This is a genomic window from Mesorhizobium silamurunense (assembly GCF_014843825.1).
Classification (GTDB): Bacteria; Pseudomonadota; Alphaproteobacteria; order Rhizobiales; family Rhizobiaceae; genus Mesorhizobium; species Mesorhizobium silamurunense.
The window spans coordinates 1-42414 of the sequence record NZ_JHQR01000154.1 but is presented as its reverse complement, the minus strand read 5'-3'; the positions used below and the strand labels follow the sequence as shown (position 1 = coordinate 42414).

At 59.2% G+C, this 42414-nt stretch carries 39 protein-coding genes and 1 pseudogene; 29 read left to right on the top strand and 11 right to left on the bottom strand.

Annotated features, from left to right (window positions below):
* Window positions 1-31: 31 nt before the first annotated feature.
* From DH10_RS37645 to DH10_RS17590, 4 genes and pseudogenes are all read left to right on the top strand, one after another.
* Window positions 32-118 (top strand): annotated as a pseudogene (locus tag DH10_RS37645) (hypothetical protein); the annotation flags it as partial.
* 58 nt (window positions 119-176) lie between these two features.
* Complete coding sequence (locus DH10_RS37035; RefSeq protein WP_192385130.1) at window positions 177-1619, top strand: Kae1-like domain-containing protein; 1443 nt, start codon at window positions 177-179, stop codon at window positions 1617-1619.
* A 1148-nt stretch (window positions 1620-2767) separates the two neighbouring features.
* Window positions 2768-3685, top strand: coding sequence for a GntR family transcriptional regulator (locus DH10_RS17595; protein ID WP_192385129.1), 918 nt, complete (start codon window positions 2768-2770; stop codon window positions 3683-3685).
* The gene (locus DH10_RS17590; protein ID WP_192385128.1) at window positions 3639-3833 is read left to right on the top strand and encodes a hypothetical protein; all 195 of its coding nucleotides are present in this window, start codon (window positions 3639-3641) and stop codon (window positions 3831-3833) included. Before DH10_RS17595 ends, DH10_RS17590 begins: the two co-directional genes overlap by 47 nt.
* Window positions 3834-3868: 35 nt before the next feature.
* On the opposite strand, the gene DH10_RS17585 is transcribed toward DH10_RS17590, so the two are convergent.
* Entirely contained in the window at window positions 3869-4609 is a 741-nt protein-coding gene (locus DH10_RS17585; RefSeq protein ID WP_192385127.1) for a GntR family transcriptional regulator, read from the bottom strand.
* 352 nt (window positions 4610-4961) lie between these two features.
* On the opposite strand from DH10_RS17585, the gene aepX reads away from it, so the two are divergent.
* From aepX to DH10_RS17550, 7 genes are read left to right on the top strand one after another with little or no spacing between them, the layout of a single operon-like run.
* Complete coding sequence (gene aepX / locus DH10_RS17580) at window positions 4962-5897, top strand: phosphoenolpyruvate mutase (RefSeq protein WP_192385126.1); 936 nt, start codon at window positions 4962-4964, stop codon at window positions 5895-5897.
* Window positions 5898-5946: 49 nt separating this feature from the next.
* On the top strand, window positions 5947-7134 hold the full coding sequence (locus DH10_RS17575) for a pyridoxal phosphate-dependent aminotransferase (RefSeq protein WP_192385125.1): 1188 nt from the start codon (window positions 5947-5949) through the stop codon (window positions 7132-7134).
* Window positions 7135-7172: 38 nt separating this feature from the next.
* On the top strand, window positions 7173-7952 hold the full coding sequence (locus DH10_RS17570) for a phosphocholine cytidylyltransferase family protein (protein WP_192385124.1): 780 nt from the start codon (window positions 7173-7175) through the stop codon (window positions 7950-7952).
* Between the two features lie 24 nt (window positions 7953-7976).
* Complete coding sequence (locus DH10_RS17565; RefSeq protein WP_192385123.1) at window positions 7977-8588, top strand: CDP-alcohol phosphatidyltransferase family protein; 612 nt, start codon at window positions 7977-7979, stop codon at window positions 8586-8588.
* A 30-nt stretch (window positions 8589-8618) separates the two neighbouring features.
* Window positions 8619-9398, top strand: a complete 780-nt coding sequence (locus DH10_RS17560) for a class I SAM-dependent methyltransferase (RefSeq protein WP_192385122.1) — start codon at window positions 8619-8621, stop codon at window positions 9396-9398.
* 39 nt (window positions 9399-9437) lie between these two features.
* On the top strand, window positions 9438-10556 hold the full coding sequence (locus DH10_RS17555; RefSeq protein WP_192385121.1) for an aminotransferase class I/II-fold pyridoxal phosphate-dependent enzyme: 1119 nt from the start codon (window positions 9438-9440) through the stop codon (window positions 10554-10556).
* 40 nt (window positions 10557-10596) lie between these two features.
* Window positions 10597-11679, top strand: a complete 1083-nt coding sequence (locus DH10_RS17550) for an AbrB family transcriptional regulator (RefSeq protein WP_192385120.1) — start codon at window positions 10597-10599, stop codon at window positions 11677-11679.
* On the opposite strand, the gene DH10_RS17545 is transcribed toward DH10_RS17550, so the two are convergent.
* From DH10_RS17545 to DH10_RS17515, 7 genes are all read right to left on the bottom strand, one after another.
* Window positions 11627-12988, bottom strand: coding sequence for a metallophosphoesterase (locus DH10_RS17545; RefSeq protein WP_192385119.1), 1362 nt, complete (start codon window positions 12986-12988; stop codon window positions 11627-11629). The two genes, DH10_RS17550 and DH10_RS17545, sit on opposite strands and share 53 nt — an antisense overlap.
* The gene (locus DH10_RS17540; protein WP_246811586.1) at window positions 12985-14022 is read right to left on the bottom strand and encodes an aminotransferase-like domain-containing protein; all 1038 of its coding nucleotides are present in this window, start codon (window positions 14020-14022) and stop codon (window positions 12985-12987) included. The genes DH10_RS17545 and DH10_RS17540 overlap by 4 nt, the downstream gene beginning before the upstream one ends.
* Before the next feature lie 119 nt (window positions 14023-14141).
* Window positions 14142-14909, bottom strand: coding sequence for a glycerophosphodiester phosphodiesterase (locus DH10_RS17535; protein ID WP_192385117.1), 768 nt, complete (start codon window positions 14907-14909; stop codon window positions 14142-14144).
* The gene (locus tag DH10_RS17530) at window positions 14906-16174 is read right to left on the bottom strand and encodes an ABC transporter substrate-binding protein (protein ID WP_192385116.1); all 1269 of its coding nucleotides are present in this window, start codon (window positions 16172-16174) and stop codon (window positions 14906-14908) included. Before DH10_RS17530 ends, DH10_RS17535 begins: the two co-directional genes overlap by 4 nt.
* A gap of 14 nt (window positions 16175-16188) precedes the next feature.
* Window positions 16189-17025 (bottom strand): carbohydrate ABC transporter permease, encoded by an 837-nt coding sequence (locus DH10_RS17525; protein ID WP_192385115.1) that lies wholly within the window; start codon window positions 17023-17025, stop codon window positions 16189-16191.
* Window positions 17022-17984, bottom strand: a complete 963-nt coding sequence (locus tag DH10_RS17520) for a carbohydrate ABC transporter permease (RefSeq protein WP_425515347.1) — start codon at window positions 17982-17984, stop codon at window positions 17022-17024. Before DH10_RS17520 ends, DH10_RS17525 begins: the two co-directional genes overlap by 4 nt.
* 11 nt (window positions 17985-17995) lie before the next feature.
* Window positions 17996-19171 (bottom strand): ABC transporter ATP-binding protein, encoded by a 1176-nt coding sequence (locus DH10_RS17515; RefSeq protein ID WP_192385113.1) that lies wholly within the window; start codon window positions 19169-19171, stop codon window positions 17996-17998.
* A 399-nt stretch (window positions 19172-19570) separates the two neighbouring features.
* Between DH10_RS17515 and DH10_RS17510 the strand changes: the two genes are divergently transcribed.
* The 3 genes from DH10_RS17510 to DH10_RS17500 all read left to right on the top strand — a co-directional run bounded on the left by DH10_RS17510 (window position 19571) and on the right by DH10_RS17500 (window position 23005).
* Window positions 19571-20479 carry a LysR family transcriptional regulator gene (locus tag DH10_RS17510; protein ID WP_192385112.1) on the top strand — a complete coding sequence of 303 codons (909 nt, stop codon included), beginning with the start codon at window positions 19571-19573 and terminating at the stop codon, window positions 20477-20479.
* Window positions 20480-20601: 122 nt separating this feature from the next.
* Complete coding sequence (locus DH10_RS17505; protein WP_343221563.1) at window positions 20602-21522, top strand: phosphonopyruvate hydrolase; 921 nt, start codon at window positions 20602-20604, stop codon at window positions 21520-21522.
* A 184-nt stretch (window positions 21523-21706) separates the two neighbouring features.
* A complete protein-coding gene (locus DH10_RS17500; RefSeq protein ID WP_246811582.1) occupies window positions 21707-23005 on the top strand; it encodes a hypothetical protein in 1299 nt (432 codons plus the stop codon).
* Here DH10_RS17500 and DH10_RS17495 read toward each other — a convergent pair.
* From DH10_RS17495 to DH10_RS17485, 3 genes are read right to left on the bottom strand one after another with little or no spacing between them, the layout of a single operon-like run.
* A complete protein-coding gene (locus tag DH10_RS17495) occupies window positions 23002-23613 on the bottom strand; it encodes a hypothetical protein (protein ID WP_192385111.1) in 612 nt (203 codons plus the stop codon). The genes DH10_RS17500 and DH10_RS17495 overlap by 4 nt on opposite strands.
* On the bottom strand, window positions 23610-23789 hold the full coding sequence (locus DH10_RS17490; protein ID WP_192385110.1) for a hypothetical protein: 180 nt from the start codon (window positions 23787-23789) through the stop codon (window positions 23610-23612). Before DH10_RS17490 ends, DH10_RS17495 begins: the two co-directional genes overlap by 4 nt.
* 17 nt (window positions 23790-23806) lie before the next feature.
* Complete coding sequence (locus tag DH10_RS17485; RefSeq protein ID WP_192385109.1) at window positions 23807-24163, bottom strand: helix-turn-helix domain-containing protein; 357 nt, start codon at window positions 24161-24163, stop codon at window positions 23807-23809.
* Between the two features lie 93 nt (window positions 24164-24256).
* Here DH10_RS17485 and DH10_RS17480 point away from each other — a divergent pair, with 93 nt between their 5' ends.
* The 15 genes from DH10_RS17480 (at window position 24257) to DH10_RS17415 (ending at window position 41144) form a co-directional block, all read left to right on the top strand.
* On the top strand, window positions 24257-25363 hold the full coding sequence (locus tag DH10_RS17480; protein ID WP_192385108.1) for a multiubiquitin domain-containing protein: 1107 nt from the start codon (window positions 24257-24259) through the stop codon (window positions 25361-25363).
* Window positions 25360-26745 (top strand): ThiF family adenylyltransferase, encoded by a 1386-nt coding sequence (locus tag DH10_RS17475; RefSeq protein WP_192385107.1) that lies wholly within the window; start codon window positions 25360-25362, stop codon window positions 26743-26745. Before DH10_RS17480 ends, DH10_RS17475 begins: the two co-directional genes overlap by 4 nt.
* Window positions 26745-27176, top strand: coding sequence for a ubiquitination-like system serine protease family protein (locus DH10_RS37640; protein WP_281423844.1), 432 nt, complete (start codon window positions 26745-26747; stop codon window positions 27174-27176). Before DH10_RS17475 ends, DH10_RS37640 begins: the two co-directional genes overlap by 1 nt.
* A gap of 202 nt (window positions 27177-27378) precedes the next feature.
* Window positions 27379-27708 carry a phage integrase N-terminal SAM-like domain-containing protein gene (locus DH10_RS37025; RefSeq protein WP_246811581.1) on the top strand — a complete coding sequence of 110 codons (330 nt, stop codon included), beginning with the start codon at window positions 27379-27381 and terminating at the stop codon, window positions 27706-27708.
* A 211-nt stretch (window positions 27709-27919) separates the two neighbouring features.
* Window positions 27920-28927: a nucleoid-associated protein gene (locus tag DH10_RS17465; protein ID WP_192385106.1), complete on the top strand. Its 1008-nt coding sequence runs from the start codon at window positions 27920-27922 to the stop codon at window positions 28925-28927.
* Window positions 28920-30128, top strand: a complete 1209-nt coding sequence (locus DH10_RS17460; protein WP_192385105.1) for a hypothetical protein — start codon at window positions 28920-28922, stop codon at window positions 30126-30128. The genes DH10_RS17465 and DH10_RS17460 overlap by 8 nt, the downstream gene beginning before the upstream one ends.
* Window positions 30129-31262: 1134 nt before the next feature.
* Window positions 31263-32156 (top strand): nitrogenase iron protein, encoded by an 894-nt coding sequence (gene nifH / locus DH10_RS17455; RefSeq protein ID WP_192385104.1) that lies wholly within the window; start codon window positions 31263-31265, stop codon window positions 32154-32156.
* Between the two features lie 98 nt (window positions 32157-32254).
* Window positions 32255-33757, top strand: a complete 1503-nt coding sequence (gene nifD / locus DH10_RS17450; protein WP_192385103.1) for a nitrogenase molybdenum-iron protein alpha chain — start codon at window positions 32255-32257, stop codon at window positions 33755-33757.
* 132 nt (window positions 33758-33889) lie between these two features.
* Window positions 33890-35431, top strand: a complete 1542-nt coding sequence (gene nifK / locus DH10_RS17445) for a nitrogenase molybdenum-iron protein subunit beta (RefSeq protein ID WP_192385102.1) — start codon at window positions 33890-33892, stop codon at window positions 35429-35431.
* A 62-nt stretch (window positions 35432-35493) separates the two neighbouring features.
* The gene (nifE, locus tag DH10_RS17440) at window positions 35494-36984 is read left to right on the top strand and encodes a nitrogenase iron-molybdenum cofactor biosynthesis protein NifE (RefSeq protein ID WP_192385101.1); all 1491 of its coding nucleotides are present in this window, start codon (window positions 35494-35496) and stop codon (window positions 36982-36984) included.
* A 9-nt stretch (window positions 36985-36993) separates the two neighbouring features.
* Window positions 36994-38376, top strand: a complete 1383-nt coding sequence (nifN, locus tag DH10_RS17435; protein ID WP_192385100.1) for a nitrogenase iron-molybdenum cofactor biosynthesis protein NifN — start codon at window positions 36994-36996, stop codon at window positions 38374-38376.
* A complete protein-coding gene (gene nifX, locus DH10_RS17430) occupies window positions 38342-38839 on the top strand; it encodes a nitrogen fixation protein NifX (RefSeq protein WP_192385099.1) in 498 nt (165 codons plus the stop codon). The genes nifN and nifX overlap by 35 nt, the downstream gene beginning before the upstream one ends.
* Window positions 38840-38857: 18 nt before the next feature.
* A complete protein-coding gene (locus tag DH10_RS17425; RefSeq protein ID WP_192385098.1) occupies window positions 38858-39337 on the top strand; it encodes a NifX-associated nitrogen fixation protein in 480 nt (159 codons plus the stop codon).
* A gap of 27 nt (window positions 39338-39364) precedes the next feature.
* Window positions 39365-40150 (top strand): response regulator transcription factor, encoded by a 786-nt coding sequence (locus DH10_RS17420; protein ID WP_192385097.1) that lies wholly within the window; start codon window positions 39365-39367, stop codon window positions 40148-40150.
* Between the two features lie 106 nt (window positions 40151-40256).
* Entirely contained in the window at window positions 40257-41144 is an 888-nt protein-coding gene (locus DH10_RS17415) for a universal stress protein (RefSeq protein ID WP_192385096.1), read from the top strand.
* Window positions 41145-42414 lie beyond the last annotated feature (1270 nt).

Below are 42414 nucleotides of genomic sequence, written 5' to 3'. Positions count from 1 at the left end.
CGACGCGACGGACGAAGCGGCGGTGGCGCAGATGCGCGCCCGCAAGAAACGCGACGGCAAGCCGTTCGCACTGATGGCGCGCGACTTGGAGCAGCTTGCCGAATTCGCGGAGCTGTCAGGCGAGGAGCGCGCCGCACTTGCCGCCCGAGCGGCGCCGATCGTGCTGGTGAAGCGCTGTGACAGCTGCAGCGGCGGGCGTGGCGCCGGAGCACGAGCGGCTCGGTTTCATGCTGCCCTTCACGCCGCTGCACCATCTCTTGCTGCGAGCGCTGGACGGTCCGGTGGTGATGACCTCCGGCAATCGCTCGGGCGAGCCGCAATGTACGGACAACGACGAGGCGCGGCAGGAGCTTGCCGGGATCGCCGATTTCTGGCTGATGCACGACCGCGAGATTGTCAACCGGCTCGACGACAGCGTGGTGCGCTGCGACGGTCACGGCATTTCGGTGTTGCGTCGCGCGCGTGGTTTCGCGCCGGAGCCGCTGGCGCTGCCGGCGGGCTTCGATGGCCCGGTCAGGGCGCTGGCTGTGGGCGGCGACCTAAAGGCCGCGTTCTGCCTGGCGGGCGACGGCAAGGCGCTGCTGTCGCAGCATCTCGGCGACCTCGACGAGCTGAAGAACCAGGACGCGTGGGGGCAGGCGTTGGGGCTGTATCGAAGCCTGTTCGACACGAAGCCGGACCTCATTGTCGCCGACCGGCATCCGGGCTACCGTTCGACCCGGCTTGCCATGGAGCTTGCCCGTGAGACCGCGGCGAGGTTTGTGCAGGTCCAGCACCATCACGCGCATCTCGCCTCGTGCCTTGCCCAGCACGGCCGCGCAATCGACGCACCGCCGGTGCTCGGCATTATCCTCGACGGTCTCGGATACGGCGATGACGGCACGATCTGGGGCGGCGAGTTCCTGCTCGGCGGCTATCGAGGGTTCCGGAGGCTGGCATCCTTCGAGCCGGTCGCCATGCCCGGCGGCGACAAGGCCAGCGTCGAGCCGTGGCGCAATGCCTATGCGCATCTGCGGGCGGCTTTCGGTCCGGATTTCCTGACCAAGCTTCCTGCCGATCGGCCCTTCGTCCGCGCCTTGGCCGAAAAGCCGCTTGGCGTGCTGGACCGGATGATCGAGAGGGGCGTCAATGCTCCGCTTGCTTCCTCGGCGGGGCGCCTTTTCGATGCCTGCGCGGCAGTCCTCGGCATCTGTTTCAAGCGCCAGAGCTACGAGGGGCAAGCCGGCATGGAGATGGAGGCGCTCGCCAGCCCGTTCATGGATGCGGCCAAGGCTTGGCCAGCAACCTCGCCGAAGGGGCCGGCTATCTCTTGGAAAGGTCTGTGGGAAGCGCTTCTTCGCGATCAGGCTTCGGACGTCGAAACCGGGCTGATTGCCGCGCGCTTCCACAGGACGTTGATAGAGATCATCTCGCGGAGGGCCATCGGACTCACTAAGGAAAACGGCGTCGGCACGGTCGCACTGTCCGGTGGCGCTTTCCAGAATTGGCTGCTGCTCAAAGGCGTACTCGCCGAGCTCACAGTTGCAGGATTGGAGGGGCTGGCGCACGCAAGCGTTCCCGCAAACGACGGCGGTCTGGCGCTCGGCCAGGCAGCGATCGGCCTAGCCCTTTGGCATTGAGACCAATCGTTGAAGAAAAAATATCAGCATCGTCCATATAAGGCGGTGCGCTTTGTGACGAGCGGCGGCCAGCTTGCCGCATTCGTCCGGGCCGTCGCCTCATTCATCAGGTGGTCGGTCATCGGTCGTTCCTTCGAATCCTTACCGGGGAACATCGATGACCGCCGCTACGCCGCTCGCTCGCTTCAGCGCTGTTGAGGGCGCGCTCGCGAGCGGCTCGTCACCGCCCCGTCGGTCATCGGTCGTTCCTTCGAATCCTTCCCGGGGAACATCGATGACCGCCGCTACGCCGCTCGCTCGCTTCAGCGCTGTTGAGGGCGCGCTCGCGAGCGGCTCGTCACCGCCGAGCTACACCATTCAGCGGGGCACGACACTTGCCCGTGTCTTCGCCAAGACCGGCGCGTGCTATAACCGCTTGGTCACCACACTGAACAAAGGTGCTGTATGGTGCGGATATTCGGCGCTTCCGCACCGGCTCGGGAAAAATGATCCGGACAGATCGAGCCGATGCACTGCCGCACACCCGCGGGCATTGCAGCGACGCATAGCGTCTGCCGCTAGCATGTTCTTGCGTGCGCGTGCGCGGCTATCGCGGAAGACACGCCTGTCGCAACAACCATATGCGCGCGCTCTTCAGCAAGCACCCTGGTCCGGATTCGGTGAGGATCGCGTTCGGCTCGGGTGAGACGTTTACATGCTCGGGTTCCAATGTGTTCTCCCCGGGCGTGTCTATCGGCAAAACCATCCTGTGTCAGAAACGGGACAAGAATGTCGCAAGCCCGACCCAAAGGTCGCCAAGGCCGGGCCACCGATTAGTGGGGAAGCGGTGTAACGCAAACGGAGCGCCATCCGGCACGCACATTGCTTCGATGATTCTGTCACGGCGGGTGGCAATGGCAGATCTCCGCTTGGCCCGCAGAGCGATTGGTGGTGAAGCGCTTCGTGCGGTAGCCATGACAGACGTGTCCGCTCGGGTAGAGGGAGTGGAGGTGAGACAGGATGGTCGGAAGGCATACTGATGCGCGGGAGTACGTGCGATTCCGAGCCGCGAAGCGCCGATCTGCCGAGACGATCGCCGTCATGACGGTTGGCGCAAGCAAAAATCGCAAGGGCCTTACCGCCAATCGCGGCCCACTCAGGAGGAGCCCGTGACGCCACATGCGCAGAGGCGTGCGTATCGCTTTGTGAAGAACTATGTGACGCTGAACATACTGTCGGACAGCGTTCCGATAAGCGCTCGCAAGATCTCGACAATTCTAGGCGTCAGTCCTGTCCCGGTGCGCGAAGCTCTGTTTCGCGTCTCGCATGAAGGCCTGATGGACTTTGTTCCCGAAAAGGGCTTCTACGCGAAGACGTTGTCGCAGTCCGATGTGCTTCAGGCGTGTGCCATCGGCAAGGCCGTGGCCGTCGCCGGACTGGATGAGTCGTTTCTAGCGCGTCACGAGGCATCGATTGGCAAACTGAAGATGGCGGCCGAACGCATTAATCGCGGGATCAGCGAGGGAACCAGGCTCGCCCAAGCGTTTTGGTGGATCGAGTCTCTTCTGCGACGTCTGGTGACGGTGTGCTATCACCGACAGCCGCGCTGGCACCTGCTGAGCATTCTGGATCAGACCCTCGCCTTCCGGCGCGCCGTGTCGCACGACACGCAGGTTACGGCGCGGCTCCCCCGAATGCTAGTTCATCTCACAGAGCAGTTTGCGAGACGACGAATTGTAGACGTGGCGCAGGCTATTAGCGAGATTGTTGAGCACGAAAGCGCCCGGCTTTTGCAAGGCTATCCCGATTATGTTGAAACGGTCGCGAGTGCTCGTCGGCGCTACAATGCCTCTGATGGCGCAATCGAAGGCGTTCTCTTCAGTGCCAAAACGTCGTCCTATCTGGAGAATCCCGAACCGACGCATCGGGCGGATTTGCCATATTCCGTCGAAGCGTCGACGCATCACAACGCGGTTATTGCCGTCAGCCAAAACCAGAGCCTTTGCCGACTTCCGGAGCGGGATCCGCGAGGCGGTCAGCGTGATGCGTCAACTGCGCGTCGAGTTCCTTCATGGCGGCTGTGGTGATGCGCTTGAGCAGCGCGTCGACAAGGCGATGCGCCGATGCGCTTCGAAATATGCGCGATTGCGCTTCGGCCCGTGGTTGGGTGGAATCATTGAAGCGACGCATGATGCGCACCGCGTGCTGCCCGTCCGGATAGCCAACCGTCGTTGAAGCGTTCCATACAGGCCCTATGACTGGCGATGAACTCAATCCTCCTCGCTACGGGCCCGAAAGAGCGGGTCACGCTCCAATGCCTGGCGTTCTATTTCGTTCACAAGGCTGGGTAATCGCTTGAGCTTCTCGTCGAGGAGTTCGCCCATGACCGCGAGCGCTGCCGTGCGATCGCCAGCCGTGAGGCTCGTCATTAGCCTGGTCATCTGCTCGACAACGACACCCAGGTACTCTGAGTCCAACAGGTCGTGAACACGCGCATAATGTGTTTGGTCGAGATAGTAGCGGATTACAGAACGGACGATGTCAGTTCCTGCCATCGCAGCGATCCGCTCGAACAGCATCTCGACGAACGAGCCGTATTGCTTCGCGGCCTCATCGGTCATGACAGGGGCCTCGTCACCGAAAGTCGCAATCTTAGGGACACGCTGTAGGCCCTCAGTGTCGAACGGCACCCTGCTGAACTCTACACCATGGCGCAGCATGACAAAAATCATCTCATAAGCTTCGATCAGACGGGCAACGGTGATGGGCCGGACGAAGTAACCCTTCGAGGGCACGTGCTGGACCAACCCCTCGCCGGTCAAGCGGTTCACCGCGTCGCGCACCGGCGCGGCGCTGACTTTGAAATCATCCGCCAGCCTGCGCGGATCGAGCCGCTGGCCCGGCCGGATATGGTGCCTGACGATGCGATCCCTGAGCTGTCGGTAGAGCGCGCCCGTCAGGCCTTCCGCCCCCGTCACCTCTCCGGCCGTCTGCTCTTCTTTTTCCGACATTCGCTCCGCACAGTTGTAGGTTCCGCTGCCTTCCAGAGGGCGGCGCGGGAAGCATCACACACAGCCATGTCAGCGATATGAACGCGCGGCACTGCCGCTCCGAAGAGCATTATAGTCGACGATGTAGCGGCCATTATAATGGTTGATATTACAATCGATATAAGCACTGATAGAGGCGGCATTATAATGTTTAAGTCAAATGGTTTCGTCTGCCATGTGTAGCTCAAAATAACCTCAAAATAAGCCGCAGAACCCACCGTTAGATCGTAACCAATTGCTTTTAACGCGCGTTTTTCGACTTGACGCACAACTGATCGATACTATGCTGGCTATTTACAGAGGAGAGATGGCGATGCATGGTTCGCTCCTAGCGAAATCGACCGATAACTTTATTCCAGCCAAGAGCCCACGCGAGAGCTTGCGCAGCCTGATCACCTCCAGCGACCTCGCCTTTGCAATGGAGGCCCATGACGGTCTTTCTGCAGCGATCGCGCAACGCGCTGGGTTTAAGGCATTGTGGGCTTCCGGGCTCTCCATCTCGTCGAGCCTCGGTTATCGCGATGCGAGCGAAGCATCCTGGTCTGAGGTCGTCGATGTCGTCGAGCGTATGGCGAACGTGGCGGACATTCCGATTCTCGTGGACGGGGACAGCGGGTTCGGGAATTTCAACAATGCGCGCTTGGTCGCCCGGAAGCTACGCCAGCACTGTGCGAGCGGTGTCTGCCTCGAGGACAAGGCTTTCCCGAAAATGAACTCATTCGTCGGCGACCGGCACCCGCTGGCTGACGTTGGGGAGTTCTGTGGCCGGCTCAAGGCCGTGAAGGACCAGGTGCCGGATCCGGAGTTCGTGCTCGTCGCCCGGATCGAGGCGCTCATCGCCGGCCATGGACAGGACGAGGCGTTGGTGCGGGCGCACGCCTACGCGGAGGCAGGTGCCGACGCCATCCTCATCCATTCCCGCAAGTCCGATGCTGAGGAGATTTTCGCCTTCACGCGCGCCTGGCAGAACCGCCTTCCGGTCGTGATCGTGCCCACGAAATATTACCGTACGCCCGTCTCGGAATATCGCAAGGCCGGAATCTCTACGGTAGTCTGGGCGAACCACAACATGCGCGCGGCGATCTCGGCCATGCGCCAGGTTTGCGATCGTATCATCCGGGAAGAGAGCATCGCTGGGATCGAGAGCGACGTCGCGACGCTCGATGAGCTCTTTGATCTGCTGAAATACCAAGAGCTCTCCGCAGCCGAAAAGAGATATCTGCCGCAAACGGAGAACGGCGTCCGGTAGCAGGCTCGGCCCGTCCTTTGAAAAGCAAAACGAAAACGGTGGGGCGCACATGCTCGCGCAACGGACAAGGTTATTCGAAATGTCGGGCACCGCTGCGGCGCGGGCTGCCGCAAAAGCGGCCGATGCCGGCAAGGAGATCGTCGACCTGACAGCCGGCGAGATTTGGAGCGAGCTTGCTCCCGCGATTCGCGAAGGCGCGATCGACGCCATCAACAAGGGCGTCAATCGCTACACCGATACAATCGGGATGATGGAGTTGCGCGAGGCGCTGGCGCGGATGGTGTCGATTGAGACCGGGCAACGCTGGCGCGCCGACGAGATCGCCGTGACGAGCGGCGCGAAGCAGGCCCTGTTCAATGTGGTCATGACGCTGATCAATCCCGGCGACCAGGTCATTATCCCTGCGCCCTACTGGGCATCATTCCCGGCCCAGGTCCAGATCGCCGGCGGTACGCCGGTCCATCTCGACACGCGTGGAAACGGCTACGTTCCGCGAATTGACGACATCGAACGCGTTATCACGCCACTGACCCGCGCCATCGTCGTCAACACTCCCGGCAATCCGAGCGGTGCCGTCTACGACGCAGCAACCCTCGCGGCCATCGCCCGGCTGGCGATCGAGCGGAAACTTTGGATCATTTTCGACGAATGCTACGGCAGCTTCACTTATAACGGGCATGAACACCACCCGATCGTGTCGCTGGTGCCGGAAGTCCGGGCCTGGACGGTGATCGTCAACGCCTTCTCCAAGAGCCTGGCGCTTACCGGCTGGCGCATCGGATACCTTGCGGCGCCGAAGGAGCTGATCTCCGCTGTCAAGGCGCTGCAATCGCATACGACGTCGAACCCGAATGTCGTCGCCCAGCACGCCGTGCTTCGCCACCTCGATGAAGGCGATGGCGCCTTTGAGGCAGGTCTGCGGGGTCAATTGACCACGGCACGGCAGACCGGGCTCACCGTGCTCTCTGGGTTGCAGCGCGTTCAGGTCCCGAAAGCTCAGGGCGGGTTCTATTTTTACCTTGATCTATCCAGCCTCCTGCGACCGACACCCGGCGACAGTCACGCCAAGACCGCCGACGACATCGTCGCCGCGCTACTCAGGGAAGCCGGGGTTGCGGGCGTCTCGGGGAATGCCTTCGGCGATCCGATGGGACTGAGACTCTCCTATGGCATTCCGCCAGAGCAACTCAAGGCAGGCCTCGGTCGGCTAGTCGGCGTCCTCAATGCCTGGGACTGAAGGAATCATCAAAACAAGGACAAATAGGGTTTGGATCAATGACCGCAACTGCTCCGAGGAATGCCGTCATTCTTGCCGCCGGGTTCGGCTTACGCTTGCGTCCGATTACCGACGCGCGTCCGAAACCCTTGGTCGAGGTCAACGGCACACCGATCCTGCATAATGCCCTGCAGCATCTCGAGGCAATGGGCGTACGGAAGGTGACAATCGTCGTCGGCTATCGCAAGGACGCCATACAGTATTCCTGCGGCCGGCGCTTCGGAACTCTCGATGTCGACTATGTTGAGTCCGACGTTTTTGACAAGACAGGCAGCGCCTACTCGCTCTGGCTGGCGCGCGATGCGCTTCTCAGCGGCGACACCTATCTACTCGAAGGGGACGTCTTCTTCGAACTGGATGCCCTCCGCTGCCTGAGCTTGGGCGATGCCGACAACGTCGCCGCAGTCGCGCCGTTCAGCCCGGCGATGGAGGGCTCGGCCGTCGTGTTGACCAACAACGGCTACATCGCCGAGGTACGTATGAAGCAAACGGCGGCGAACCTCACTGATGGTTCGCCGCCACTGTTCAAGACCATGAACCTAATCCGCTTCTCTGGCGAAGCCCTGGGCCGGACGATCGTTCCGCATCTCAATGACATCATCCGCGCCGGAGCCATCAAGTCCTACGTCGAGGAGCTCCTGTCGGACCTCGTCCGGCTAAAAGGGCTCCAGATCGCGGCCGCCAGGTGCGACAGCCTCAAATGGTACGAGATCGACAATGAAACCGACCTGCGCATCGCGGAGGCGATGTTCACGACCGCGCGCGAGATTGCCTGCTGACGACTAAACCCTGGGGAATGAAAGATGCTTCGCTACCTCGTTGATCCCGCCAACGCCATTACCACAAGCGGAATTATTTTCTCTGGCTTGGCCTTGCGCGAGTTACTCGTGGGGCAGCCAGAACTGGCAGTCGCAATCTCGCTTTGGTCGATGTTAGCTGATCAGCTTGACGGCGTCATCGCTGGGCGCACAAAGAATAGAAGTCCCGAAGCAGCGAAAATCGGCAAGAGTCTCGACGGCTTCAGCGACCTCATCTACGGCAGCGTTATACCCGCCGCCGTAGTCATGAGCCTCGGAGGGGGCGAACTGACCTCGATCATCGTCGGAATCGTCCTTCTCGTCGCCGGCGCACTCCGGCTCAGTTATTTTAGCAATTTCGGTTTGACGACTGGATATTTCACGGGTGTCCCGCTGTCTTACGACGGACCGCTTCTAGCGACGCTTCTTATTCTTCGTCCATGGATTCCAGACGGCATCTTCGTTCCTATCGTAACAGCATCGTTTCTTCTGCTCGGCTGCCTGCATGTCAGCCCACTGCGCGTCCCCGCACCCGGGCGGGCCATGTATTTGGTCATTGTCGCCTTCGGCACCACGGCCTCAGCCTTCCTCGCTGGGCGCGTACTGATTTGGACCTAGGCAAAAGCATTCCATCATAGGAGTTTCTCCATGAACAGAACCGCACTTCAACCGGCCGTCAAATGGGGGGATTTTTCTCCCAATGCGTCTGAATACGGCCAGAGACCGCCCTATTCGGACGTAGTGCTGTCTGCGTTAGCGAGAACTGTTACTGAACGGTTTGGCCCCATTCGACTAGCCGAACTCGGTGCCGGGACCGGAAACCTGCTGCGATCATTCAAGGAAGCGGAAATCGGTGGCTTCGCCGTCGAGCCGAACAGGGATATGCGCGCGGTGGCCCGTAAACTCGCACCCAACGACCTGCGATTTGAATGGGTAGAAGGAACGGCTGAGCAATCTAATTTGCCGCCCGCTTCGGTGAACTGGGTGTTACTTGGCAACGCCTATCAGTTCGTTGACCCCCTCGCCATGTTTGCCGAAGCTCATCGAATTCTCGTGCCCGGCGGCTTTCTCACACTCATCTGGAACGTCCGGCATTTCCGGAAGGACCCTTTGCAGTGCTCCATTGAAGAGATGGTCAAGCGTCTCGCCGGAAGCCTCAAACGGACCGGGATTTCCGTGGCCGAAATCATGGATAACTTGGACACCGGCGAACGCTTCTTAGAAGTCCTCTACGCCGAGGCTAGTCACAAACGGATTTTTACACCGGATAGGTTTCTCGCGACTTGGAAAGCCGGACACGATGTTCCCAGTCAGGTCTCTGCCGACATGTGGCGACGCATCATCAAAGAAACCGAGCGGATGATCCCCGACCAACCAGCCATCGAAACCATGTGGCTGACTCGTGCATGGACGCTCCAGGCCCAATAGTGCCTTCGCTGACCAACGGCAAATTCAAAGAGGTCGACGATGTCATACTCCGCTGTGCCGCGCGGGACGATTGATCTCTCCCGTGCCATTGCGCCCGCTCCTCCGAAACTTGAGACCGCTTTGGTGGAGGCCATGGGGATGCTTGCAGCATCCGGCTCCCTGGCGCGCTCAATGCGACGCAACCGCTTCGCCGGCACGGAGGCCGATCAAGAGGCTGCGGCGCTCTGGCTGGCGCTACGTCTAGGGCAGGCGCCGGAAAGAGGACGCATCATCCTCGCCAATGGGACCCAAAGTCTTCTCGGCCTGCTGTTCTATCAGTTGGTCGGGGCAGGGGAGATTCTTCTTGCGGAAGCGCTCACCTACCCGGTTTTGCGCCCCCTAGCACAGCGCTTCGGCGTCATTCTCCAGCCGGTTGCGATTGATGAGGAGGGGTTGCTGCCCGAGGCGCTCGAAGCGGCTTGTGAGCGCCATCGCCCCAAAGCGCTCTTTTGCAATCCGACGCTGCATAACCCAACCACGGCAATAATGGGATCGGAGCGCCGTCAGGCCGTTATCGAACTGGCAAGACGATTCGATCTCCTCGTCATCGAAGACGATGTCCTTGGTCCACTGCATGCGGCGGCGCCGCTCGCCTTGGCAGCGCTTGGGCCGGATGTCGTCTGGTATATCCAAAGCTTGTCTAAGTGCGTATCTCTGGGTTTGAAGGTGGCCTACATGGTGGCGCCGTCCGCGAATGCGGCTGAAACGCTGGTGCAATCGGCCGCAAGCCATTCGTTCTGGTTTCCATCCGCCCTCTCAGCAGACATTGCGACGAGACTAATTGTAGAAAAAGCGATTGAAGACATCGCCGCTGCCATCGCTGGACGAGCTCTGCATTGCCAAGACATCGCAAGGCGGATCTTGCGCGATGTCCCTTTCTATTCGCAGTCGGGCGCTCTCCACATTTGGCTGCCGGTTCCTTCTCCCCGCTCCGCCGTCGATTTCGTCGCCACCGCGGCCGAGCAGGGCCTCTTGATCCGACCAGCCGATATGTTCGCAATCGACGGCAGCGACGGTCCTCCGAAGCCGGCGGCCGTGCGGGTCGCACTCACCACACCAGAAACGGATGAGCACCTTGAACTTGGGCTCGAACGTCTGAAGTCCCTTTTGCGATCATGACCTATTCTCCGTTTATACAGCGCTGCTATTCGAGGGTACGATGAGCCAGTGGAAGCGCGACCGATCCCTGATGGATGCGTCGGCCGGCGGGCGCAAAGATGGTTCGTGGTGCATTGGTCTTGCTGTCGCCGCGGCGGGCGGCATCGCCGCCAGTCTGGCCGGATTGGCTGCACCATGGCTGACCGGGGGAATATGCGCTGCCGCGGTGGTCGCGTTGGCGCACCCATTTCCAAACCCGTCCAAATGGCTGACGAATGCTTCTACGACCGCACTTGGAATATCGGTCGGATCGCGTATCGGCGTTAGAGAGTTGGAGATGGCGGCTACATGGCCACTCAGTTTGGTGGCGATGGTGGTTACCGTCGCCTTGATGCTCATCAGTTCCTTCTATGCATTGCGCCGGATCTTCTGCTGGGATGTGGCCACAGCATTCTGGGCATCCTCTCCCGGCGCCGTCGGTATAGCTCTTTCGATGGCCGCCCAAACACGTGCTGATGTAGTAAAAGTCGCGATCGTCCAACTTATGAGAGTCTTCGCCGTCATGATTCTGCTACCGGTCGGACTAGGCCGGCCGACATCGATTCAGGCACTTCCTTCGACATCCACCCTTTGGCCGACCGCACTCGTGTTCGGGATTTGTTTTGGCCTCGGCCTAGTCATCAAAGGGATGAAAGGTCCAGCTAGCATGTTGATCGGTGGGATCGTCGGGGCGGCATTTTGTCGGGCAAGCGGATGGTTCGTTGATGCTTCGCCGGACACCCTAGTAATACCTGCCTGCATCATCATCTCGGCCGGTATCGGGGCGCGTTTTTCCGGCATGCACTTGCGAGATATTGCCAGACTACTGGCGCCGTCGCTCGTGTCTCTCCTAGTTGCTACCTTCATCGGTATCCTGGGCAGCCTGGTCATGACATCCATCGGCAAGCTGCCGTGGCAGCAAGTCCTCATCGCCTATGCTCCCGGCGGATTGGATGCGTTGATCGCCACGTCGATTCTTCTCGGGGCCGACTCGCTTTATGTCGCTGTTCATCAAGTCGCGCGCTTCGTGTTGCTCAGCCTCTTTCTGCCGATCACGGCAGACATCCATGAACGGATCGTGCGGGCGCGTGCAGAACAGCCGTAAGCCCGTCAAGAAGGCACGGCCCTCGCCGTTGCCATAGGAGATCACGGCCGATGATTCCGGAAAGGACAGCGGTTGCAGCTCCGCCAATCGTCGCCAGTGTGAATACGCCATTATTTCGCTGACGCTTTCTAACCGCTGACCAGATCGTGGAACGGCTTTGTGGCCGCGGACCGAACAACTCGCTGATGCGGATCCATTCCCTGTCGTTGATCTCTGTTTCCACGATCCCAAAGTCGCTGTAGGGGACCAGCTGAAGGATATCGAGCTCTGTGACATATCCGTGCTCGAGGAAAGCGAAGTGGCCGTCCATCACCGGTTGGCTGTAGGTTGAATATACCACCGCAGCATCGGCATCGCTAATCTCCGAGATCGCATGCGCCAAGAAGCACGCGAGAGAAGACTGGCCGTTGGCCGCAGAATATAGCGGTTCCGCGAGATAGCCGAGTACATTGCCTTCAGCAGTGTCAATTATGTCGGCTCCATAGCCGCTCCATTTCCATGGCAGAGGTCCCTGGCTTTCAACCAATTGAAACGACGATTGCGTCCGGTAATCATAGCCGATCTCGACAATCCCGATTTCGCAGCCAAGCGGCCACGGCTGGATGACGGGCGTGGCAGCAATCGTTCCGCTGAATCGGCCGAGAGTATGGCCACACAAGATGACATCTACAGCCCCGGCCCATGGTGAACATATCCGCACCAGCCTCTCCGCAGAAACATTCCATCGTCGATCAATGTCGAAATGCCAGTCAACTCCATCATGGAGAGCGGCCACAACTATGGATGCTCCCTGGCGTCGCAATTCATTCGCCAACGCGACGACGTCGATGGCCCTGTCGTGCTGGCTCTGGCAAGGCATTTCGCGATCGGGCGTCATGCTCCATGATCGCATCGAGGCGAGGTCATGGTGTGTCAGGCCCACCACGCCGACATCACCAACTGGAGTGGCAATGATGGTTGTTGCATCGAGGCTCAGACCGGCATTGGCGCCCAGGACGGGAAACGGAAACGTCTCTAGGCTTTCGAGGAAAAACGGGATGCCGAAGTCCAATTCGTGATTGCCCGCAATCGAGACGTCGACACCTAGTTCGGACGCTGCAATAATGCCTCCTTTGCCTCTGGTCGGTAAAGTCAAGGGGCCGCCTTGAACGAGATCGCCGGTGTCAATCCAGACGGTTGGGCCTTGGCCGCGCATCTCATCGATCATCGATCGGAGACGCGCTCCCCCGCCCAAAAGTCCGTGCGTCGTCTTGAGCGGCGCAAAGCTCCCGAAAAAATCATGGGTTACTACGATACGAAGCTTGGTCATGCACGGCATTCGAGGGCGCTTGCAATGATCCGAAGTCCCCTTTCGACCTCCTCGCGGTCTAGAGGGCCGCTCAGCGAGATGCGGATCGCATTGGCGTGGTTCCTTTCCGGTTCGATCGCGAAGGCGTCCGAAGGGCGGACCAAAACGCGATCTCGGGCCAGCTCTTGCGCAAAGGTGCGGCGATCGATGCCGGGTGGTAGGCTCAGCCAGGCGTGCAAGCCGCCCGGTTGCGTGGCTAGACCGTGGTCGCCAAGGATCTCTTCCGCTAATTGTTGACGGCACGCCGCTTCGGCAGAGATCGCATTGCGGACGCGATCGGCGACGCCGGAGACGATCCAATCGTTGACGATCGCGGTGGAGACCGGCGAAGGAAACCAATACGACAAACGGTTTGCACCGGTGGCGACCGCCTGCGTTTCAACCGCCGTTGGTCCAACGACGTAAGCGACCCGGAAGCCGTGTGCCAACCCCTTCGTCAGCCCGGCGATGTACCAGGTGATGTCCGGTGCGATCATGGCCATTGGCGGCGGGGCCTCCGGATGAAGGCAACCAAGGGGTTCGTCTTCAATGATCGTGACGGCGTGCCGTCTGGCAATCTCGGCGATCGTCTTTCTGCGTTCCGCGGGCATCATGATCGCTGTCGGATTGTGAACCGTCGGATTGCAATACAAGGCGCGAGGTCGGTGCGTCTTGCAGGTTAACTCGAATGAGGATGGCTCAATACCATCAGCATCCAAATCAAGACTGCAGACCCGGATATGCGCTCTTGCCGCTAATTGGGGCAAGACGCCGTAGGATAACGCTTCAGCTGCGAGGAGACCGCCCTGGCCAACCAGTGCTTCGAACAGCAACAGGAGTGCGCCCTGTGTTCCATTGGTGACGATCAAGCGATTATCCGGTGGTTCCTGCAATCGCGATCGAAGCCACAGTCTGGCCGCCGCGCGATCGACTGCCGTGCCGCCGGCAAGACTATTCCGCGAAAGAACGCCAATATCGTCTCGCGCTGCGAGTCTCGCCAACGTTCGTTGGAGCATTGGGGTAAAGAGCGGAGGCATGGGAGGAATCGACCTGGAGAGATCAATGGGATGCATCGCTGCTGGCGACTGTGATATCGAGCCGACCTGAAGCGTCGCGTTGGTCAAGACGTTATCTCTCATTGCGGCCCAGTCATTGCCGACCGCTGTTGAAAAACCCGATGCGCGAGTTCGGGGTCGTTGACGATCAGAGCGTCGACTCCGGCCGCAGCAAGTTCGGCGATTTCTGACGGGACGGCGTCCCCAACAGGTCTTTTCCCGCCGCCACAGGTTATCATCACCTGCATACGAGCATCTTTCATGCGCGATATGGCATGTTGGCTGGCATCGGCGTGACGTAGGCGGACCCATTGCCCTGGCAGCGTTCTGGTGAACACCTCATTTTCGTCTCTCGTCGCAATTAGAGAAACTTGGGCAATTCCGGGATGTCGGTCCGCTATTGCCTCCGCCGTCGAGACGGAATGTACACCGACAAGAAAGCGATGTGGGGCCGCAGAAATCTCCGGCAAGGCCAGGATATTGAAAATGTCGGCGGCCTCCGCCTCCTTGATGTCGAGAAAGATCGGCAAGGCTATTCGGCAGGCTTGAGCTAGCGTCGGAACGTACGGCAATAAGAGAACAAGATCGTGACAATCAAGGTCACGTGTGTAGTGAAGAACATCCTCGCTCGTAGTCCGACAAGTCAGATCGTGGTGGCAAATAGCGATTCGATCTCGTGTCAGGATTACGTCCGTTTCGAAGGCATCGGCTTGCGAAGCGATTGCCGCGTTGAACGCAGCAATTGTGTTCTCGGGAGCTTGGGCGGACGCTCCCCGATGGGCGATGATCAGCGGACGCAGCCGTCGCCGGGCCGCAGGCCGTCGCCAAAGATTCTGAATATCAATCATTCCAACCCTAGCAGCTTTTCGACATCCTTCTTCATCGCGGCCAGGGCCTCGTCAGGCTGCCGCCGCAACGTCAGAACGGCCTGAAGATAATTCTTGATGACGTCCGTGATCTTCATCGAATTCTCACCTGGAAAGGCATACCATTCAGTGAGGTGAGACAGTTCCGAGATGGCGGCCTTTTGATTGGGCCGATCCTGCATTTGCTTCCCCAAGCGGTTCGGGTCGTCCAGTGCTGCCTGGTTAACCGCCAGCAATCCCGTTTCTCTCCCCATAATGGTTTGCGCGTCAGTCCCAACAGCGAATTTGACAAAATCCCACGCAAGGGCTTTTGACTGTTCGTTCTTGGAAGTAATCATAAGAATTGTTCCGGCCGCTGGTATGCGGCCAACCGAGTCCACGAGCGGGAGAGGTGCGGCTCGAAGGTCAAATCTGCCAGCTGCTTGCTTTTCAAGTTTGGGAAGGGCGCCGCTTGAAGTAACCAGAAGCCCGATCGTCCCTGCAGCAAAAGCTTGGCGCGCCTGATCACGAGTCATGTCGGCTTTAGCCTGACCCGCTCGGCCAAAAGCTTCGAGAATCTGGAAAGCTTCTCGACCTGCCGCGTTGTCAAACATGACCTGCCGACCGTCGGCGGTCATCATGCGGCCGCCAAGAGTTGCTACCAGTGCTTTGTATGTCCAGTTGCCGGTATTGTCATATTCCAAGAAGCCGCCAAGGCTGCCTTCTAGCGCCGCGATCTTGTTTATCAAGGCAACCGTGTCAGACCAAGTAGTTGGGAAATGATCTGGGTCCCCCCCGGCTTTTGTCACCAGATCGGCGTTGTAGGCGATCACCGGAACAGATACGCCGAACGGCAGCCCATAAAGCTTTCCCTCGACCATTCCTACGCCCGTAGCCCCGCTGATCAAACCTAGGCTGCCAAGAGCCTGATCCGAGGCCCCGATCCTGGCCAGGTCCGTCGCAATCTTGCGGTCGATCAGCGGTCGCATAACATTGGGACTGATGAAGAGCACGTCCGGGAGAGTGCCGGTAATGGCTGCGCGCATCGTATTCTGGAGGAGTTCTTCATCCTCGCGGACCGCCGGAATCAGTTCGACCTTGATCTCCGGATGCAGCGTCTGAAATTCTTTAGCGATCTTTTCGTATATTCCTTGGTGGATCGAAGGCGCGGCAGCGATGCGGAGCGTCGCATCTTGAGCATACGAAACTCCTATTGTGCAGCCGAGAAGTACAAAGGCACAAGTCACGACGGAAGTGAGACGCTTCATGGTATTTCCCTTGGTTATTTGATTGCTCCGCCAGTCGTCCCCTCGACAAACCAGCGTTGAGCGGCGAGGAAGGCGATTATGAGCGGGAGAACGACGATGGTCGCGGCGGCCATGAGCGGGCCGTAATCATTGCCTGCCTCTTCATTCCTGAAGGCCATGATGCCAAGGGGCGGCGGCATCAGGCTCTGGTCACGGACAGCAATCAGCGGCCAGAACAGACTATTCCAGTGGCCGACCACCGAGAAGATGCCGAAGGCAATGATTGCCGGCAGCGCCATCGGCACCATGATCTTCCAGACGATCGCGAGCTCGGAAAGACCGTCGAGCCGTGCGGCGTGAACAACGTCATCGGGGATGGTCTTGAAAAACTGCCGAATCAAGAAGATACCGAAGGGCGAGACGACGTATGGGAAGATCAGAGCCGCATAGGTATTGAGAATGCCGAGTTTATAGCCAAGGATGAAGAGCGGCAGGGACAGCACTTCGTGCGGCAGGAGCAGGGCAATCAGCACTAGCGCAAAGAGCAGGTCTCGCGCCGGGAAGTGAAGTTTGGCCAGTGCGTAGGCCGCTGGGGCACAGACCGCGATCTGGAGCGCCAGAATTGCTGTGCAGACAATGACGCCGTTGAGCATGAAGCGGAGCAGCGGCGCTTTGGCTATTGCTTGGGTGTAATTCTCGATGCCATAGAAGTGCTGGGGCCAAAATGAGAAGGAGGCGCGGAAGATCTCGCCCGGGGGGTTGATCGAAAGCGACAGCATCCAGGCGAAGGGAATGAGGATCAGCGCACCTGTGAACAGCAATGCCGCGTGCCGCAGAATGGTGCAGGGCTGAGCGAAACGATGAGTGCTCATTGATAGTGAACCTTCCTATCCATGACCCGGGCCTGGACGAGCGTCAGTGTGACGAGGATGAAGAGGAATACGACGGCGACCGCGGCGCCGTAGCCCGTGCGCAGATACTGGAAACTCTCGCGGTAGAGCGTGAACAGCAGCATCTCCGAGGCATGGCCGGGCCCACCTTGGGTCAAGACCTGAACGGTGTCGAAAGTCTCGAAGGCTTTGAGAGCAACCACGATGAAAACGAACATGAAGACCGGGCCGAGCATCGGCAAGGTGACGGTCCATAGCCGGTCGACCCAGAGATCGGCGCCGTCGATGTCTGCCGCATCATACAGGTCCTGCGGGATCGACTTCAGCCCCGCGAGAAATAGCACCATGGCAAAGCCTAGGTTTTGCCAGATACCGATGACGCCCAGAACCGGCAGAACCCTGCTCTCGTCGCGCAGCCAGTTGGCAGTTGGCAGGCCGATGGCGGCAAGCGTCTGATTGACGAGACCGATGGTGGGATGAAGCAGCGCTTCCCAGGCGATGGCCATGGCGGTGAGCGTTGCCATATAGGGCAAGAAATGGATGGCGCGGTAGAACGCGCGGAAGGACTTGCCGCTTTCGATCAGCAGCGCGATCCCGAGGCCGAGAAGGATCGTGCCGGGCACGACAATGGCCACATAGAGAACGGTGTTGACCAGCGAAATCCGGAAGCCCTCGTCCGAGAAGACCTCCTCGAAATTGGCCAAGCCGACGAATGACAGGGTACTCGCGCCGAATTGCCAGTCGGTCAGCGCGATGACGAAAACGCCAAGAACGGGCAAGAAGAACAACACAATGAGGAAAAACAGCGTCGGCCCTGCGAGAAGCCAGGCGGCTCCGATTTCTGATAGGCGATGGCGCCGAAGGTCCGAGGTCGATAAGGCGTGAGCGTCGCGCTGCACGGGCCTGTGGTTTGCCCTAAAGCGTTTCGTGGCGATCGACATAACGCTGCCCATCAAGCACTCTCCCGGATGGACGTCACCGCAGCCTTGCCCGCAAAATCGAGAGCGCGTATCCGCCGGCCATCAGAACCGAAATAAAGCACGCGTTCCGGTTCGAACGACAAATTGAGCCTCTGGCCGACGGACGCGCTCGCTGTGCGCTCGGCTGACAGGCGAGCGACGATCGGCTGCTTCGCGCCCGCGACATCGAGATGGACATAGAGGTCGGATCCCATATGCTCGACGAGCCTGACTGTCCCGCTGATGGCCCCTCGCTCGGAGTGAGCGCCGAAGCGGAAAGCTTCGGGGCGTATCCCGAGCTTCAGATGGGCGCCGGGGCTGAGGCCGATATCCGCCACGATCGTCGTGTCGGCAAAACTGACGCTGCCGGGCGCGCTCACGAGGCCGTCAAGCATATTGATCTTCGGGGAGCCGATGAACTCCGCTACGCGCCGGTCTTCCGGGTCGGCGTAGATATCCTGCGGCGGAGCAACCTGCAGCAACTCGCCGTTGAGCATCACCGCCACCCGGTCCGAGAGCGTCATCGCTTCGGCCTGGTCGTGCGTGACGTAGACAAAAGTCACGCCGAGCCGCTGATGCAGTTCCTTGATCTCCGCCCGCATCTGCACGCGCAGTTTGGCGTCCAAGTTCGAAAGCGGTTCGTCCATGAGGAAGACGGCCGGGTGCCTAACCATCGCGCGACCGACGGCAACACGCTGTCGTTGCCCGCCGGAGAGCTGGCTTGGCTTGCGGGTAAGAAGATGATCGATGCTGAGCGCTTCGGCCGTTCTTGCGACCTCCGCGGTGATCTCCAGTGTAGTGGTGCGCGTGCCGGGCAGCAGTCGTCCGAGAAGAGGCAGGCGCTGCCATGCGTTCAGACGCCGCATGCGCAGCGGCAGCGCTATGTTCCCGGCCACCGTCATATGCGGGTAGAGCGCATAGGACTGGAACACCATCGCCACGTCGCGCCGCTTTGGGCGAACGCCGTCCACCACGCGATCGCCGATCGAGACGCTTCCAGCGTCTTGAAGTTCCAACCCGGCCAGAATTCTGAGCAGCGTGGACTTTCCGCAGCCTGACGGTCCGAGCAGGGTCAGGAACTCACCGTCGGCGATCGACAGCGAGACGTCGTGCAGCACGGTGGTAGGTCCGAATGACTTGCGAATATTTCCGAGGACTATTCCACTCATTCGACGGCCTCCGGGTTGCTCACGGAAGAGAAGCCGACGGCTGATTGCCTGCAGGGTGTATCCCGAAAAGCGTAGGGAACAGTGATGGGACGGCTCGAAATAGATGCCTGTCTCTCCCACGACCGGATCGCTGGCTCACTCGCAGTTCTGTTTTGAAAGAAGCGAAGAAGGCCACCTTCCAATTCATCAAGCGCGACGCCGCAATTAAGAAAGTCATGTCGGTTACGTTGGAACGTCATGCCCCATCCTTAGGCCAGAACTCATTTCGCGCTGACGCAATATCGTTTTGAAGCAACAATCCAGTGACAAACATCGAATAATGTGATGGAACGTCCGGATTTACCGATGGATTGCTCTGAGACAGGAAGCCGCCATCCTACAAAGTTGCCGGAGTACAGAATGGCTGCCGAAGACCATGGAGTGCCGCTCAACGCGATCCGCGCGTTCGTGACGATCGCCCGAGAGGGGAGCTTGACGCGTGCGGCTAATGCCTTGGGAACGACGCAGAGCTCCGTGAGCCGCTATCTGGCCGTGCTCGAAGACTATCTCGGGACAGATCTATTGGAACGGCGCGGAAGACGAAGCCAGTTGACCGAGTTCGGAAGGCTGTTCGCGACTACGGTCGCCGAGCCGCTTGATACAGTGTGCTTCACTGCTCAAAGAATGCGCCGGCGGAACCGTCCGGACGCCAATCGCATCGTGGTCCGCACCTCGCTTTCGACCTTCGCATACTCGCTCTTGATTCCAAATCTCCAAGCATTCTCCGCCGAAATGGGCGGCGTAATCGTGGATGTGATCAGTTCGCTTTCTCTGCCCACATCCTCCGATGAATATGACATCTTGATTACACGCGACCTGTCCCTCATCGAACCGGCCGACCACTGGGAAATCTACAACGAGCAACTCGTTTGTGTGGGCATGCCAACTCACGTACGGGGCAAAAGTCTCTCGGTTATCCGCTCAATGCCGATTTTGAACATTACATCCCGACCTGATATTCTACCAACATGGCTGAGGGCGATGAATCTGACTTCAAAAGACATAAAATCGGGCGCGCGCTATGATCACAATTACCTTGCCCTCCCGGCGGTCATGACAGGAAAATGCCTTCTGGTAGCGCCGGAAATCATAGTTAGCGATCTGGTGCGCGGGGGCGCTCTGCATGTGATACCAGGATCGCGTACCCCCAGCGGCATGCAATATCGGGCCTATGCGGTCGACCGAAGCGGTAACCCCGAAATCGCTCGTGCTTTTTGCCGGTGGCTGGCTCGCCTTTGCAAAAAGGACGCGATTCCGGAAACCGCTTAACATCGCAAAAACTATCGAAATATTCGAAAAATTCGATCGATGCATTTGATTGCATACGCCATGGCTGAATATGGCAGCAGCAATTCGTCCATTCCTTTGTTTGAGAAGAGGGGCAACACGTAATGCTGCACACTGGCGTCAACTCCCAGCTCCTGTCCGGAACCTCCGCCATGAGGGGTGCAGCGCGTCTCCGCGCTCGCATGGCCGAGCAACGTCTGGTCCACATCATGTCAGCGCATAGCCCGCTATCAGCCATCCTAGCCGAAGAGGCAGGTTTTGATGGGGTCTGGGCGTCCGGCTTCGAACTCTCCGCTCTTTATGGCCTGCCTGACGTTAGCCTGATCTCCATGGCGCAGCACCTGGATATGGTTCGGGCGATGGTTGAGCAGTCGTCACTTCCGATCGTCGCTGACATCGACACTGGCTTTGGCAATGCCATCAATGTGATCCATGCGGTCAGGCAGTACGAGCGCGCCGGGGTCGCCGCAGTCGTTATAGAGGATAAGGCCTTTCCAAAAGTCACGAGCCTAATCGCGGATGGCCGACAGGAGCTCGTCAGGATGGAGGAGTTCACTGGCAAGGTGCGCGCAGCCGTGGCTACGCGTTCGGACCCGGACTTCCTCGTCATTGCACGTACTGAAGCGCTGATTGCCGGTAGCGGAGAGGCCGAGGCCCTGAGGCGGGCTGCCGCCTATGAGAAGGCCGGCGCCGACATGATCCTGATCCATTCCAAGCAGAAGACGCCCGACGAGGTGGAGAGCTTTGTCCGCGCATGGGACGGCAATGCTCCAATCGTTATCGTGCCGACCACCTATCCGCAAATGAACGAACCGCGCATCCGCGCTTCGGGAAAAATCGGCATGGTGATTTATGGCAATCATGCGATCCGGGCAGCGGTCACAGCGATGAAGGAAGTCTTCGCTCGGATCCGCGCCGACGGTGGCATCCACCACATCGATCGCGACATCGCATCCGTCGAGGAAATTTTCCGACTGCAAAAGATGGACGTGGTCAAACGGGACGAAGGTCGGTTTCTAATGTGAGACTACGACCGCGGCTTATTAATGCGGCTATCCGCGATATTCGCCTGAACGAGCGATTTCCCAGTCGGGCGTTTTCGATGCTATCAAAAATAAAGAGGAGTTGACTGATTGCATTACTAGCGTCGGCAAATCATATATTGCGCGGGTAAATGCTCTCTGAATAGTTCAGCGGGCAGGAGGTGAAATGCCGATGCTTACTGCGGCATTTTTGGGGGAACAAGTGACAGCCGAAATTGCTATCCTTAACCGAAGCGCTGTTGCGCTTGCCGCAGACAGTGTCTTGACCCTCGTTGGTTCGGAGTCCGGCAAAAAGACGTTCGATTCTGCAGAGAAGATTTTTGAATTGAGCCGATATCAGCCGATCGGCCTGATGATATACAACAATGCTACCTTCATGAACGTTCCGCTGGAGGTGTTGATCCGGCGGTATCGCGAAACGCTTACCTCGGGCGCCTTTCGCGTAGTTGCGCAAGCCCGCTCGGAATTTGAGCGGTTTCTCCTAGGCTTCAAGGCTTCGGACGCGGATCGGATGGAGCACTTTCAGTTGATGCTGAACTCCGAGATCGACACGATTAACAAAACGGTTCTCAACGAAAAAATCAACGCGCTCCTCACAAGGAAGAAAAAGCGACCAGCAACCCTAAGGCGCATCGCTGAGGGCGTTATCCAAAAGCGCATTGCGGAGCTGACGAAAGTCCCGCTCAAAAATCAAGTATTCATGAAGGACGTGTCGTTCGAAGCGTTCCTGCAGCATTTCGCAAGCGAGATCCGGTCGACGACCGAAAATGGACTAAAGACCACCATGGAGGAGATGAGCGAGTCAGTTTTTGACGGGATCGGAAAGCTGATGTTCTGCCTCTTAAAGTCGGAGACGCGCTCCCCTGCCTACACAGGTCTTGTCTTTGCCGGACTGGGCCACGACGACTTGTTCCCTTCGCTGGAGTCGGTTGAACTGGACGGCGTGTACTTTGGACAGGCAAGGACGCTTAACCCGCAATCGATCGATATTGATCGCGCAGGACCGACGTCGGCGATCGTTCCGTTTGCACAAACGGACATGGCGGAGCGTTTCATCCATGGCATCGACCGGAACTTCGAAAGGGATCTTCAGGAGTTAATGTCCGACATGGTGAAATTGGTCATCGAACGCGGCGGCGGCGATGTGGCAGGCGACGGCTTCTCCTTAGTGAACGAGACGCTGACAACGTTTCGTGAATCGCTCAAGGAACTCAAAGATAACGCCGAGGCTAAGTTGAATTCGGTCGTAAACCACATGTCGAGGAAGGAACTCGGTGAATTAGCCTATTCGCTGGTCGAGTTGACGTCACGAAAGCGGCGCTATTCAACCGAGATCGAGACGGTCGGCGGTCCGATCGATGTCGCTATTCTTACCCGGAACGAGGGATTCATATGGGTCAAGCGAAAGCACTATTTCGATCTCGACCTCAACCCGCGATTCAGGCTGCCAAAGGCGCAATATTAGGGAATTGCCGGCCAGAAGTAGCCGATGATGGAGCGCTCGTTGCGAACGGCAATCTGCGTGTGAGTGTGGGTAAAGAAGCCCCCGCCTGGATAGAGCGCTGATCCCTCCAGAAACAGACCTCGCACGGTATCGAAAGGCCGAATGCTAGGGAAGGCCTCATCGGTGTGCTCTTCGCTATCGGCCTTGATGTTCTCGTGGAGGTGCTCGATCACCGCGCAATCCAGATATCTGAGGAGCTTGTCCATCCCGCCCCTGGCGGGGTCGCGGTTTTCGGGGAGGTTCTTACCCGCGGCATCAAATGCCTTCTTCAAGGAAGCGTAGGCATCCTTGAGCAACTCAAGGTCGTCTCTCGTCGTCAGATCGAGGCAGTTGCCAAGGTCGATAACCGCTCCCAGCACGGCCGCCTCCTTGATTTCCCCCCGTTTGTGACGATCTTGAGCCCATTCCAAAGCCCGGCGCGCGTCGCCTTCCCAGAAATAGGCTCCGGGGCCGAGCCAATCGTATTTTTCTGCGCTCGATTTGAGCTTCGATCCTGCGATGACCGCGTCGGCAATTGATTTGTCGCAACCATGATATCCGAGGACGAAGCCGGTGCGGATCTGGGTCACTTCTTCTTTGTTTTCTCGGCTTCTTCTTCGCCGCCGTACTGCGCTCGGAGCTGCCCTTTGGCCGTGAGCAGCCCCTCATTAATAAGCCAGTCCGTCGCTTGTTTCTTCGATTGGGTGTTGGCATTTGAGCGCTTGGCCAACATCTCCTTGATCGCCTGCCGCTGTTCTTTGTCCACGCTTTGACTTCCTAAGGCTAACTGTTCTTGCTGAGGCGGAGGTATGCCGCCGTGATCAAATCCATCATTGTTGCCCGTCCGTCCTCGCTGAGGCTTGCGTCAGCATAAAGAACGTTAGCAATGTCGGAAAGAGGCTGGGCCTTCTTGTGTGGTTGCTCCGCCCGCGCAACAAAAGCATCGGCACTTAGCCCGGACCAACTCACCAGCGCGGCAAGGCTATCAACATCAGGCCGCTTGCCCTGAGCAATTCTTGTCAGCGTCGAAGCGCTGACTCCGGACTGCTCGGCCACCTGTTTCCAGTTCAGACGTTTGGCCGCTCGTACGCGCCCCAAGGCAGCATGAAACTCATCAGCCCTGAATTCCGATTTCGGCATTCGATTTCACTCTTGCAATTGATGGATTCTCACTCTACATAGGACAATAATTTCACTTCTGCAATTGGAAACTCGACTTGCAAGGAGACTTAAATGTCTGAAGAGCCAAATCAGTTGCCCAAAAACCTTACGTTCATCGAAGTAGCGGATATTGACTTGAATTTTCGTCCCATTAGCATCACCGATGCCACCCCGACTGGCGAGCAGATTCTCGCGCTCTGTAACGTCTCACCCCGCAGTGACTATGTTGTGCTGCAGTGGTTGGCTTCCGGCGATATCGAAGAAGTCCGGCCGGACGAAATGGCCCGCATTTCCGGGCCGGTGCCTGCGCGCTTCATCGTTTCGAAGTCGGATCGTCTTTTCCGGTTCAAGCTCGAGGACCATTCACTCGTATGGCCGCGGGGCAAAATTGCTGAAGCGATCCTGCGCAGGCTCGGGAATATCGACGCATCTTCGATGCTCTATGTCAGGAGGAAAGACGTTTCTGACGAAGTGCTGGAGCCTGGTTCGGATCTCTCGCTCGCCGACGTCGGCGTCGAACAGGTCTATGCCAGCAGACGAACCTGGAAAATCAATGTACAGGGCGTCTTGGTCGAATTCGCGGAGCCTGAAATCACCGTGCGCCGTGCGATGCAGGAGGCGGGGTTCGATCCCGAGCAAAATTGGATCATCGTGCTGAAGACGGCTAGCGGGCGCCGTAACGTCTCGGCAGACGATCCGATCGATTTGCGCGAACCTGGCATCGAGAAACTGCGGCTCACTCCGCGGGACGTAAACAATGGCGAGCTTACTGCGGAGGGTGGCAAACGCGAATTTCAGCTCCTCAAATCAGATGAAGAGGGCCTCGCCAAGCGCCAGCTTGCCTATGAAACGATCGTCGACGGCTCAAGACGGTGGCTTTTGCTGAAAGACTATGCGCTTCCGGTTGGGTTCAATGTCGGCACGGTGACAGTCGCGGTTGAGATTCCAAGCAGCTATCCGTCGGCCGAGCTTGACATGTTCTACTGCTTTCCGGCGCTCAGCTTGACTAGCGGCCGGTCCATTGAGCAGACGCAGGTCGTTCAAGACATTCGAGGGATGCCCTTTCAGCGGTGGTCTCGCCATAGGGGCGCAACGGCCCCGTGGCGACCCATGCGAGACAGCGTGCTTACGCATCTGACGCTTGTCGACGCATCGTTGCATCGTGAGGTTGAACCGTGAGCAGTTCGTACAGCCTTTCCCTATCTGGAACCCACCATCAGCTGCTGAAGAAGCATCTGTTGGGAGATAGGAACGAGGCTGCTGCCATTCTGTTTTGTCGCGATCTCTCGCCACAGCGTGCCAAGCTTATCGTGTTTGATGTGCTGTTGATTCCAAATGAGGAATGCTCAATTCGCAGACCCGACTTCATCACCTGGCCAGGTGCACGACTTTCTGCGGCAATGGATCGGGCCGAAGACGAGGGCTGTACCTTAATCCTGATCCATTCACATCCCGGAGGCTTTCTCGAATTTTCGGTGGTCGATGACGAGAGCGATCGGTGGGCGATTGGAAGCCTGTTTGGAGGGTGGTCCGGCGAGGCGCCGGCAGCCGGCCACGGCTCAGCCATCATGGTCGCCAGCGGCCGGATACGCGCGAGGCTGTATGATCCGACCATGAGGTCAGCGCCGGTCGCTGACGTCACCGTTGTGGGAGATGACATTGTCCACTGGAGGGATAACCAGCAAGAAGGCCCGCCGGTCATGGCATTCGGCTCGGCCATGACCGAGCAACTGGCTAAGCTTCGGGCGGGAATCATTGGTGTTTCCGGAACCGGCTCGATCATCGCCGAACAGGCAGCTCGAATGGGCTTCGGCGCTTTAACGTTGATTGATTTCGACAGGATTGAGCACCGTAACTTGAACCGCATCCTGGGATCTCGCCTGAAGGACGCGGTCACCAGTGAGCTTAAGGTCAACGCCGTTTCCAGGGAAATCGGACAATACAGAGATGAAATCCAGCTGCAACTCGTTCCAGCCTCGATCATGACGCGCGAGGCCGTCCTTGCCGCGGCGCAGTGCGATATCCTGTTTTCCTGTGTCGACTCGGCCGAGGGACGCCAGATAGCCGATCTGATTGCCCAGGCCTTTGTGATCCCTTTGATCGACATGGGCGTAACCATCCCGACGCGGAGGCTGCGGGACGGCAATCCGGCGATAGCCGAAGTTATGGGCCGCATTGACTATGTGCAGCCATTTGGCTCAACGCTGGCATCGAGGCAGGTCTTTACATCAGCGTTGCTAAGAGCCGAATACTTGGCGCGGTCCGACCCTGAGGCCTATGCTCAGGAATTGAAGGAAGGCTACATCAAGGGGACCCTAGAGGAGGCCCCGTCGGTTCTACCCTTGAACATGCGCGCGGCCAGCTGCGCCATGCTCGAGTTTGTCGCCAGGATGTTTCCTTTCAGGCACGATTCCAACCGCTCGGCAGCACGCACATTGTTCGCGCTGGCAGATGGAGAGGAAGAAAGATTCTCAGAAGATAGTTTTCCAGTCGATGAATTTGGTGTCGCAGGCAGAGGGTTGACAGTCCCGCTTTTAGGTCTGCCACTCTTGGGGGAATAATGTTTAGTCAGCTTTGGCAGCGAATTAAGTCGTGGTTCGTCAGGCCCTTTCGACCGGCCGCTGAGAAACCCGCCCTAGAACCCGCGGCTCGCAAAGTGGTTTTCTACGAATCCGATGAGTTGCCGACGGAGCTACCGGAGTTCGATATTACGGTCGCGCGAGAAGGTGACCAGTTATGGGCAGCCGGCATGTTATGCCCGTGCGGTTGTAAGCGGCGCATAGAGCTGATGCTTCTTGATGAAGTGCGACCGCGTTGGAGACTGCAGCTTGATGATGGGAACCACCCCACCCTAACGCCCTCGGTCTGGTTGGCTGAGGGATGCCGCTCACATTTCTGGGTAACTGGTGGTCGAATCCGTTGGTGCCTGCCTGACGAGCAGGGCCAACTCGACACGCAGGACACATCTCAGCTATCTTCGGCGAAGTTGTGACCCGGGATTGGGGAGGTGGGACCGGAGCGGTGCCTGCAATCGATAAGAGTAGCGATTGTTTGGAACGCCGGCTTTGCGCCGCATGCAGAACCCGCTTCGCGGGAGGGTCGCCTGATTCTGAGAGGGCGCGGTATTCATAGGCCTTGAGCGGGTAGAGACCGCGATCCGATCATGGAGTTCCCTTCAACGAGAGGAACTTGCCATGGCCACCCTGTCGACCGATGCTCCGATCACACCGCTTCGCCAGCGCATGCAGCAAGACATGCTGATGCGGGGTCTGGGACCGCATACGCAGCAGGACTACGTTCGTCATGTCCGGCGCTTCGCCGCGTTCCTTGGTCGCGCTCCCGACACCGCGACGACCGAGGACATCCGACGCTTCCAGCTGTCCCAACATGAGAACGGCATGGGCCCCCCCGATCAACGGCGCCCGAAACCCTTCAGCATGTCGGACGTTGAGATCACCGGTGCCGATCTCCATGAGCTGACATCGCAGGCAGATACGCAGGATTTCCCCTGCGCCGTCAGCTGACCTTGGCGTCCCTTTCGTTCGTCTTGGCAGCGCCGAATCATACGGTCGAGCCTGTGTCCTGTTCGTGAACATCCCTAAAGCGATACCGACCAATAAATGCCATAGATCGGGGAAATTCGCGCTACACCAGAGCGGTGCGGTAAAACTTTCCGTAGCGATCGACGATTATTTTTGGTTTTATTAAAAAAGAATCGACCAAAAGGGGAGCGAGTTGGCAGACAACATTGTTTCAGTAGCAATCCATCACCTAGAGAAGAGCGATGCTGGGGCTTATCAAGTCCACGCCGGCAACGGGGCGCTCGCTGTGGGGAACACAGCTAAGCGACTGATCGACGACCTGCATCGGCTGTATGCGAGGCGGCCATCAAAGGCCTACGGCCGTTTCTCGATGGATACCGCTAATTTCCCTACATCGCTCCGACTTGGAGAATACATCGACGGGAAGTCAACTTTCGAAGAGACGACGTTGGCGCTTATGGACACGCTCGCCAAAGAAGCCGGTGGGCGTCCGGCTTCCGAGGGCGGGCACGTCTTTTTCGCGCATTTCAACCGTGACGAAATTCAGTACGTCTTGGTGGCGATCGTCAATGACAAGATCAGTGCCGCGCTCACGGAAAACGCCGACCTAGAAGACGTGAAGCATCTCGACGTAGACGGATATCGCTTCGCCGGCCGCGTCAACCTCAAAGGCTGGGCGGCGAACGAGGAGCGCTACCTCAGCTTCCTCAAGGGAAAAGGGGCCGTTTCAGAGTACTTCAAGGCGTTCTTGGGCTGCGAGACCACGGTGCTGGCCAGGGTCGAGACCACTCACATGGTCCAGGCGCTGAAGCACTTCGCCGACACCCAGCCGATGGAGCCTGCCGAACGGGCCGACTTCATGGCTCGCGCCATGAACATCTGCACACGCGATGCCAAGGCCGATAAGCCGATCAACTTCGCTACCCTCGCAAACGAACTTCACCCAGACGACCCTGAAGCGCTGATCGAATTACTCGCGGACCCTGATCGCGGCCTCAATGACGGCTTCGTCGCGGACCGTCGCGCTCTCAGAGGGCTGATCGAGTTCAAGGTGAAGACTCCCAACTGGGCGGTTGAGTTTGAGCGCAAAGCACTGCACGAGGGCAAGGTGCGCTTCGATCCCGTCGAAAACAGCATTACCCTGCTGGAGGTGCCAGACCACATCCGGCAGGAGCTGACCGAGGAGATCGAAGGTGGCTAAGGCGACGATCGCCTGGCCGGATTTGCTGGAAGTCTATCTCAACTCCGCTTGGGACGACGGCGACAACGGGCGCATCACCGTTGCCAACCAAAGCATCTTGGAGACGCTTGGGCTCATTGAAACCTCGGAGAAGGCAGCGGAAGCGGCCGATATCACGCCTTTGATCTCCCCCGATAAGGTCAAGCTGGACAGCGTCATCCCTGCTCGCATCGGCTACCCAAAGTATAGTCTCGGCTTGCTCGCCGAGACGTGGGGCGGACTGCTCAGAGCCCCGGAACGTCGAGTGGAGGAGCCATCCACCTTCTTCATAAAGTCCGACCGCTCACATTCGGGCCTCGTACCGGCTTCAGAGGCGCTCGCCAAATACAGGGCGATCCTGAAGTTTGTCGCCACTCTCAGTGGGGCCGCGCTCTTCACCGACGTCCAACATGCGAAGCTAGTCTATTTTGGGGATGGCCGCGTAGAGGTCCCGGTCCGCTACGACGCGAGCGACTTTCGGCTCGTCGACGCCGAACAGATCGAGGCGCTGGCGGCGAGACTGGAAGGCGATATCCACCGAGATCAGAGGCTCAGCATTCTCGGCGAAGCGGTCACAGCTCTCGTCGCTGGCCAATCAGCGGCGGGGCGCTTCGTCTATCTGCTGCAGAATGCGGATGAGCTTAAGAAGCGCGTCGACGAAGGATACAAACTTTTTGCGTCGAGTTTTTCGTACTCGAAGATCCGCGGCGAGATCGAGAAGAGCCAAGCCGATTATGTCAACAGGGTCCACAAGACCTTCACCGACATTCAGGGTCAGTTGTTGGGTCTACCCGTCTCCGCCGTCGTCGTGGCAACACAGATGAAAGCTACGAGCACCTGCGGTCCCGAGGCCATTGCGAACATAGCCATTCTTGGCGGAGCCTGGCTTTTCGTTGCCCTCCTGATCGCCTCGTGCGGGAATCAGTGGCTGACGCTCGGTGCCATCGGCCGCGAAATCAAGGACCAGCGTACCAAGCTCAATTCGGATTTCAGTGAAATCCGCGATATGTTCACCGGCGCTTTCGATGCCATCGAGGGACGAATCCGCTGGCATCGCGCCGTGCTGATCGTGATATCCCTTGTTGCGCTCGCCGGGGCCTGGTTCACATGGCAGGGGTATAGTATCGCGACGAAGCTGGATGCGTCGGGATGTCTCGTCCATGGCGGGATGCCCACCGCATAACCATCAGACTACTGCGGCAGCCAGTGGCCAATCGCCGCGACAATTGACCAGCCGTATCTTGGGCATTTCGAGCCGGGTGACGGTGCAGGGAGGGGACGTTGGCTCACAAGAGTTTGCAGTGTGCAGGATTTCCGGCGGGCTATTTTGCGTTGACCTCGATAGCCACCAACCGCATGGTATTGGCGCTGTCGCTGATCGCCCTCGGTCCTTGCCATCGACCGCATCAACTGACCGGCGCGTTTTGGTGGTCACTGCGGGGTGTCGTGACTTGTTCAGCCTTCTTGATGCCCAGTTGACGCCGACCCATGGCTTCAAGTCGCAAACGGCCTCTCACCTTAAAGCGAACGCGTTAAGCTGGCAGAGGCGATGACAAGATAGTTTGCCCAACGCCATTTGGGCGCCACCGTGGTCGTGCCAGTAGAACAACACGCCGGCACTTTACCCGCATGTCGAGCTCCGCGCCCTATCCCAAGTCGATGCCGAAGTACTTCCGATACACTCGAAAAAGCCGGCGGCGAAAACGGAGCCCGACTGCTTCGCCTTCCGCGTTGCAGGATTCAGCGCCGGTGCAAATAACTTCATGGAGTCGGAATCGCAACCGAAGCCGTGATTTGCCCGTCCTCTGCACCACCGCTCGCTGATTTTCACCCGAGCTTTCGATTGGCCAAACTCTCCCACAGGCCAACAGGGTTGTGCTTGTGGCCCGAAGGCGATGGCCTTGTGTATCCATATTGCGGCCGCCGAACCGCGCGGATCAATAGCAGCCTGGAGCGATACACAGCTACGCATGGACCGAAGTCTCTGCAGCAGGTCTCTCGACGAAAGTAGCCTTAACTCGTTGCCCAAAACTGCTCCGGACGCCGAGCTCAACCTGTAGCGGTCTCGAGCAGCGTCATCCGACACCTTCTGTCGCCTTTGTCGCGTCCTCTACACGGGCTTATTCCGACAATCACTTGTTTGCACCTTGTTTGGCCTCAACCTAAATAGCTGAAAAGAAACCACGAAATTTTTCTACGACCCGATCGGCTAAGTTGGCACGAGTCTTGAAACCCTTTGGTGCGAGGCGGCGAGAGCTGCCGACCGGCATTCATGTCGCGGTAGCCACGATCGATGGAACGAAGGAAGGAAAGCTACATGTCAGGTCTGCGTCAGATCGCCTTTTACGGCAAGGGCGGCATCGGCAAGTCCACCACCTCCCAGAATACACTCGCCGCCCTTGTCGACCTCGGGCAGAAGATCCTCATCGTCGGCTGCGATCCCAAAGCCGACTCCACCCGCCTGATCCTGAACTCGAAAGCGCAGGATACGGTCCTGCACCTCGCGGCACAGGAGGGTTCGGTCGAGGACCTCGAACTCCAGGACGTGCTCAAGGTCGGCTATAAAGGCATCAAGTGCGTGGAATCCGGCGGCCCCGAGCCGGGTGTCGGCTGCGCCGGCCGCGGCGTCATCACGTCGATCAATTTTCTCGAGGAGAACGGCGCCTATGACGACGTCGACTATGTCTCCTACGACGTGCTCGGGGACGTGGTGTGCGGCGGCTTCGCGATGCCGATCCGCGAGGGCAAGGCCCAGGAAATCTACATTGTCATGTCCGGCGAGATGATGGCGCTCTATGCCGCCAACAACATCGCCAAGGGCATCCTGAAATATGCCCATTCGGGCGGCGTGCGGCTCGGCGGCCTGATTTGCAACGAGCGTCAAACCGACCGCGAGCTCGACCTCGCCGAAGCACTGGCTTCCAGGCTCAATTCCAAGCTCATCCACTTCGTGCCACGCGACAACATCGTCCAGCACGCCGAACTCAGGAAGATGTCTGTGATCCAGTATGCGCCGGACTCCAAGCAGGCGGGGGAATACCGGGCGCTGGCCGAGAAGATCCATGCCAATTCGGGCCTGGGCACCATCCCGACCCCGATCACCATGGAGGAGCTTGAGGACATGCTGCTCGACTTCGGCATCATGAAGACCGACGAGCAGATGCTTGCCGAGCTTCAGGCCAAGGAAGCGGCTAAGGCGGCCGCCCAGTAACCAGCGCTGACGACATGAGGCGCGGCCTTGACCTGGCCCGCCTTTCAAAGAATGGCGCCTCGTCGGTGAGGCGTCACCTGAAGCTTGAAAGGGGTCCCATGAGCCTGGATTACGAGAATGACGGCGCTCTCCATGCGAAGCTTATCGAGGAGGTGCTGTCGCAATATCCCGACAAGGCGGCGAAGCGCCGCAAAAAGCACCTCAGCGTCGCAAAGAGCGGGGACGAGGCTAGCGAGGAAGGCGATGTCCTTTCCGAATGCGATGTCAAATCCAACATCAAGTCCATTCCGGGCGTGATGACGATTCGCGGCTGCGCCTATGCCGGCTCAAAGGGCGTGGTGTGGGGTCCGGTCAAGGATATGGTCCATATCTCGCACGGCCCGGTCGGCTGCGGACAATATTCCTGGTCGCAGCGCCGCAACTACTACGTCGGCACGACGGGCATCGACACGTTCGGGACAATGCAGTGCACCTCCGATTTCCAGGAGAAGGACATTGTTTTCGGCGGCGACAAGAAGCTGGAACAGATCATCGACGAGATTGAGGAACTGTTTCCGCTGAACAATGGCATCACCGTGCAATCCGAATGCCCGATCGGCCTGATTGGCGACGACACCGAAGCAGTTTCCCGTAAGAAGGCCAAGGAGCACGAAAAGACGATCGTGCCGGTGCGCTGCGAGGGTTTCCGCGGCGTCTCGCAATCACTCGGCCATCACATCGCCAACGACTCGATCCGCGACTGGGTCTTCGAGAAGAAGGACGTGGAGTTCGAGGCCGGCCCGTACGACGTCAACGTGATCGGTGACTACAATATTGGCGGCGACGCCTGGGCCTCGCGGATCCTGCTCGAGGAGATAGGGCTGCGCGTGGTCGGCAACTGGTCGGGCGACGCGACACTCGCCGAGATAGAGCGCGCGCCGAAGGCCAAGCTCAATCTCATCCATTGCTACAGGTCGATGAACTACATCTGCCGGCACATGGAGGAAAAGTATGGCGTCGCCTGGATGGAGTACAATTTCTTCGGCCCCTCCCAGATCGAAGCCTCTCTGCGCAAGATAGCCAAGCATTTTGGGCCCGAAATCCAGGAGAAGACTGAGAAGGTCATCACCAAGTACAGACCGCTCGTCGATGCAGTCATTGCCAAGTACCGGCCGCGCCTCGAAGGAAATACCGTGATGCTCTATGTCGGTGGCCTGCGCCCCCGTCACGTCATCACCGCCTACGAGGACCTCGGCATGGTGATCGTCGGCACTGGCTATGAGTTTGCTCACAACGACGACTATCAGCGCACGGGCCATTACGTGAAGAATGGCACGCTGATCTATGATGACGTGACCGGTTACGAGTTGGAGAAGTTCATCGAGGGGGTTCGCCCTAATCTCGTCGGCTCGGGCATCAAGGAAAAATACCCGGTGCAGAAGATGGGCATACCGTTCCGTCAGATGCACTCCTGGGATTATTCAGGACCGTATCACGGCTATGACGGTTTTGCCATCTTCGCCCGCGACGTGGACCTTGCCATCAACAACCCGGTCTGGGGCCTATACCAGGCCCCCTGGAAAACAAGCCCGAGCCGTGGGCGAGCGATGGCTGCCGAGTAAACACCTGACCTTAGCCTAGTCTCCCCAGGGAGACGACGAACGCCCGCGACCGCGTGCTCCGCGGGAGACCTGAAACGTCTCGACGTCCCTGAGCTGCCGTATGGCGCGGCCAGATGAAAGAGGTAACCACACATGCCGCAGTCGGCTGAAAAAGTTCTCGACCACGCCCCCCTGTTCCGTGAGCCGGAATACAGGGAGATGCTTGCCGAGAAGAAGCTGAATTTCGAATGTCCGCACACCGATCAGATCGTTACCGATCAACGCGAATTCACCAAAACGTGGCAATACCGCGAAAAGAACCTCGCCCGCGAAGCGCTCGTCGTGAACCCTGCCAAGGCCTGCCAGCCTCTCGGCGCGGTCTTCGCTGCCGCGGGCTTCGAGCGAACCATGTCCTTCGTCCACGGCAGCCAGGGCTGCGTGGCCTATTACCGCTCGCACCTATCGCGCCATTTCAAGGAGCCTGCTTCGGCTGTTTCCTCCTCGATGACCGAGGATGCGGCAGTGTTCGGCGGCCTGAAGAACATGGTCGATGGGCTCGCCAACACCTACCAACTCTACGACCCGAAGATGATCGCTGTCTCGACCACTTGTATGGCGGAGGTCATTGGCGACGACCTGCACAGCTTCATCGAGAACGCCAAGGACGAAAACTCGGTCCCGCGCGACTTCGACGTGCCCTTTGCCCACACGCCGGCCTTCGTCGGCAGCCATGTCGACGGCTATGACGGCATGGTCAAGGGCATTCTGGAGCACTTCTGGAAAGGCCAGGAGCGCACGCAAGCCAGGGGAACCATCAATATCATTCCGGGTTTCGACGGCTTCTGCGTCGGCAACAACCGGGAACTCAAACGCCTGCTCGATCTGATGGGCGTGTCCTACACTTTCATCCAGGACGCCTCTGACCAGTTCGACACGCCGTCGGACGGCGAATACCGCATGTATGACGGCGGTACGAAGATCGAAGACGTGAAGCAGGCACTCAACGCCGAGGCGACACTTTCGCTGCAGTACTACAACACCCGAAAAACGCTGGAATATTGCGACCAAGTCGGGCAGGCGACGGCCTCGTTCCATTACCCGCTCGGCGTCCAGGCGACCGACGAATTCCTGATGAAGGTCTCGGCGATCTCCGGCAAGGAAATCCCCGAGACAATTCGCCTGGAGCGCGGCCGACTGATTGACGCCATGGCGGACAGCCAGTCCTGGCTGCATGGCAAGAAATACGCGATCTATGGGGATCCGGACTTCGTCTACGCCATGGCCCGCTTCGTCATGGAGACCGGCGGCGAGCCGACCCATTGCCTCGCCACCAACGGCAGCTCGGCATGGGAAGCCGAGATGAAGGAACTGCTTGCATCCTCGCCCTTCGGAAAGGATGCTCAGGTCTGGGCGGGCAAGGACCTGTGGGCGATGCGCTCGCTGCTCTTCACCGAGCCGGTGGACCTGCTAATCGGCAATTCCTATGGTAAGTATCTGGAGCGCGACACCGGCACGCCGCTGATCCGGCTGATGTTTCCGATCTTCGACCGGCACCATCACCATCGCTTTCCGCTCATGGGCTACCAAGGCGGGCTGCGCGTCCTGACGACGATCCTCGACAAGATCTTCGACAAGCTCGATCGCGAGACGAGCGAGACGGGCGTGACGGACTATTCTTATGACCTCACCCGCTAGCAGCGGCGGCCGGCTTTTCGCCGACGCCATCCGTCCCCCAATGGTCTTTGGAGACCGACGTAATGTCCTCGCTCAGTGCCAAAATCCAGGATGTCTTCAACGAGCCCGCCTGCGATAAGAACCGCGGCAAGGATGCCAAGGCGCGCAAAGAGGGCTGCTCGAAGCCGCTGACGCCGGGGGCGGCGGCCGGCGGCTGCGCCTTTGATGGCGCCAAGATCGTGCTGCAGCCGATCACCGACGTCGCGCACCTGGTCCATGCGCCGCTCGCCTGCGAGGGCAATTCCTGGGACAACCGCGGCGCAGCTTCGTCCGGGGCAACGCTGTGGCGCACAAGCTTCACGACCGATCTCAGCGAACTCGACGTGGTGATGGGGCAGGGCGAGCGGAAGCTTTTCAAGGCGATCCGCGAGATCAAGAAAGCATATGCGCCGCCAGCGATCTTCGTCTATTCGACCTGCGTGACGGCGCTGATCGGCGACGACATCGAGGCAGTCTGCAAGCGCGCGGCCGAAAAATTCGGCTTGGCCGTGGTGCCGGTCAATTCGCCTGGCTTGGCCGGCTCCAAGAACCTCGGCAACAAGCTCGCCAGCGAGGCGTTGCTCGACCATGTCATCGGCACGGTGGAACCCGACGACGCCGGGCCCCACGACGTCAACATCCTTGGCGAATTCAACCTCTCCGGCGAGTTCTGGCTGGTGAAGCCGCTCCTTGATCGGCTCGGGATCCGGGTGCGCGCCTGCATGCCGGGCGATGCGCGCTACCTCGACGTTGCCTCCGCGCACCGCGCCCGGGCGGCTATGATGGTGTGCTCGACCGCGCTCATCAATCTGGCCCGCAAGATGGAGGAGCGCTGGGACATCCCGTTCTTCGAGGGCTCCTTCTACGGCATCACCGACACCTCGGAAGCACTCCGGAACATAGCTGAGCTGCTCGTGAAGAAGGGTGCCGATCCGGAGATCCTCGACCGCACAGAGACGCTGATCGCAGAGGAGGAGGCGATTGCGTGGAAGAAGCTCGATGCTTACAGGCGGCGGCTCCAAGGCAAGCGCGTGCTGCTCAACACAGGCGGTGTCAAGTCCTGGTCGGTCGTCCACGCGCTGATGGAGATCGGCATGGAGATCGTCGGCACCTCAGTCAAGAAATCCACAGTCGAAGACAAGGAGCGCATCAAACAGCTCCTCAAGGACGACAACCACATGTTCGAGCAGATGGCACCGCGCGAGCTTTACGCCATGCTCTCAGAACACAAGGCCGACATCATGCTGTCGGGCGGGCGCACGCAATTCATCGCGCTGAAGGCCAAGACACCCTGGCTCGACATCAACCAGGAGCGCCAACATCCTTATGCCGGCTATGACGGCATGGTGGAACTCGTACGCCAGATCGACCTTGCCATTCACAACCCGATCTGGCGCCAGGTACGCGAGCCGGCACCGTGGGATTGCCAGTCTGCCATGAAGGACGAACCGCCGAGCACAACGAGCGAGACAGCGACCGTGCACGCTTTGAAGAAATTCGCCGGCATGACGGCCGACGACTTCGGCGAGTGTTGAGGAAAGCCGATGGCGCGCATCCTTCCCCAGACCAAATCATCGGCGGTCAATCCGCTGAAATCCTCGCAACCGCTGGGCGCTGCCTTCGCCTTTCTTGGGGTCGACGGTGCGATGCCGCTGTTCCACGGCAGCCAAGGCTGCACCAGCTTCGCGCTCGTGCTCTTCGTGCGGCATTTCAAGGAAGCGATCCCCCTGCAGACAACGGCGATGGACGAAGTGACGACGATCCTCGGCGGGGCGGACAATCTGGAAGAGGCGATCCTCAACCTCAAGGTCCGCACAAAGCCAAAGCTGATCGGGATCTGCACGACCGCACTCGTGGAAACCCGTGGCGAAGATTGCGCAAGAGACATCGCCGACATCAAGCTGAAGCGTGCGGAAGAAATCGCGGGTACGGAGATCGTGCTGGCCAACACGCCGGATTTCGACGGCGCGATCGAACAGGGCTGGGCCAAGGCTGTCACCGCGATGATCGAAGGCATTACACGCCCTGGCGAGCAGGTGCGGCAGTCGAAGAAGATCGCAATCCTGCCCGGCTGGAACCTCACCGTGGCTGACATCGAGCATTTGCGTGAGATGGTTGAAAGCTTTGGGCTTGAGCCCGTGATAGTGCCGGACCTCTCCGGCTCGCTCGACGGTACTGTGCCCGACCGCTGGGTCACGACCACTTATGGCGGCACCAGCGTCGAAGATATCCGCGAGCTTGGCACGGCCGAGCACTGCGTCGCCATCGGCGAGCATATGCGCCGCCCCGCCGAGGTGCTGCAGAAATTGACCGGCGTGCCTTACGTGCTTTTCCAGTCGCTGACCGGATTGAAGAGCGCCGATCGGTTCGTCTCGCTGCTGTCCGAGATTTCGGGTGCGTCGGTGCCGGCCGGGGTGCGCCGGCGCCGGGCGCAATTGCAGGATGCGTTGCTCGACGGACATTTCCATTTCGGAGGCAAGAAAATTGCGATTGCTGCTGAACCAGACCAACTCTACCAACTCGCGACGTTCTTCACCGGCATGGGCTCCGAAATCGCGGCGGCCGTCGCCACGACCGATATGTCGAAAATTCTGGAAAAAGTACCGGCGGAGTCGGTTCAGATCGGTGATCTCGGCGATCTGGAGACTCTTGCGGCGAGCGCCGATCTTCTCGTCACTCATTCCCACGGCCGCCAAGCGGCGCAGCGCCTTGGCATTCCGCTCATGCGCGTCGGCTTCCCGACCTTCGACCGGCTTGGCAGCCAGCACAAGCTCACAATCCTCTATCAGGGCACCCGCGACCTGGTCTTCGAGGTTGCCAACATTTTCCAGGCTTACCGGCAGGCGCCGACACCTGAAGAACTTGATCCCCTCCGCAAGCGAGAAACCCCAGATGGGCCCCGTTCGTCGCCTCTCACTCGTCACTGACGAGGTTCACGCACCGATGCCGGAAAGACGAGCAGGCGTATTGCGCGTAGCCATCGCCACGCAGGACATGAAGGACCTCAATGCCCATTTCGGGTCGGCCAGACGCTTCGCTGTCTACGACATGACGCGCGAGGAGTGGCATCTCGTGGAAGCCTTGGCCTTCGATGACGTTTCCGATGAGAACGGGAAGCATCGGATCGAGGGCGATGACCGCATCACGCCGAAGGTCGAGGCGCTAAAGGGCTGCCATCTCCTGTTTTGTCTGGCGATCGGCGGACCTTCGGCGGCCAAGGTTGTTTCGGCAAAAATCCACCCGATCAAGGTGCAGCAGCCCCAAACCATCCAGGAGGTGCTGTTGCGTACGCAGATGATGCTCAGGACATGTCCTCCGCCCTGGCTGCGCAAAGTGCTGGCAGAGGCAGGCGTCGCCGAAAAGAAACCGTCCTTCGACGACGAGGACTGAAATTGGGGAGAAGGCGAAATGTCAGATGCCGCGGCTAGCGCTGCTGTCACCGAGGACGAGGCGGCCCTTGCCACCCCGTTCGTCAAATGCCTCGTGCGGCTGATCCGTGCTCAGGATTCCTACGGATCATGGGAAGGCAAAGCTGACGCCGAGCTGCTGGCCGACTTCATTATCACCAAGCAACAGCGCCGTGCGATCCCGATCATCGGCGATCCCGATCCGGACGTGCTGTGGAGGCTCGACATGTTTTACACCGCCGTCGGGCTTGCGATCGAGGAGCGCTCCGGCCTCATGGCATCGCCGATGATGGAGATGAGCCATGAGGGCTTCGGGCGCGTGCTGTTCACGTCCGGGCGGTTGGTCGTTCTGTCGAAGACCCTGCGCGATGTCCACCGGTTCGGCTTCGAGACATACCGGAAACTCGCCGAGGCCGGTACGAGACTGGTCGACGATGCGCTCGCAGCCATCGAAGCCTACCCCGACATGGCACGGGCGTAATGAAACCGATTTTCGAGCAAGGGGATCATGTCAGGCCTTGAGGAGCTGCAAGGGCCAGCCCACGCAGCCCACCCGGTCCAGGCAGATGCGGTTCTTGGGGTAGCGCTGATGAAGCCACTCGTCCTCATCTGTTCGCAAGATGTCGAGTTCTATCTGTTCCTCAGCCACATACTGGAGGTGGACGGCTTCGCCAGTCAGCCGGCAGGCGGCGCGAAGGAAGCGCTTTCATTGACCGACGAACGGGAATTCCAGGCCGTGGTGCTGGACTGTGGGCCAGCAAGGATAACCGGGTCCGCAATCTGCGCCCGGCTCAAGCAGGAGCCGCGGACCGGTGGCCTGCCCGTTATCGCCTTGATCGCGCCCGGCGCCGAGAGCCAGCACCTCGATCTTTTGAAGGCAGGCATCGACGAGAGCTTTGTGCGGCCGATCGCGCCGGCCAAGCTGCTCGACTGCCTACGCACGAAGCTGGCGCTGACGAAGCGGGGTTCGAATGGGGTTGAAAACGGCGGCTGGCTCTCCTGTGGCGACCTTGAAATGAGGGTCGACGCCCACCGGGTTCGTGGCAATGGCCACGACATCCATCTGGGACCAATCGAGTTCAACATGCTGCGGCATTTTCTTGAGGCTCCCGGCAAGGTCTTCAGCCGGGACGATCTGATCGCCGCAGCCTGGCCGAACAATATCCATATCGGACCACGCACCGTCGACGTCCATATCAGCCGGATCAGAAAGGCACTGAAGACGGCCTCGCCCGGCAGCGTCATTCGCACCGTCAGATCGGCCGGCTACTCGCTCGACAGGCCGGACGGCTAAAGAGCGAACCGTTGGCCCTGAGCACGACGGAGAGGAGGAGTGGCACAACTCTTGCGGCTTCGAAACGCGCCTACAGGTGCGACATACTCAGAGAGAAGCAGGTCAGATGGGTTTTAAAAGCGTGCTCTGTGTGACGGGTTCTAACCACTCCGATAAGGACGTCAAAACAGTTGCCGGGTTGTGTGCCGAGGTCGGCGCGTATCTTTCCGTATTGATTATGTCGCCTCCGCCGCTCGTTATGCCGTCTCCGTCGCTGGGCGATGGCATCCCCGAGTGGCCTACACAACGCGCACACGCCATTGCCAGACTGGACAAACGGTATAGGCAGATCGAGAGATTTTCGGAGGACATGGCCAGACTGGAAAAAACATCCAGGGAAATCCAGAAACTGCTGAGAGGCATGTGGCTTTGCTCTGACGTCGATACAGACTACTGCGATGAGGCCGACGTTGGCGACGCGGTGCGACAGCGGGCGCACTGCAACGACCTGACAATCGTCGGCCCCGCACTTCTCAATGACAATAATCTCGGACCTCTTGTTATCAACGGCAGCTTGTTCGACACGGGAAAGCCAGTGCTTGTCGTACCAAAGGGCGCTGAGGCGACACTGTCGCCGCGGCGCGTGCTGGTCGGCTGGGATTCGCGAGTCGAGGCGTCCCGTGCGGTTCGGGAAGCGCTGGATCTGCTATCCCGTGCTGAGGAAGTTCGTGTCACACTGGTCGATCCCAAGGCGACTTGCAACGGGAACGGCGCCGATCCGGGAGCTGATATCGCTGCCTATCTTACTCGGCACGGTGCTCAGGTGTCGGTTGATCGGCTGCCGAGCGCCGGTAAACCGGTGGCAACGGTGCTCGCGCAGCACGCAATCGACAGGTCCGCAGACATGATCGTCATGGGCGCGTATGGCAGCCGCCGGCTGCGTGAGCGGCTCTTCGGCGGTGTCACGAGATGGATAGTTGGGAAACCGCCATTGCCGCTGCTTTTGGCTCGCTGACTGGTTCCAGGGAGCACCGAGCTGTTCGAAGCTCTACTCTCCTGGGTCACCTATCCTGATGCCAATTCGAAGAAAGGTCGCGGCAAACGCGCGAAATTTCGCGAAGCTCCTCGCAGCCAATCGGCGCGTGCCCGAGATCATCCCGGACCTCTCTAGCGCGCTGTCGGGGGTTCCGCTCGGTCCGAGATGATTCCGCAACGCGGAGACCGGCCGCGCAGAGGTACAGGCGCTCTTCAATGCAGTCAAAAAACCAGGGTTTCGCAGGGCGGCGTCAGGCCGAGAAGGAGAGTCGTTTCGGCGCGGCAGCTCGAGTTCGGACCTGTAGCGGCATTCGCATGCGCGCGATCAGATCTCTTGCTCACGGCAGCTGGTGCTGAACAACGCCATGACCTTGCCGTGGCCGGGGCCCTCAACGAAGAGTCGGGACGGTCTTGCTCTTGGCCGTAGTCGGCCGGAATCGATGGCATCCATCACGTTATCATCGCCTGGGACGGTAGCAGTAGCGGCGAAGGACAGCAGCATCCTCAGCGTTTTCAGTCGGCCCGGCCGAGCCGCGTGGCGACCGGGCGGGCGGTCTTTGGGCTGGTCAATTCCGACACCGCTCACATTCGCACCAGGCGTCCCTGTAGCGCCTGAGCACAGGGGACACAGAAGATAACGACACAAAGCAGTAAGTGCGGAGAGTTCCCCGGGCGGCAGATGCCGGCACTCTTCCTGGCCTTTTTCGTCATTATCATCGTCAATCTGACGATGGCGGCATTCGCGAGCCGCAGCTGGCCCGGCTTCGTCGAAGCACTCCTATGTCGCCAGCAAAATTCAACGGCCCGTAAGAGGGCAGGGCACAGGCTCGGATGGAGCGGCCCCTCGCAATCGCAAATGGTGAGATCCTCTGCCGCCTCAGGGACCAGAACGGCAAGAAACTCACGACAGGTGGCGTCAAGCGGACATCGATGACGAGCCTGGCGGTACAACGCAGTCATAATGTCCATCTGCTCGTCCCTCAGCCCGAATACATGTTCAGTCGTCCGTGGCCACGCTTTTTTTGGCGACGGGAGGCGCGTGATGCATGTCCAAAACCTGACAGAGGGAGAAAACATGTCGGGTTCAATACAACCGGCCGTCTTGGGCAGGTGGAGATTTTTCAAAGCCTAATCATGCGCATATCGCGCGTAGACCGCGCTGGCACGGCCTTTGCGAATTGAGATGCGACAACACTGAATGAAGGCTGATTGCATGCAGACCGCGCGAGACGAGCGATGTTCTCCTTTCC

Excerpts from the sequence above, each read along its gene's own strand:
- DH10_RS17585 (WP_192385127.1), bottom strand. The coding sequence starts at position 4,609 with ATGTCGGAAAAAGAAGAGCAGACGGCCGGAGAGGTGACGGGGGCGGAA.
- aepX (WP_192385126.1), top strand. The coding sequence starts at position 4,962 with ATGCATGGTTCGCTCCTAGCGAAATCGACCGATAACTTTATTCCAGCC.
- DH10_RS17575 (WP_192385125.1), top strand. The coding sequence starts at position 5,947 with ATGCTCGCGCAACGGACAAGGTTATTCGAAATGTCGGGCACCGCTGCG.
- DH10_RS17570 (WP_192385124.1), top strand. The coding sequence starts at position 7,173 with ATGACCGCAACTGCTCCGAGGAATGCCGTCATTCTTGCCGCCGGGTTC.
- DH10_RS17565 (WP_192385123.1), top strand. The coding sequence starts at position 7,977 with ATGCTTCGCTACCTCGTTGATCCCGCCAACGCCATTACCACAAGCGGA.
- DH10_RS17560 (WP_192385122.1), top strand. The coding sequence starts at position 8,619 with ATGAACAGAACCGCACTTCAACCGGCCGTCAAATGGGGGGATTTTTCT.
- DH10_RS17555 (WP_192385121.1), top strand. The coding sequence starts at position 9,438 with ATGTCATACTCCGCTGTGCCGCGCGGGACGATTGATCTCTCCCGTGCC.
- DH10_RS17550 (WP_192385120.1), top strand. The coding sequence starts at position 10,597 with ATGAGCCAGTGGAAGCGCGACCGATCCCTGATGGATGCGTCGGCCGGC.
- DH10_RS17545 (WP_192385119.1), bottom strand. The coding sequence starts at position 12,988 with ATGACCAAGCTTCGTATCGTAGTAACCCATGATTTTTTCGGGAGCTTT.
- DH10_RS17540 (WP_246811586.1), bottom strand. The coding sequence starts at position 14,022 with ATGCTCCAACGAACGTTGGCGAGACTCGCAGCGCGAGACGATATTGGC.
- DH10_RS17535 (WP_192385117.1), bottom strand. The coding sequence starts at position 14,909 with ATGATTGATATTCAGAATCTTTGGCGACGGCCTGCGGCCCGGCGACGG.
- DH10_RS17530 (WP_192385116.1), bottom strand. The coding sequence starts at position 16,174 with ATGAAGCGTCTCACTTCCGTCGTGACTTGTGCCTTTGTACTTCTCGGC.
- DH10_RS17525 (WP_192385115.1), bottom strand. The coding sequence starts at position 17,025 with ATGAGCACTCATCGTTTCGCTCAGCCCTGCACCATTCTGCGGCACGCG.
- DH10_RS17520 (WP_425515347.1), bottom strand. The coding sequence starts at position 17,984 with ATGTCGATCGCCACGAAACGCTTTAGGGCAAACCACAGGCCCGTGCAG.
- DH10_RS17515 (WP_192385113.1), bottom strand. The coding sequence starts at position 19,171 with ATGAGTGGAATAGTCCTCGGAAATATTCGCAAGTCATTCGGACCTACC.
- DH10_RS17510 (WP_192385112.1), top strand. The coding sequence starts at position 19,571 with ATGGCTGCCGAAGACCATGGAGTGCCGCTCAACGCGATCCGCGCGTTC.
- DH10_RS17505 (WP_343221563.1), top strand. The coding sequence starts at position 20,602 with ATGCTGCACACTGGCGTCAACTCCCAGCTCCTGTCCGGAACCTCCGCC.
- DH10_RS17500 (WP_246811582.1), top strand. The coding sequence starts at position 21,707 with ATGCCGATGCTTACTGCGGCATTTTTGGGGGAACAAGTGACAGCCGAA.
- DH10_RS17485 (WP_192385109.1), bottom strand. The coding sequence starts at position 24,163 with ATGCCGAAATCGGAATTCAGGGCTGATGAGTTTCATGCTGCCTTGGGG.
- DH10_RS17480 (WP_192385108.1), top strand. The coding sequence starts at position 24,257 with ATGTCTGAAGAGCCAAATCAGTTGCCCAAAAACCTTACGTTCATCGAA.
- DH10_RS37640 (WP_281423844.1), top strand. The coding sequence starts at position 26,745 with ATGTTTAGTCAGCTTTGGCAGCGAATTAAGTCGTGGTTCGTCAGGCCC.
- DH10_RS37025 (WP_246811581.1), top strand. The coding sequence starts at position 27,379 with ATGGCCACCCTGTCGACCGATGCTCCGATCACACCGCTTCGCCAGCGC.
- nifH (WP_192385104.1), top strand. The coding sequence starts at position 31,263 with ATGTCAGGTCTGCGTCAGATCGCCTTTTACGGCAAGGGCGGCATCGGC.
- nifD (WP_192385103.1), top strand. The coding sequence starts at position 32,255 with ATGAGCCTGGATTACGAGAATGACGGCGCTCTCCATGCGAAGCTTATC.
- nifK (WP_192385102.1), top strand. The coding sequence starts at position 33,890 with ATGCCGCAGTCGGCTGAAAAAGTTCTCGACCACGCCCCCCTGTTCCGT.
- nifE (WP_192385101.1), top strand. The coding sequence starts at position 35,494 with ATGTCCTCGCTCAGTGCCAAAATCCAGGATGTCTTCAACGAGCCCGCC.
- nifN (WP_192385100.1), top strand. The coding sequence starts at position 36,994 with ATGGCGCGCATCCTTCCCCAGACCAAATCATCGGCGGTCAATCCGCTG.
- nifX (WP_192385099.1), top strand. The coding sequence starts at position 38,342 with ATGGGCCCCGTTCGTCGCCTCTCACTCGTCACTGACGAGGTTCACGCA.
- DH10_RS17425 (WP_192385098.1), top strand. The coding sequence starts at position 38,858 with ATGTCAGATGCCGCGGCTAGCGCTGCTGTCACCGAGGACGAGGCGGCC.
- DH10_RS17420 (WP_192385097.1), top strand. The coding sequence starts at position 39,365 with ATGTCAGGCCTTGAGGAGCTGCAAGGGCCAGCCCACGCAGCCCACCCG.
- DH10_RS17415 (WP_192385096.1), top strand. The coding sequence starts at position 40,257 with ATGGGTTTTAAAAGCGTGCTCTGTGTGACGGGTTCTAACCACTCCGAT.